Source organism: Sinorhizobium sp. 8-89 (assembly GCF_030124325.1).
GTDB lineage: Bacteria > Pseudomonadota > Alphaproteobacteria > Rhizobiales > Rhizobiaceae > Sinorhizobium.
This window is the reverse complement of record NZ_JASKLR010000004.1, coordinates 149,483-204,949: the sequence shown is the minus strand read 5'-3', so window position 1 is coordinate 204,949 and position 55,467 is coordinate 149,483. Positions and strand designations below refer to the sequence as shown.

Below are 55,467 nucleotides of genomic sequence, written 5' to 3'. Positions count from 1 at the left end.
GGCTTCTGAGTGCGGCAAGCGGGTCAGAATAAATGCGGATCGTGAAAACGATCGCGCCGGTCTCGGGCAGTTTGCGAAGCGTCTGGCGTTCAACGCGTATGAAGGTCCCATCTTCGGAAAGCGAGATCGCTTCTGCATCGACCCCTTCGGACTTCGACTTCGGCAAGTGCAGTGCGCCGTCGACATTGATCGCCCAGTTGAGGCGTTCGACGAAGCGGCCGGGCGAAAGATTGTCGAACATGCGGCTGATGAGTTCGGCATTGCGCGTGCCCTGACCGAAGCCCGGAACGGGCGCATGAATCTCGTGCATTGCCCGACCGAATTTTTCCGCCAGCGACCAGGAGGACGGAAAGGCGACATAGGCAGCAGCAAGCCGCCAATCGCCATTCCTTCGCTCCATGATCGCAAGATCGTCCTGGATCAGCGAACCCGCGGTGACGAGAGGGGCGTCGCCGACGAGCGCCACCCGGCGTTTGCCAACGATCATCGCGTCGCCCTCTCGCCGGTAAAGCGCCGGATATTGTCTCGGTAGGTATTCTGTCAGGACATTCAGGAGTTCACCCTGCGCAGGTTCCGTTCCGGTCTCGGCAACGAAGATGGTCTCGCGCATGGAGGTGAGCAGCCGCGCCTTTTCATCGAGATAGAACTCAAGCGCGTCGTCCAGCTCGATCCACCGGTCGGGATCGAGCTGGGTGAGCCCGATCGTGAAGGGTTTCGACGAACCGTCATAGGGGGTGTGCTTCATGCTGGAGAACCGAAAGACTTCGCCACTTAACCATATTCCCTTCCATTGGCATGGCGGGCATTCGGCCACAAGCGATTCGTGTTATAGCTCTTGCGCGTGTATATTCTTGCTGTAATTGCATTTCCCTAATGCGTTTACCCGGAGGGATTGAGATTTGACCGTGCTTGGCGACCATCTCCAGACCTTGATGGAACTGGAGGCCCGATCGCCCGTATTGATCGCACTTTATGATCATCAGGACCGTTTGTGTTTTGCCAATGACGCATTTCGCGCCGCCTATAATCTCGCTCCGGATGACTTTCCGACCTGGGCCGATCTGATGCGGCGCAACTATGCCTGCGGCAAGGGCACGGTGGTGAAGACGGACGACATCGAAGCCTGGATCGCGGCCACGGTCCATCGGCGCGGCAAGGTCCCGTTTCGTGCGCTTGAAACCGACCTTCATGACGGCCGCTGGCTGTGGATGACCGAGACGGTCGACGCCAATGGCTTCATGCTCTGCATCGCTGTCGATATTACCACTATACACGCGGAGGAACGCGAACTGCGGCAGGACCGCGATTTCGCGGTACGCGCGTCGCAAGTGGACGAACTGACCAGCGTACCGAACCGGCGCTATACGATGAACAGGCTTAACGAGTTCATCACGAACTGCACCGGCAACCCGGACATGTGGGGTTGCGTGGCGATCATCGACATCGACTATTTCAAGGCAATCAACGATCGCTATGGCCACCAGCGCGGCGATGAAGTGCTGCTCGATTTCGCCCGCCAGATGCAAGGCTTCGTCCGCCGCTCAGACTGCTTCGGCCGAATCGGCGGTGAGGAGTTCATGCTGATCCTGCCGGACACGACGGTCAGCGAAAGCCATCTCATTCTCGATCGGTTGCTGGACAAGGTGCGGAGCGCCCGCCCGCTTTCCAACATCCCGGAGTTCTATTACACCTGCTCGGTGGGGCTTGCGGAATACCGCGAGGGCGACACCGTCAACGACATTTATGCCCGAGCGGACGAGGCTCTTTACCTTGCCAAGCGCGAAGGGCGCGACCGGGTGAAACGCTATACTCTGGCGGGTTCAGACCACGAGTTTCGCCCGGATCAAACCTCGTAGGGAATTGCCGAGGTAGAGGCGTCCGCTTTCAAGATCGGCAGGGGAGAGCCGGGAAGCGCGCGCGCGGCGCTGGCAGACGAGCTCGGTGCGCAGCACGCCGGCCAACAGGCCACAGGCGATCGGCGGGGTCTTCAGAATGCCGCTTCCGTCATCGAGAAAGACGGAGGTTATCGTGCCTTCGCAGACCTCGCCCTTTTCATTGAGCAGAATGACCTCGTCGGCCTCCGCCACGGAGAACTCGCTGCGCGCCGCCTCGAAGAGCTCACGTCGTGTCGTCTTGACCCGAAGCAGCCGGTTGCTGGAATCGAGCCTTGTGGCAGCAATCCGCGCGCGCCAGACGGTATCGTCGGGAAGAGGGGTAAAGGGAGCGGTGGCGACGGCGATGGCGCCGTGGCGATCAAGCGTCAAGCGGACCCGCAGCGGACCTTCGGCGCCGCATACCGCTTCCTTCAGGTGCCCTTCCGCAGCGCCCGCGCCCGCAAAGCCAAGCCGCCTCGCCGAGCGCGTCAACCGGGCGAGATGCAAGCGAAGCCGGACGAAGCCGCTCTCCGGCTCGAAGCGCAGCGTTTCGATCAGGGAAAAATCCGTCATCGCGCGATCTCGGCGTCGCCGATGGCGAAGCGCGCCTTCAGGAGGCATTCGTCATATTCCGCCTCGGCCTTCGAATCGAAGACGATGCCACCCCCGACATTGAAGACTGCCCGGCCGTCGGGAAACAGCGAAATCGTTCGGATTGCCACATTGAATCGCATGACGCCGTTCGGCGCGATGAAACCGATAGCGCCACAATAGGCGTCGCGCGGCCCGGATTCCAATTCATGGAGGATTTCCATCGCCCGGATCTTCGGTGCGCCGGTGATGGAGCCGCAGGGAAAGAGAGCCGCAAAAATATCGGCGATACCGGTATCGGGCCGAAGTTTGGCCCTGACGTGGCTCACCATCTGATGAACGGTCGGATAGGTCTCGATGTCGAAGAGTTTCGGGACATCCAATGTTCCGACCGTGGTGACGCGGGAGATGTCGTTGCGCAGAAGGTCGACGATCATCCGGTTTTCGGCCTGGGTCTTTTCGTCCGCCCGCATCCCGGCAATGATCGCAGCGTCCTCCTCGGCCGTCGCGCCGCGCGGGGCCGTGCCCTTCATCGGATGCGTTTCGATCCAACCGTCGGCGTCGACGCGGAAGAACAATTCCGGTGAGCGCGAAAGGAGAACCGGGCCGTCGAGCACCACCAGCGCTCCGTATTTCACCGGCTGGCGCTCGATCAGCGACCAGAAGGCCGCGCGCGGGTCGCCCGACCATCTCGCACGTATCGGCATCGTCAGGTTCGCCTGATAGCAGTCCCCTTGGCGAAGGTGCCGATGCAGGCGTTCGAACCGCGCGCGGTAATCGGGAAAGTTCCAGCCGGCGCGAGGCTCGGAAAGAAAGGGTTCGTTTTCCGTCCGTCGCTGCGGTTCGGCAAGAGGGTGACCTTCCGCGGGCGCGTCGAAGACGCCGAAGGACATCAGCGGTGTTTCCCGGTTCTCCTCGGCAAAGGGCTCGAGCTTTTCTTCGAAGAGGTGGCCGGCCTCATAGGCCATATAGCCGGCGAGCCACTTTCCGGCGCGGTGGGCGCTTTCGATTTCCGCAAGGCCGCGCCAGAATTCACTTCGCGTCCGCGCCGTGACCACGCGCGAGGGTTCGGCGAAAACCGTGGTCCGGTTCTCGCTGTCGTCCCGGAAAAGGACATGGGGCGCATTTTCGATCATCGAAGCTGGTCGTCGTCCGTTCAACATCCGGCCGTTGGAGCAAGGCCTACTGCATGTTTCCTGAAATCCTATTCGATTTAAGGATAAAACATGCAGCGATTCAAAGTGCTACAGCGACCTTTGTGCGTCTGAAAAGACGCACGGCGCTGTAACGGCTCAGGCCTTATCAAGCGCCTCCAACTCGTCGATCAGCCCCTCAATCATCGACAATCCCTGCGCCCAGAACGACGGATCTGTCGCGTCGAGCCCGAAGGGCGCCAGCAGTTCGGAGTGATGCTTGGTTCCGCCCGCTTTCAAGAGCTCGAAATACTTCTCCTGGAAGCCTTTCTCGGCCTTTCGATAAACGGCGTAGAGGGAATTCACGAGGCAATCGCCGAAGGCATAGGCATAGACGTAGAAGGGCGAATGGATGAAGTGGGGGATATAGGCCCAGTAGGTTTCATAGCCCTCGGATATCCGGATCGCAGACCCAAGGCTTTCCGTCTGGATCGAAAGCCACATTTCGCCGAGGTCGTCCGCAGTAAGCTCGCCGTCCTTGCGGGCGGTGTGGACCTTACGCTCGAATTCGTAGAAGGCGATCTGGCGCACGACCGTGTTGATCATGTCCTCCACCTTCTGGGCGAGCATCGCCTTGCGCTCACGCTTGTCCTTGGTCTGGTCGAGGAGCGCCCGGAAGGTCAGCATCTCGCCGAAGACGGAGGCGGTTTCGGCAAGCGTCAGCGGTGTCGAAGCCATCAGCGCGCCCTGTCCGCCGGCGAGTACCTGATGCACGCCGTGCCCGAGTTCATGGGCGAGCGTCATCACGTCGCGCGGCTTGCCCATGTAATTGACGAGCACATAAGGGTGGACGGACGGAACCGTCGGATGGGCGAAGGCGCCGGGCGTCTTGCCGGGCCGCACCGGCGCGTCGATCCAGCGGTCATCGAAGAAACGCCGGGCGATCGTGGCCATTTCCGGAGCGAAGGCGTGATAGGCGGAAAGCACCGTGTCCTTGGCGTCGTTCCACGAGATCAGCGCGTTCGGCGTTTCCGGCAGCGGCGCGTTCCGGTCCCAGAATTCCATCTGCTCCATGCCGAGCCACTTCGCCTTCATGGCGTAGTAGCGGTGCGAAAGGCGCGGATAAGCTGCCTTCACCGCGGCGGCCAGCGCGTCCACGACCTCCCGTTCGACGCGGTTGGCGAGGTGGCGGCTGTCGGCGATATCCTCGAAGCCGCGCCAGCGGTCGGAGATCTCCTTGTCCTTGGCGAGCGTGTTGGTGATCAGCGTGAAGGTGCGGATGTTCGCCTTGAAGGTTTCGGCGAGCGCCATCGCCGCCTTCTTGCGGGTCTCGGGCGAGGGGTCCTGCAGAAGGTTCAGCGCAACCTCGAGTGGCAACGCCTCGCCGTCGACGTTGAAGGTGAGCGCCGCGACCGTCTCGTCGAACAGGCGGTTGAAGGCGGTCGCACCGGTCATCGATTTCTCGAGGAAAAGCTGCTCCAACTTGTCGTCGAGCTGATAGGGCTTGTCCTTGCGCAGGTCGAGAATCCACGGCTTGTAGTGTGCTGCGAGGCTGTCCTTCGCGAGAGCCGCATCGATGATCTCGTCCTCGATGCGATTGAGTTCCAGCGAGAAGAACAGGAGATGAGCCGACATGTCGGTAAGCTTCGACTGGACGTCACCGTAAAGCTTGCCGTTGGCAGGCTTTGACGTGTCGGAGAAGTAGGTCAGTCCGGCAAAGGAGGCGATCCGCCCCATCAGGTCCTCAAGCGCTTCGAACTCCTTCACGGCCGCGCCGATACCCTCGTCACCGGTCTTGCCGGCCGCCTCGGTAAGCTTGCCCTTCCATTTCTTCTCGAACGCGATCGCGTCGGCGTCCGCCTTCGCCAAGTCGGAGCGGAACTCTTCCGCCGTGGAAGACACGTAAAGATCTTCAAGGCGCCAGGACGGCAGATCGCCGAGGTCGGCGGCAACGCCATGCGCCTGTCCGGCCGTCGCGCGAAGCGCGGATTGAGTGGCGGAAGCGGCAAGGTTTCGAGCGGATAGCGACATCTTCGGATTTCTCGCGTTGTGGCTGGGGCAACAAGCCATATGGGCCTCATTGCTATCGCCGCCAATGGATAAAATGCAAGCTTTTCTCAAAACATGATGTTCAGCCCTTTATGGCACGAATGGCTGGCATGATTTGGCACATGAGGTTGGCCAAAGAGTACCGCGTGTCCTAAGCAGGAGGCTTTCGTGACATCACATATTCTTGTCATCGATGACGATCCGGTCCAGCGCCGGTTGCTGACGAACATGATCGAACGGTTGGGGCACGTCGCGCATCTCGCCGACAACGGCCGCAGCGGCCTCGAACTGCTGGTGCGCAAGGGCGGCATCATCAACGTCATCCTGCTCGACCTCCTGATGCCCGAGATGAACGGCCACGGTTTTCTCGAAGCGCTTGCCGATCGCGGCGTCGATATACCGGTGATCGTCCAGACCGGACAGGGCGGCATCGAAACGGTTGTCCAGGCCATGCAGGCCGGGGCTTTCGACTTCCTGGTCAAGCCAGTATCGCCGGAGCGGCTCGCGGTCGCGATCGGCAACGCGCTGAAGATGGCGCATCGCGATGGCAAGGTGAAAACGTCGCGTCGGTCGCGCGGTGGCTCGGTCGGCTTCGACGACATCGTCTCGGCGAGCCCGGCGATGATCCGGGTCATCGATCTCGCCCGTCGCGCCGCGCAGTCCAATATCCCGATCGTGCTTGAAGGCGAATCCGGTGTCGGCAAGGAGATGGTGGCGCGCGCGATCCAGTCGGCAAGCGACCGGGCCGGCAAGCCGTTCGTCACCGTCAATTGCGGTGCGATCCCGCACAACTTGGTCGAAAGCATCCTCTTCGGTCACGAGAAGGGCGCCTTCACCGGTGCAACCGAAAAACACACCGGCAAATTCGTCGATGCGCATGGCGGAACGCTCTTCCTCGACGAAATCGGTGATCTGCCGCTCGACGTTCAGGTCAAGCTGCTTCGGGCCGTCCAGCAGGGCGAGATCGAGACCGTTGGCGCGCGTCATCCGCAGAAGGTAAACGTGCGGCTGATCTCTGCAACCAACAAGGACCTCATCAACGAGGTACGCGAAGGCCGGTTCCGGGAAGATCTCTATTATCGGCTCAACGTCTTCCCGATCACCATTCCGGCGCTGCGCCGGCGCAAGGAAGATATTCCGGTGCTGGTGCGCGCCTTCGTCGAGCGCTTTGCCGCCGAGCAGCGGCTCAATGCACCGCTGACGGTGTCGAGCGGCGCGATGGCGCTGCTGACAGCCTACGACTGGCCGGGCAATATCCGCCAACTGGAGAACGCGATTTTCCGCGCGGTGGTGCTCGCAGACGGCAACGAACTCACGGTGAAGGACTTTCCGCAGATCGCGACCCAGATTCCCGGCTATGTCGTCGCCGATCGTTCGGGTTTCTCCTGGGGCGAGGCCGGGCCGGAGCGCGCTCCGACGCTTGCCGGATATGCTCCTAACGCTCATGCCGATTTGAAGGTCGCGGAACAATCAACGTCCCGAGAGCATGCGCCGGACAACCGCCTGGAGAACGCCATTGCCAGCATCGATGAAGGTGGGGACGTGCGGAAACTCGCCGAAGTCGAGGAAGAACTGATTCGTTTTGCGTTGAAGTTCTACCGCGGGCAAATGAGTCAAGTGGCGCGAAAACTCGGAATAGGGCGCTCGACGCTCTACCGAAAGCTCAAGGATTACGGCATAGATCCCGATAATCCGCTGCGCGAAGCCGCATAAATTCGACGCATTCACAACTCATTAGCCGTGCAATTGGGGCACCGCCGTTTAGACCTTGTTAGTGAACTGTTCACTATATTATAAGGGGCGGTGACGACTGTGGCATATTTGCCATGCTGTCACCTTATTTGACAGTCATCTGAGACAACAAAGCACGGTTGTCCGTCGGACGGGGATTGAATGCCAAATTTGTTCGGTTTGAAGAAGCCAGTCGGCTTCTTAGCGCGCAGAGTCTGCTCGGCGATCGCCCGCAAGGCGCCGCAGGTTCTTGCCTCAATCGCTTTGGCGGCGTCCCTCGTCACGCCGGGCATGGCACCTCCGGTCGAGGCCGCCGGCCAGACCCGAACTTTGAAGCTCTATTTCATCCATACGAAGGAAAAGGCGCAGATCACCTTCAAGCGCAACGGCCGCTACGATTCCAAGGGGTTGCAGCAGGTTAACCGTTTCCTGCGCGACTGGCGGCGCAATGAACCGACCAAGATGGACCCGAGGCTTCTCGACCTCATCTGGGAAGTCTACCAGAAGAGCGGTTCACGCGATTATATCCACGTCGTTTCCGCCTATCGCTCCCCGGCCACCAACGGCATGCTGCGGTCCCGCTCCAAGGGGGTCGCGAAGAAAAGCCAGCACATGCTCGGCAAGGCAATGGATTTCTACATCCCAGACGTTCGGCTCAAGACGCTGCGCGAGATCGGCATGAAGTTCCAGGTCGGCGGCGTCGGCTATTATCCAACGTCCGGCTCTCCTTTCGTCCACATGGACGTCGGCGGCGTACGCGCCTGGCCGCGCATGACCCGCAACGAGCTCGCGCGCCTCTTCCCGGACGGCAAGACCATGCACGTGCCTTCCGACGGCAAGCCGCTGCCGGGCTACCAGCAGGCCGTTGCCGATTACAAGCGGCGCGTCGGGGCCTCGGCCATCGAAGTTGCCGGCGGCGGCGCCAAGGGACCGGGTGACGTCAGCGGCAAGCGCAGCGGCAATCTCTTCGCCATGCTCTTCGGCGGTGGCGGCGACGAGGATGAAGAACCAGCGGCAATCGCCGCCGGCGCTGCGGACGACGGCGAGGCACCGGCCGCATCCGCGCCGGCTGCGCAGGAAGCGCTTCCGGGCGTCGCGGGATCGGTCGCCGGCTCGACAACGGAAGAACAGCAGAACATCAATGCGCCGGTTCCGGCCGTGCGCCCGGCGTTCAAGGATACGCCGGCCAACGGCGGCGTCGCGGTTGCGCTTGTCGCCCCCGAGAAGAACACTGCCCAGGAGGCGATGGCTGCGGCCATGCAGCAGACGCCGGCCGTGCCGCCGGAATATGCGGATCTCAGCACGCTGAAGGTGCCGGTTCCTCAGATGCTTGATCGTCGCGATATGAATTCGCTGGTTGCCAACGAAACGCTTGTGGCGTCTGCCGACGCGGCGATCGGCGACACCGAAGCTCAGGCGCTCGCTTTCGTGCCGGTGCCCGCGATGCGTCCGGCCGGAGAAGCTGCGCTTGCGGCCGTTGCCGGAGTCGAGGTTGCCGTCCCGGCTGTCGCCGATCATGCCGTTGTAGCGTCCGCCGAGGCGCCGAGCGACGTCGCTGCTGAGGCGGCAACGCGGGTGGCACTCGCAGCGCCGACAGCAGAACCCGAACAAATCGCACAACCGATTGAACTGGCCGCCTATGCGCCGCAGTCCAGCGCGAGCTCGAAGGCGTCGGTTTTTGACAGCGCCTTCGGCACGCAGGCGGAGGCACCGGCGAAGGGCAATCGGCCGAAGAAGCGGGATGCGGAAGCTGCGACCCGTTCGTCCGTCCGCACCGAGCCCAAGCTGACGCAGAAGATCATTTCGGAATGGGCGCTTTCGACCGGTCGCGTCGCTAACCTGTCGAAACCCGTCAAGGCACCGCGTTTCGTCAGCAAGTCGCTTCGGGCGGCCCCGACGACAGTCTATGCTGCGGGCTTTACGAGTGGCGTCCGCGCGGTCGATACGGCGCGCTTCAGCGGCAGTGCAGTGAATTTCATGGAAGTGAAAAAGTTCAGCACCAACTGATCGCTACCCTTCCCGGAACAAAAATGCCCGCCGGACGCACCGGCGGGCATTTTGTTGGAATGCGGCGGCGTACTTATGCTGCGTCTTCGGCTGCGGGAACCATGCCCAGCGCCTGCAGATAAGTGTCGAGGATCGCTTCCTGTTCCATGCGCTCGTCATGGTCCTGCTTACGGATGGAAATGACCTTGCGCAGGATCTTGGTGTCGAAGCCCATCGACTTTGCCTCGCCATAGACATCCTTGATGTCGTCGGCGATGGTCTTCTTTTCCTCTTCCAGCCGTTCGATCCGTTCGATGAAAGCGCGAAGCTGGTCGCGTGCGACGCCGTGAGCATCCGACATGATCTTCTCCTTATGTGGGGAATGATTTCCTGGGTGCTGTGACCTGCCGCGAACCGCAGCCGAGGTCAAGGGCGATTGCGCAACAGCGGCGCGATTTCCCAGAGCACGATCCCGGAAAATACGACGCGTTTTCCGCCTCCACCGCGTCGCCAGCCCAAGTGGAACTATGGTGAAGCTTATTCCTTTGGGCGGTTGCGCTCGAAGGCGAGCTTTTGCTCAGCGGATGCGTCCGTTTGATGCTGCGCGCGCCACTCTTCATAAGGCATGCCGTAGATGACCTCGCGCGATTCCTCCTTGCTCATCTCTATGCCGGAGGCTTCAGCCGCTTCCCGGTACCAGTTGGACAGGCAGTTGCGGCAGAAGCCGGCGAGATTCATGAGATCAATGTTCTGAACGTCGCTGCGTTCGCGCAGATGCGCCACCAGCCGCCGGAAGGCCGCGGCTTCGAATGCGGTTTGCTGATCCTGGCTGAGTTCCGTCATCATGGGTCTCCTCTGACAGTGCCCGTGCGTCTTTTCAGACGCGTAAAGGACGCTGTAGCACTTTGAATTGGTGCATGTTTTATCCTTAACTCGGCTGCGATCTAGTGGTCAGCCGTCATAGGCACCCGTGCGCGAGGGGTGCCGCTGATAGTCATGCAGCATCGGCAAGCCGTTGAGTTCCGCCAGGACGGGGACGAGGCGCCGAGCCCAGGCGGCGACGCCGGTCGCGTCGGCGATCAGGTCCTGGCGGATCTCGATCAGAGCGTGGGCGATGCCCGGCGTCATGCAATGCCGGTACATGGTATCGCCGCGCAATGCCCCATCATAGGGATCATTGTTGCCGACGACGATATCGCCCGTTGCTTCAAGCCGCTCTATCAGCGGAAACACCGCGCGCGGGTCGTTGTCCCAGAGCACCGCGGCATGCCACGGGCGGGCGATACCCTTCCAGGTCGGCGTGAAGGAATGAAGCGAGATCACCAGCGGCGCCCGTCCCCCCGCCGCGGCGGCGCGCGCGATGGTCTGCGACACGGCGCGGTGGTAAGGGCGATGGAAGCGGTTTAGCCTGTTCTCCCATTCCTCGTCGGTGATCGGATGATTGCCGGGGATGATCGCGCCGTCGGAGATCTTCATGATCAGCGTCGGGTCGTCCTCGCCGCGGTTCGGATCGATCAGCAGCCGCGAGAAGCAACCGAGCACGGCCGGCGCATCGAGTGCGGCGGCCAATTCCCTGATAAGCGGGTCGACGCCGATGTCATAGGCGATGTGACGGGCGAAGGCGCTTTCCGGAAGTCCTAGCCTTCCGTATTCCGGTGGAAGGCGATTCATGGCGTGGTCGGCCAGAAGAACGAGACCATTCGCCGGATTGCCTTCAATGATCTCGTAAGGGGAATAGTGCTGCATGCCGCTCCTGCTCGATCTGCCAACGCCGGCTCGTGATCGCATGCGCAACCGCTATTCGCAAGAAAAAGGCGAAACTCTTCCACCTTCTGTCACCAGAATGCCAATTATAATCGATTAGGGTTGCGTTGACTTTCGGGGCTGGTCGTCGCAAGAAAGTGCCACGCAAATCAAAACGGAGTTCCGTTGGAAGCCGTGTCTAGACATCCTTTTTCCGAAGCGAAACCGGCCCTGGGAACGTTCTGGGCCACCTTCCTGTTTTTATTGGCAGTCTCTGGTTCGTTTATCTTCGCCGACGAGGCTCGTGCCGATTTTCGTGTCTGCAACGGCACGCAAACCTTGGTTGGCGTGGCGATCGGTTACCGCGCCAAGGAAGGCTGGGTGACGGAAGGCTGGTGGCAGGTGCCGGCGACGACCTGCGCGACCCTGATCGAGGGTGAGCTGCAATCCAGATACTACTACCTCTACGCGGAAGATGCGGTGCGCGGCGGCCGCTGGACCGGCGACGTCAACATGTGCGTCGCCGAGAACGAGTTCAAGATCACCGGCGTGCAGGACTGCTTCGCACGCGGCTTCCAGCGGATGGGATTCAAGGAATATGACACGGGGCGGCAGGGCAGCTGGATGGTTCAGCTTTCCGATACACCCGGCACGCAGGAAAGCCAGAATTGATGAAGCGGAACAGAAAAGTCAAAATTCTCGCCACACTCGGACCGGCGTCATCCGACGAGCAGATGATCCAGAAGCTGCATGAGGCGGGGGCCGATCTGTTCCGTATCAACATGAGCCATGCGAGCCATGACGTCATGCGCTCGATGATCGAGAAGATCCGCAGCGTCGAAGCCCGTTGCGGCCGGCCGATCGGTATTCTCGCCGATTTGCAGGGGCCGAAGCTGCGCGTCGGCAAATTTGCCGAGGGCAAGGTCGAGCTCAAGATCGGCCAGACGTTCACCCTCGACAACAAGGAGATCCCCGGCGACAACACCCGCGTCTATCTTCCTCATCCGGAAATTCTCGAGGCGGTGAAACCTGGCGACCGCCTGCTGATCGACGACGGCAAGCTGCACCTCAGGGCCGAGAAGACGAACGGCAAGAGCATTGTCACGACCGTTGTTTCCGGGACGAGGATATCGGATCGCAAGGGCGTGAGCCTGCCCGACACGCTGCTCGGCGTCGGCGCGCTGACCGAGAAGGACCGCGTTGATCTCGACGCCGTGCTGGCGACGGGGCAGATCGATTGGGTGGCACTCTCCTTCATCCAGCGGCCCGAGGACCTCGCCGAGGTTCGAAAGATTGCCAGGGGCCGCGTCGGCCTGATGTCGAAGATCGAAAAGCCGCAGGCGATCGAACGTATCGACGAGATCATCGAGCTTTCGGACGCGCTGATGGTGGCGCGCGGCGACCTCGGCGTGGAGATGCCGCTCGAATCCGTTCCCGGCCTGCAGAAGCAGCTGACGCGCGCCTGTCGGCGTGCCGGCAAGCCTGTCGTCGTCGCGACCCAGATGCTGGAGTCGATGATTTCGTCGCCGGTTCCGACCCGCGCTGAAGTGTCCGACGTGGCCACGGCCGTGTTCGAGGGCGCCGATGCGGTCATGCTTTCGGCCGAGTCCGCCTCCGGTGAGTATCCGATCGAGGCGGTTGCGACCATGGCCTCAATCGCGAGCAACGTCGAACGCGATCCGCATTATCCCGGCATCATCTATGCACAGCGCACGCCGCCGGAGGCGACCGGCGCCGACGCCATTTCTCTCGCCGCTCACCAGATCGCGGAGACGCTGAAGCTGGCGGCGATCGTCACCTATACGTCGTCAGGCGCAACGGGCCTGCGCGCAGCACGCGAGCGGCCGCAGGTGCCGGTTATCGCGCTTTCGCCGATCGTCGAGACCGCAAGGCGCCTTTCGGTCGTCTGGGGCCTGCACTGCGTCGTGACCGAAGATGCGACCGATCTCGACGATATGGTCAACCGGGCCTGCCGGATCGTCGCGTCAGAGGGCTTCGGAAGGCCGGGCGACCGTATCATCATCTCCGCCGGCGTGCCGCTCGGAACGCCGGGCGCGACCAACATGCTGCGCATCGCCTATATCGGCTCGGACGGGCTCACCGGCGTATAAGACTTTCCTGCATTGGAGTATTGCTACTGCACGTTTCGTTAAATCGTAACCGATTTAAGGAGAAACATGCAGCAATTCAAAGCGCTACAGCGTTCTTTGCGCGTCTGACAAGACGCGCGGCGCTGTGGCGGCGAGGCGGGCTTCGGCCTGCCGCGCTACCTCCTGCAGGTCGAGCGGCTTGCCCGCCAGCTTCTCGATCGCAGCAACGACGACGTCGGTCACCACGTAGTCTGGCTTGTGCCCGAGATTGCCGATCCACAACAGTTCCGAGCCGGCGATGTCGCGCGCAAGGCCGCGCGCATGGATATCGGCGAGAACGATGGTGTCGCTGTCGCCGGTGATGATGACGGTCGGTGCCGTGATCTCGCCATAGCGCGGAGAGATACGCGTCACGTAGGCGTGCAGGTTGGCAATGTCGATTGCGTTGTGGCGAAAGGTCATCGGCCGGAGCACCAGATGGGGAGCGGTCTTGTTTATGTAATCCACGGGTCGCGTGTTGGGTGAGAAGATCGAGAGCGTGCTGCTGTCGATGAGGCGCAGGCCAAGCGGCGTCGCGACGGTGTGGGCGAAGACCCAGCCAAGGCAAGGAAGCTTCGTCAACGTGACGTACCAGTCGATTCCGCCAGGCCAGGGATGCGTCGCCGGTGCGAGAAGAACGACGCCTGCGGTTCGCTCGGGGTGATGAAGCGCGAAACTTGCGGCAATCGCACCACCGAAGGAATGGCCGACGATGATGGCACGATCGATGCCACGACGCTCCATCAGTTTCGCGATCGCATCCGCCTGACCGTCGGGCCAGCCATTGACGGCTCCGCCCCGCTCTGAATAACCGTGTCCCGGCCGGTCGACGAAAAGCAGCTCCGCCCGCCCTTCCAGCGCCGGCCTGAAGGCATGCATCTGGTCGAGCAGATTGCCGCCGGCACCGTGGATGAAGACGACAGGCGGCAGATCGGCACTGCTCGGCGCGGCCACGTGAACGCAGTTCATGCGGAAGCCGCCGACATCGACGAGTTCGCCTTGGTTCGGAAAGCGTGCGGATAAGCGGCGCGCCTGCCAGATACTATAGCCGACGCTGGCGATTATCGGGATGGCGAGAAGCAGTAGCGCGGCGAGCATGATCGGATCGGTCTTCCCCAAATTGCGCTTGAGAAAGTCCAGTTTCTACCGCATGTGCCTTCGGAAGCAATCCCGGGACGACCGTTTGCGCGCCGCCGCCGCGACGCGGGGCCGTGCTGCACGCAGCTTGCGTAGCGAAGCGATGACACAATAAAATCCGTTCCAGCTCAGGTCCGGCTGCCCGCGAGCTTCTCCGCCAATTCGCCAAGCTGTTCCTGCGCCTTTCGATCCGAAGGGTAGATGTCGAGGAACTGTTGCCAGGCCCGCATCGCCAACTCGTCCTTGCCGGCGGCAGCGAGCATGGTGGCCATGCCCGCAAGAGCGCCGAAATGCCGCGGCTCGATCGCGAGCACGCGATTTATGTCGGACATCGACTTGCGGTAGTTGCCCATTTGATAGTGCAAGGTGGCGCGGCGGTTCCAGCCTTCAACGTAATTCGGGGCAAGAACGATCACTTGGTCGAGGATGTCGAGCGCGACGGGCTGCTTGTCGTCGGTGATCGCCTTGTCAGCCCATTGCATCAGGAGGTTCACCGTGGCGCTACCGGATTCCTGCCATTCGAGACGGATGCGTTCGGCCACCTGCCGCGCCCTGGCTTCGTCGCGTTCCTTCTTCAGGTCGGCGAACAGAGAATCAAGACGTTGTTTCGGTGTGGTGAGGTTTGCCGTTTCCGCTTGCGGCGAGGGTTCCGCCGCCCGGAGTGAATTGTCGGCTCCTGGGGAGACGGTGAGCGTGGCAAGACATGCCAGAATCGTGGTCACAAAAATACGCATGGCGGACATCGTAGCCCGCCATGGAACAAGATCAAATCAAATATGGGGGATCACCAAAGGCGAACCGCCAATCAGGCAGGGCAATTCGGCCGCTGCCCAGGAGCCTCAGCCCTGACGAGCCTTGAAGCGAGGGTTCGACTTGTTGATGATGTAGACGCGGCCCTTGCGACGAACCAGACGGTTTTCGCGGTGACGGGTCTTCAGCGACTTGAGCGAATTCTTGATCTTCATTTTCCTGATCCGCAGGTTTCGGGGAACGAAAATTCGCCCGGTAATCTCTAACAATCAAAAGCGCGCCATTCAGCGCGCTCTAAGTAGGCAGCCAAATACCGTGTCGCCCCTATTGTGTCAACCGCAAGACAGGGGATTTTACCGCCGCGCAGCGCAAATCTGTGGGCTTCGCCTCAGCTCAGCCGGGTGAAGTGGCCCATCTTGCGGCCGGCGCGTGCCTCGGCCTTGCCGTAGAGGTGAACGAGCACGTTGCGTTCGGCGAGCAAGCCCGGGACCTCGGCAATTTCGTCGCCGATGAGATTCTGCATTACGCAGTCCGAATGACGCGAAGGGTCGCCTAGCGGCAGGCCGGCGATCGCGCGGATATGCTGCTCGAACTGCGAGACGACGCAGGCCGCTTCCGTCCAATGGCCGGAATTGTGAACGCGCGGGGCGATCTCGTTGACGACGACGCTGCCATCGGCCAGCACGAAGAACTCGACTCCGATCACGCCGACATAGCCGAGCGCGTCGAGTATGACCGTGGCCGCGGCCCGCGCGGCGTCTGCTGTCGCAGAGCCCACAGACGCCGGCACGGTGGAGGTGTGGAGAATACCGTTCCGATGAACGTTTTCCGCCGGATCGAAACAGACGCTCTTGCCGTCGGGGCCGCGCGCGGCGATGATCGAGATCTCCCGCTCGAACGATACGAAGCTTTCCAGGATGAGGGGGACCTGTCCCAGAGCCATGAAGGCGCCGGCTGGATCGTCCTTAGTCGAGCGGAACACGCGCTGGCCCTTGCCGTCATAGCCGAGCCGACGGGTTTTCAGGACCCCAGCGCCACCGAAATCGGCGAGTGCCATTTCCAGGTCGACTTGACTGTCGACGGAGTGAAAGCGCGCCGTGGCGATGCCGCAGTCATTGATGAAGCGCTTCTCGACGAGCCGGTCCTGCGCCACTTCCAGCGCCTTCGGCGGCGGAAAGACCGGGCGCGAGGCTGCCAACCTGATGGCTGCGGAGACGGGTACGTTTTCGAACTCGTAGGTGATGAGGTCCGAGACCGCGGCGAGCTCGTAGAGTGCGTGCACGTCGTCGTAAGGCGCGACGATCTGCGCGTTCGCGACCTGGGCGGCGGGACAATCCGGCTGCGGCTCGAGGATGACGGTGCGGAAGTTCAGGCGGGCAGCCGCCATCGCCAGCATGCGGCCGAGCTGGCCGCCGCCAATGATGCCGATGGTCTTCATGCCTCGTCCACCGGGTACTCGGCGACCGAGACGGTCTGCTGTTCGCGCCAGTCGTCGAGGCGGTCGGCGAGGTCGTCGTCGCCAAGTGCGAGGACGGCGGCGGCAAGCAGCGCCGCATTGATCGCTCCCGCTCTTCCGATCGCCAGAGTGCCAACGGGAATGCCGGCTGGCATCTGCACGATCGAAAGCAGGCTGTCCTGGCCGGAAAGCGCTTTCGACTGCACCGGAACGCCGAAGACCGGCAGCGGCGTCATCGATGCGCACATGCCCGGCAGGTGCGCCGCGCCGCCGGCGCCGGCGATAATCACCTTGAAGCCTTCGTCGCGTGCGCCCTTGGCGAAACTCACGAGCCGATCCGGCGTGCGGTGTGCAGAAACGATGCGGGCCTCGTAGGCGATGTCGAGCGCCTCGAGCGTATCGGCGGCGTTCTTCATCGTCTCCCAGTCCGACTGGCTTCCCATGATGATGGCGACGGGCGGGGTGGTGGTGTCGGTCACTTCTGTCTGGATCCGTTTCAGGCGATGATGTCTTCAGGCGATGATATCAGGGATGATCTGGTCTTCGATCTTGGTGATCTTGTCCTTGATGGCCAGTTTCTTCTTTTTCATGCGCTGGATGCGCAGTGCATCGCAACCGGTTTGGATCATCGCATTGATGGCCGCATCGTAATCTTCATGTTCCTGCCTCAGGCGCGCAATGGTCAGTCTGAGTTCGGCCTGGTCCTGGTCCGGCATGCAAAATGATCCCCATCAGCCCGGCCGCCGTGATCTGCGATCCGGAATTTTCATGCGCCGCTCTACCACATCTTGGGCGGTAACGGGAAGTTATCCGACGTCATCATTTCGCCTTCGACAAATGAAAAATGGCGTGGCAGAGTAATAAGGTTTCAACCATGAAACATCCGGCATTTACCTGCCGGATGCAAGCAAAAGGAAGGGACTGCCAAATGACCATTGAGGCTCATCTTGCAACGCTTGAGAAAAAACATGGCGCCCTGGAACAGGAGCTCCACGCAGCTCTCAACTCACCGTCCTGCGAGGACGAGTTGATCAGCGACCTCAAGCGGAGGAAGCTGCGCATCAAGGACGAAATCGAAAGACTCCGTTCCTCGACTCACTGATTCTGAACGGTATTTTCGTGAGGCGTTGTCTGCTTTGGTGACGACGCAACAAGGTCAAGAACCAATCCCATCACGGAATGCATGAACAATAGACCGGGCTTGGCGCCCGGTCTATTTCTGCCGGGATCTGTTTGCCGACGGAAAATCGTTACAGTTTTCCCGGAAATCGCTACGACCAGAACTGGTCAAGCCATAGATTGAGCTTGTCGAAGCCCGGCTTGTGGATCGCATAGATCCGCCGCGTTCCGCTGGATGAAACCGACACCAGATTGCAGTCGAGCAGCGCCTTGAGATGCTGCGATACCGCCGGACGGCTGATTGGCAAGCCTTCGGCCAATTCGTTCACCGTCTTCGGCGCGCGCCGCAGTTCCTCCAGCAGGTGGCGCCGGTTCGGATCCGCGATGGCATCGAAGGGGTCCGCGATGGTCATGGCCGAACGTTAAGCGAATTCTACGCAAGCGGCAAGAAAATTGTGCGCTGCGGCATGCGTTTGCTTCGCAGCAATTTCGGGACGCCTCAGCCGCCCGACATGAGGCTTGTAAGACCATCCCACACGAGCCTCGATCCGGCGATAAAGGCCATCGTGTACATGAACGGATAGAAGATCTGCGGCTTCATCCGCCGGACGATCCAGGCGCCGCAGGCGGTCGCCACCATCGCCAGCGGGAAAAGCGTGGCGGATGTCTTCAGGTTGCTGATGTCGAGTTGGCCAAGGGCAAAATAGGGAATGAGTTTCACCGCATTGAGGACGGCGAAGAAGCGCACGATGGTTCCGGTATATTCACGCGGATCGAGCTTCAGCGGCAGTGCATAGATCTGAAAAGGCGGACCGCCGGCATGGGCGACGAAGCTGCCGTACCCGGCAAACGAGCCCCAGAGGGCGGCCGGGCCGGCTCGGTGCTGCTTCGGGGCGATCGCTACGCCGTTGCGTGAACGCCAGACATTGTAGGCGTAGCGCAATACGAACAGCACCGTTATAAGGCCGATGATCAATCTCAGCGCGTCGCGCGACACATAGGCCGATGTTGCCCAGCCGATGGCGATGCCGGTGATCGCGCCGGGGAGCAGCATTGTGAGCGTCTTCCGATCGCCATGTTTGCGCCAGATCCATAAGGAGACGATGTCCATGGCAATGAGAATCGGCAGCAGCAGCGCTGCCGCCTGCACGGGCGACACCGCCATCGACAGAATCGGAACGCCCATCAACGAAAGCGCTTCTCCCATGCCGCCCTTGCTGAGGCCAACGAGCAGGACTGCGGGGACGGCGATGAGATAGAAGTCGAAATCGGGAAGCATGGGTGGCGGTTGATCCTTTTGTCATCTCCGTCTATCGGTTTTCCCGAACGAAATCGAGTGGCGGCTTTCGCTCCTACAGCGCCGCGCGTCCGATCGGACGCGCTAAAGCGCTGTAGCACCTTGAAGTGCCGCATGATTTTGTCCCTCCGATGTAAGGAATCCTGCAGTGAAGCAGGTGTCGCCAGGAACGGATGTCATGAGCAATGTAGAAAACCGCTGCCGCCTTGTGCTGATCGTGCCGGACATGGCGGACGCCGCGCAACGTTCGAAGCAGCTTGCCGATGCGTTGAGGGGAGGCGACGTGGCGTCCGTCATCCTGCCGCAGTACGGCCTCAGCGACGCCGAGTTCCAGAAGCATGCCGAACTGCTGGTGCCGGTGATCCAGCAGGCGGGTGCGGCGGCGCTGATCGAGGGTGACACGCGGGTCGCGGGACGCGCCAAGGCGGATGGTCTGCACATCGCCGGCGGCGCCGATGCGCTCGGCGACGCGATCGAGAAGCACACGCCGAAGCTGATCGTCGGAGGAGGCAACGCCTCTGATCGCCATCACGCGCTCGAAATAGGTGAGCTCAGGCCGGACTATGTCTTCTTCGGCCGTACCGACGGCGACATCAAGCCGGAAGCGCATCCGAAAAACCTCGCACTCGCCGAATGGTGGGCATCGATGATCGAAATTCCCTGTGTCGTCATGGGCGGTACCGATCCGCAATCGGTGCTTGCGGTCGCCGAAACGGGAGCCGAGTTCGTGGCTCTTCGCCTGGCGGTCTTCGGCGAGCCCGAGCAGGCGCCGGCGGTTGTTGCTGCCGTCAACGCATTGCTTGACGAAAAAGCGCCACGGTTTGAAGATTAAGACGATCCGATGTTGAGCCGCTTGTCGTCGAAGTCCAGCCGGGCTGCAGCCCTCCTTATGGCCGTCGCTCTCGTGGCGATGCCGGTTCGCGCCCAGCAACCGGCCAGCGGTGCGCCTGCCGAGGAAGGAAACGCGCCAAAGCGCGGGCGGATTACTCCCTTCAACGGTGCGGCCCCGCCGGAAGGCGCGGCTCCGCAGCAGAAGCCCAGCACCGACGCGGCAAAAAAGGCGAAGGCCGGTGATGGCAGCACGCCGTCGGAAGGCGTCAATGTCATCGATCGCATGGGCGCGCAGTTGCCGGCGCTTCCGGCGGAAAAACCGTTCACCGGAAAAGTGGACGATGCCTATGGCGCCTTCCAGCGCGGATACTATCTGACGGCGATGGACTTGGCGCTGCCGCGGGCGCAGCTCGGCGACCCGGCAGCGCAGACGCTGGTTGCATCGATCTTGGAGCAAGGTCTTGGCGTCGCGCGCAACGCCAAGGAGGCAGCCTTCTGGTACGGCCAGGCTGCCGATAACGGCGATCCGGCGGCCATGTTCAAATACGCCCTGATCCTGATGGAGGGGCGTCACGTCAAGCGCGACAGGAAGAAATCCGAGGAACTGATGAAGAAGGCTGCCGACCTCGGCAATGCCTCGGCCCAGTTCAATTACGGACAAACGCTCGTTGCCGATATGCCGGGCGAGAAGGGCCTGAAGGCGGCGATGCCCTATTACGAGAAATCCGCCGAGCAGGGCATCGCCGACGCACAATATGCTCTCTCGCAGATCTATCTCAACGTCGACGGCATAGACGAGAACAAGCGCGCGCGTGCCCGGGAATGGCTGCAGCGCGCTGCCCGCGCCGGCTACGACACGGCCCAACTCGACATGGCGATCTGGCTCGTGGAAGGCATCGCCGGCGACCGCAACCTCGAAGAAGGCTTCGCCTGGATGAAGCGTGCGGCGGAAAGCGGCAATGTCGTGGCGCAGAACCGGCTGTCGCACCTCTATGTCAACGCGATCGGTACACGTCCCGATCCGGTCGAGGCGGCGAAGTGGTATGTGCTGTCGCGCCGCGCCGGCCTCAAGGACGATGCGCTCGAGGACTTCTATCTGGGCCTCAACGAACGACAGCAGAAATCCGCGCTTGCCGCGGCGAACAAGTTCCGCTCCTCCTGACATAGGCTGCGCGCCAAGTAGTGATCGCTGGTCTGTTTGACGGCGGCAACGCTATTTCGCTTGAACTTCCGCGGCTTTTGTGGTCTTGAGGCCGCGGTTTTTGTCCGCGGCTTCCCCATTCTCGATACTCGCCCTGCGGACGGAGTGAATTCACTCGGTTTTTTGACGACGGACGAGCTTCGGTCGCGCCCTGCGCGCCTTCGGGCAGGATACGTCAGACAGGTTCAATGTCCGGTTCGAGATGGCTCGGCCGGCCTTCGCTATCAAAGGATTCGCCACATGGCTCGTTCTGCCCTTCTCAATGTCATGGTCCAGGCCGCCTTCAAGGCCGGCAAGTCGCTGGCGCGCGATTTTGGCGAAGTGCAGAACCTCCAGGTGTCGCTGAAGGGGCCGAGCGACTATGTTTCCCAGGCCGACCGCAAAGCCGAGCGGATTATCCGCGAAGAACTGCTCAAAGCCCGGCCGACCTATGGCTTCCTCGGCGAAGAGGGCGAGGAGATCAAGGGAACCGATGGAGCGCACCGCTGGATCGTCGACCCGCTCGACGGCACCACCAACTTCCTGCACGGCATCCCGCATTTTGCCGTTTCGATTGCGCTGGAACGTCAAGGCGAAATCGTCGGTGCCGTCGTCTTCAATCCGGCAACGGACGAGCTCTACACCGCCGAGAAGGGCGGTGGTGCTTTCCTCAACGACCGCCGCCTGCGCGTCGGCGCCCGCAAGAACCTGTCGGATGCCGTCATCGCCACTGGCACGCCGCATCTCGGCCGCGGCAATCATGGCAAATATCTGATCGAACTTCGCCATGTCATGGGCGAAGTCGCCGGCATCCGTCGTTTCGGCTCCGCCTCCCTCGACCTCGCCTATGTGGCCGCAGGCCGCTATGACGGTTACTGGGAACGCGATCTCGCTGCATGGGATATTGCGGGCGGCATCCTGCTCATCCGCGAGGCCGGCGGCTGGGTGACCGACGTCGGCGGCGGCAGCAAGCCGCTCGACGACGGTTCGGTCGTTTGCGGCAATGAATACATCGCCAAGGCGTTGCGCGATGTGATCCATCGCCCCGTCCCGGCGAAGTAAACGGCAGCCTTCTTCCTGGACTTCGAAGCCTCCGGTGGCAAGGCGGGCTTCAGTAAGCCAGCGCGCAGCCGTCCTTGCGCGGATCCGAGCCAGCCCGCAGCACGCCGCTGGCAGTGTCGATCATGATTGCCTGGCCGCCGCCATGGGGCATCTCGGCCATCTTGATCTCGTGGCCTAACGCCGCGAGGCCGTTCAGCACATCCTCGCGGATGCCGCGCTCGGCCTCGAAACGGCCCATCTGGTGAAAGCCGCGGGCGCAGTCGATGGCCTCCTGCACGTTCATGCCAAAGTCGAGGATATTCGTCAGCACATGGCTTTGGCCGACCGGTTGGAAGCCGCCGCCCATCACGCCGAAGCAGAGCCAAGGCTTCCCGTTCTTCATGGCCATCGCCGGGATGATGGTGTGCAGCGGGCGCTTCCAAGGCGCCACGCAATTGGGATGCGCAGGATCGACGCGGAAGCCGGTGCCGCGGTTCTGCAGCAGCACGCCGGTCTTCGGACTGGTCAGACCGGTGCCATAGGGCCAGAACAGTGAGTTGATGAAGGAGCAGGCATTGCCCGCTTCGTCAACCACGCTGATATAAACCGTATCGCGATAAGTGGTGCCGCCGGCCGGGCCCAGCGCCGGCATGGCTTTCTTCAGGTCGATGTGGCCGCGCAACTCGTCGGCGAAGCCGGCCGACAGCAGCTTCTCAACAGGCACATCGGCAAAGGCGGGATCGGCGACATACATGTCGCGCGCCTGGAAGGCGAGCCTCGTGACCTCCGCTTCGATATGGAAACGCTCGATACCGACGGGATCGTATTTGCTCAGGTCGAAGCCGCTCAGGATGTTGAGCATCAGCAATGTCGTGATGCCGACGCCGTTCGGCGGGATCTCCATAAGCTCGATGCCGCGATAGGTCGTCGAAATCGGCTCGACCCAGAAGGCCTCTTGCATCGCGAAATCCTCCAGCGCATGCATGCCGCCCAGGCTGCGTAGGTAGGCCGTCATGTCCTCGGCGACCCAGCCGGTATAAAAGCCGTCGCGGCCCTTGACGGCGATCTCGCGCAAGACTTTCGCATGCTCGGGCTGGTGGAAGACCTCACCGGCCTTCGGCGCCCGGCCGTTTGTCAACCACATGCGCGCGGAATTGGCGTCCGCCTTCAGCTTGCCTTCATTGCGGCTCCAATCGGTGGCGACCCGCTCGGTCACCACGAAGCCTTCCTCGGCATGGCGGATAGCGGGCTGCAGCAGCTCGGCCAGCGGCATGGAGCCGAAACGCTGGTTCAGCTTGCTCCAGGAGTCGACCGCACCGGGAATGGTGACGGCATGCACGGAGGTCAGCCCGATCTCTGTCAATCCCTGCTTCAGCAGATGCTCGGCGGTGAGGCCCTTGGGCGCGCGGCCCGAGCCGTTAAGGCCATAGACCTTTCCGTTCTTCCTGTCGGCATCCGCCAGATTGAGACTTGCCGGGGCGAAGAGGACGAAATTGTCGCCGCCGATGCCGGTCGAGCCCGGCTCGACCACGCATTGCACGGCGCAGGCGGCGATAGCGGCGTCGGCGGCGTTGCCGCCGCGGCGCAGGATCTCGATGGCGGCGAGCGTGGAAAGAAAGTGCGAGGTGGCGGCGGCGCCATGCCGGCCCATGACGACGGAACGGCCGGGCAGGTGCAGGTCACGCATGGGGAACTCCGGGAGGCTCGGGAAAACTCAGGACCCGGAGCCTATGCCCATGCCGGTTGAATGGAAAGGCCAGTGTTGCGTGGCAGTTGGGTGTCACGCGGCACCTGAATGTGAGAGTGCGGCTGTCTCGGTCACCCCACCAGTTCACTACGAGAATACCGAGGGCCGAATGCTCAAAGTAACCGCTGCGCCATTAACGCTCTACCCCTTCCGTTTTCCCTTCAATTTGGCGCAAAGTTCCACTAGTCTCCGGGCCGGAGCGGTGCCGTCCCGCCGCCGACTACGCATTTTCTCGAATTGACGTCGATTCGAGAAAATGCCACGGCAATTCAAAGCGTTGCGGCAACCCTTGCGTGTCTGAGGAAGCGCGCGGTGGTGGAGAACCCGGGAGTTTGGCTAACCTATGACGAAACTGAATCTGTCCGGATGGAGCGGTCGGGAGAGCGTGGAGGAGAACTACAATCCGCACAAGCTTTCGAGTCCCATGCCCTATTTCTGGACGATGGTCATCTTCCTGATCATCGTCGGCTTCGTCGCCGCGATCCTCTTTCGGCAGGCTCGTGAAGCCTTTGCCGGCAATCCGGGCCTCAATGGGCTCATCATCGGTGTTCTGCTGATCGGCATTCTCCTCGCGTTCAACCACGTCCTCGGCCTGAGGCCCGAGGTCCGCTGGTTCAACTCGTTTCGTGCCGCGGGAAGTGCGGACAAGGTCGGACGTGATCCGGTCCTGCTCGCACCAATGCGGGCGCTGATCGGCGGCCGCCAGACAACCGGCATTTCAGCGATCGCGTTGCGCTCGATCCTTGATTCCATTGCCACGCGTCTCGATGAGTCGCGCGACATAACCCGCTATATCGCGGGCCTTCTCGTCTTCCTCGGCCTGCTCGGCACCTTTTGGGGTTTGCTCGGCACGATCGGTTCGATCAATACCGTCATCCAGTCCCTGGACGCCGGTAGCGGCACAACGGAAGACTTGCTGGGCACTTTGAAAACCGGCTTGTCCGCGCCACTGACCGGCATGGGAACCGCTTTTTCCGCGTCCCTGTTCGGGCTTTCCGGATCACTGATTGTCGGGTTCCTGGACCTCCAGGCCGGACGCGCACAGAACCGCTTCTATACGGAACTCGAAAACTGGCTTTCGTCGGTAACCGATGTCGGTTCGGGGTTTTCCTCGCCGGTCAGCATTGCCGGAGAGCCGCCCATTGAAGAGCTGCGCCGGCTGACCGATCAGCTCACCCGGCTCAACCAGGAGGGTGGCGCAAATCAGCGCACGACAGCCGCCATGGCGTCGTTGGCGGAGGGCATCCAGGGCCTCGTCAAGAACATGCGCGGCGAGCAACAGATGCTCAGGGACTGGATTGAGGCGCAGCAGGAGGAAGCGAAGTCGATGCGCAAGACCCTCGACAAGCTGACGTCGCGCATCGGCCAGGCCGAGAGGATCTCCGTGCATGGGGAGAAGTCGATGGCCAAGCTCAGCCGCGTAGACGAGAGCGGAGGCGACTGAGTCCATGGCCCTTGCCCGTAAAGGTCGCAGTCACCGAACCATCGACTATTGGCCAGGCTTCGTCGACGCGCTCTCGACGTTGCTGATGTCGATCATGTTTCTGCTGAGCGTCTTCGTGCTGGCGCAGTTCCTGCTTGGACGGGAAATCACCGGCAAGGACGAGGTGCTGAACCGGCTGAACAGCCAGATCAATGAACTGACGCAGCTTCTTGCACTGGAAAAGAGCGGCAAGCAGGATCTTGAGGATTCGCTTGCGAACCTCCAGGCTTCGCTTGCCCAGTCCGAAGGCGAGCGCTCGCGCCTGCAGGCGCTGCTCGATCAGGGCGCCGGCAGCACCGAAGCGGCCAACCAGAAGATCGGCCGGCTGGGATCGGAACTCGAGGCCGAGCAGCAGGTCAGCGCTCGTGCGATGAGCCAGATCGAGCTTCTGAACCAGCAGATTGCCGCATTGCGCAGCCAGATCGCGGCCATCGAGGGCGCCCTTCAGGCGTCGGAGGCGAAGGATCAGGCATCGCAGGCCAAGATCGCCGATCTCGGCCGTCGGCTGAACGTAGCGCTGGCCCAGCGCGTGCAGGAGCTCAATCGCTACCGGTCCGATTTTTTCGGCCGATTGCGGGAAATCCTCTCCGATCGTGAAAACATCCGTATCGTCGGTGACCGCTTCGTCTTCCAGTCGGAAGTGCTCTTCCCATCGGGCAGCAGCGACCTGAACCCCGAAGGCCAGGCCGAAATGGCGAAACTTGCCGCCGCGCTTCTCGATCTCGCTAAGGAAATTCCCGCCGAGATCAACTGGGTCCTGCGCGTCGACGGCCATACCGACAATGTGCAGCTGTCGGGATCCGGCCGTTTTGCCGACAATTGGGAACTGTCGTCCGCCCGCGCGACATCGGTCGTGAAGTTTCTGATGTCCAGGGGTGTGCCAGCGGACCGGCTGGTGGCCGCAGGCTTCGGCGAATTTCAGCCTATCGCCGAGGGTGAGGACCCTGGAGCTCGGGCACAGAACCGGCGCATTGAGCTGAAGCTGACCGAGAAATAACGGCGGCTCCGGGCCGTTGAATTGACCTTGACGTCTGCGTAACAGTTACGTCGCAGCAATTCAAAGTGTTACAGCGTCTTTGTGCGTCTGGAGGGACGCACGGCGCTGTAGGGAGGGCGCCTTGCATGGATTGTGATGTGCTGGTCATCGGCGCGGGTCTCGCCGGGCTCGTGGCGGCGTCCGAGGCTGCGGCCCGTGGCCGCAAGGTGATCGTTCTCGATCAGGAGGGGGAGCAGAATCTCGGCGGTCAGGCCTTCTGGTCGCTTGGAGGCCTGTTCTTCATCGATAGCCCTGAGCAGCGGCGCATGGGAATTCGCGACAGCCGCGATCTCGCGCGCCAGGACTGGCTGGGCTCATCGCAATTCGACCGGCCGGAAGATCACTGGCCGCGGCTCTGGGCCGATGCCTATCTCGACTTCGCCGCCGGCGAGAAGCGCTCCTGGCTCCATTCGCTTGGGCTTCGCTGGTTTCCGGTGGTCGGCTGGGCCGAACGTGGTGGTGGGCTCGCCCACGGTCACGGCAATTCGGTCCCGCGTTTTCACGTGACCTGGGGTACCGGCCCGGCTGTCCTCAGTCCCTTTGTCCGACTGGCGCGGGAAGCGGAAAGCCGCGGCCTCGTGCGATTCCGCTTCCGCCATCGGGTGGATGAACTGGTGACGACCAATGGGGCGGTGACGGGCGCCCGCGGCGCGATCCTCAAGGCGGATCCGGTGGCGCGCGGCCAGCGCAGCTCGCGTGACGTCGTCGGAGACTTCGAAATCTCGGCCGGGGCGGTCATCGTGAGTTCCGGCGGCATCGGCGGCAATCATGAGCTCGTGCGCCGAAACTGGCCGCGCAAGCGGCTCGGGCAACCTCCGGCGACGATGGTCAGCGGCGCGCCGCATCATGTCGACGGCCGCATGCTCGAAATCGCCGGCCAAGCGCGAGGTTCCGTCATCAACGCCGATCGCATGTGGCACTACACCGAGGGCCTCAGGAATTTCAACCCCATCTGGCCGGATCATGGCATTCGTATTTTACCGGGACCGTCCTCGTTCTGGTGCGATGCCGACGGCAATCGGTTCGCGGCGCCTGCGATGCCGGGTTTCGACACGCTCGGCACTTTGGAGGCGATCCGCCGCAGTGGTCACGACTACAGCTGGTTCATTCTGACAAGAGCGATCATCAAGAAGGAATTCGCCCTTTCCGGATCGGAGCAGAATCCCGATCTGACCGGCAAGAACCTGGCGCTTCTCCTGAAGCGGCTCGGCAAAAATCCGCCGGGTCCCGTCCAGGCTTTCATGGACAAAGGCGAGGACTTCATCGTCCGCGACCGGCTCGAGGACCTTGTCGAGGCGATGAACCGGCTTTCCGGCGAGGACCGGCTTTCGGCCTCCCATCTGAGAGCGCAGATCGAAGCGCGTGATCGTGAGATCACCAATCCCTTCTCCAAGGACGCCCAGGTGATTGCGATCCGCGGTGCTCGGACCTACCGCGGCGACCGGCTGCTGCGAACCGCAAAACCGCATCGCCTTCTTGATCCGAAGGCCGGACCGCTGATCGCCGTTCGGCTGCACATCCTGACGCGCAAGACGCTCGGCGGCCTGCAGACCAATCTCGCTGGGCAGGTGCTGGAGATATCCGGCGAACCGGTTCCGGGTCTCTATGCGGCGGGCGAAGTGGCCGGTTTCGGCGGTGGCGGCATGCATGGCTACAACGCGCTCGAGGGAACCTTCCTCGGCGGCTGCATCTTTTCCGGACGCGCGGCGGGGCGCAACGCCCGAGCCGCGACGTAGACGTCGGACTGGCGGGATTGGTTGGTGCAAACGGCGGGAATGCGCCGGGTCCGCCTCAGGCCCGGCGCTTGACCGAAAGCGTCAATCCATCTGGATGTTGGCGTCGCGTACCACCGGCGTCCACTTCGCAAGCTCTGCCTTGACGTGGGCGCCGAGCTCCTCGGGCGTCGAGCCGACGATTTTTGCGCTGAACTCCTCCATGCGCTTCTGGACCGCCGGGTCGGCAAGCGCCTTCTTTGCCGACTCGTTCAAGCGGGCGATCACCGGCTGGGGCGTGTTGGCGGGTGCGAAGAGCGCGTTCCAGGTATAGGTCTCATAGCCGGGAATGCCGGATTCGGCGATTGTCGGAATATCGGGGAACGACGGTGCGCGTTCGGCGGTCGTGACAGCAAGCGCCCGCAGCGTGCCGGCCTTGATGTGCCCTGACGACGAGGGGAGATTATCGAACATGATCGGGACCTGGTTGCCGATAACGTCGTTCAGCGCCGGCCCGGAGCCCTTGTAAGGGATATGCTGCATGCTGACGCCGGCCATCTTCTTGAAGAGCTCACCCGAGAGATGAAGCGGTGTCCCGTTGCCGGACGAGGCGTAGCTGTACTGGTCCGGCGCTGCCTTGAGCAATGCGAGCAATTCTTCGACGCTCTTGGCCGGCAGTTCCGGGTTGACGACCAGCACGTTGGGCACGATGACCAGTAGCGAGATCGGCGCGAAATCCTTTTCCGGGTCATAGGGCTTGGTCTTCAGGATCAACGGATTGAGCGCGTGCGTCGCCACCGTGGCCATCAGGATCGTATAGCCGTCGGGATCGGCACGCGCGACATTGGCCGCCCCGAGATTGCCGCCGGCACCCGCGACGTTCTGCACGACCACCTGTTGGCCGAGATCCTCCGACATCTTCTGGGCAATGATTCTCGCGACCACGTCGGTGGAGCCGCCGGCAGCAAAGGGGACAACCAGGGTTACTGGCCGATCCGGAAAATCTTGCGCTTGCACCGTTGGCCCGATGGCCAGCGCGGAAAGCGCGGTCAGCCCGAAGGCCATAGCGGCGCGGCGGGTCAGTCTCGTGAATGCCATGCGGAAATCCTCCCAATGTCGTCGATGACGATGCCGGTTGCGAAAGGCCGGGTCCTTAAAGAATAGGGCCCGGCTCCGGCGGTGCAATGGTGGAAGGTGTATCAGCGGCGGTCGGACGACGAAAGTCTAAGTTCGAGCCGCGACGAAGAGCGCTTCCGCGCCGTGGTCGAACTGCAGCCGGGCGAGCTTTGCGTAAAGGCCGCCTTGGCGGATCAGCGACGTATGTGTGCCTTCCTCAACGACGCGGCCGTGGTCCATGACCAGGATACGGTCGGCCTTGAGCACGGTCGCCAATCGATGTGCGATGACAACGGTAGTGCGCTGCCGCATCAGGCCGTCGAGCGCCGTCTGCACCAATGTCTCGCTCTCGGCGTCGAGCGCCGAGGTCGCCTCGTCCAGGAGAAGAATCGGCGCGTTCCTGAGGATCGCCCTTGCGATGGCGATGCGCTGTCGCTGGCCCCCGGAAAGCGTGATCCCGCGCTCGCCGACTTCGGTGTCGTAGCCCCGATCAAGCTTTGCGATGAATTCGTCCGCCTGCGCGGCGACAGCGGCTGCGCGGACGGCTTCCCGGCTCGCATCCGACGCGCCAAACGCAATGTTGTCGTGCACGGAGGCGGCGAAGATCGTCGTGTCCTGCGGCACGATGGCAATGCGGCCGCGCAACTCCTTGGGGTCGACGGTGCGGGCGTCGATGCCGTCGACGGTGACAGTTCCTTTGACCGGATCATAGTAGCGCAGGAGCAGTGAGAAGACGGTGCTCTTGCCCGCGCCGGAGGGGCCGACGATGGCCACGGTTTCGCCCGGCTTGACCGCGAAGCTCAGGCCGTTCAGGCTCTTGTAATCCGGGCGCGCGGGATAGGCGAAGTGGACGTCGGCAAACTCGATCGCCCCCTGTGCCGGCACTGGCATGGCGACGGGATGCTCGGGCGCCTGGATCTGCGGCACTTCCGTCAGCAGTTCGTTCAGGCGCTCGGCGGCACCCGCCGCTTGCGAGAGTTCACCCCAAACCTCCGAGAGCGCGCCGAGGCTGCCGGCCGCGAAAACCGAATAGAGCAGGAACTGGCTGAGCGTGCCTGCCGAGAGCGTGCCCGCGAGCACGTCGCGCGCGCCGAACCAGAGCACGGCGACGACGCTGCCGAAGACCATGGTGATGGCAAATCCGGTGAGGATCGATCGCGCCTTGATCGCCGCCCGCGCCGCGCCATAGGCGTCTTCTACCGCGCTGCCGAAATGCCGGTTGGCGCTTTCTTCACCGTTAAAGGCCTGGACCGTGCGGGCTGCCGCGATCGCCTCCCCGGCATAGGCGGAGGCTGTGGCAAGTGTGTCCTGCGCCTCGCGCGAGCGCCGGCGGACAGACCGGCCGAAACCGACGAGAGGAAAGACGATGACCGGGATCGCTGCAAGCACGAGGCTCGAAAGCTTCGGACTGGTATAGATCATCATGCCGATGGCGCCGAGACAGAGGATCAGATTGCGCAGCGCCACCGAGGCCGTGGCGCCGACGGCCGATTTGATCTGCGTCGTGTCGGCGGTCAGGCGGGACACGATTTCCCCTGACTGGTTGACATCGAAGAAGGAGGCGGAAAGCCGGGTGACCTTGGCGAAGACATCGCGGCGGAGATCGGCGACGATGCGCTCGCCGAGCGAAATGACGAAGTAGTAGCGCGCGGCACTGGCAAGGGCGAGGACGATGGCCAACACCATCAGCATCGAGAAATAGGTGTTGATGAAGCCGGAATCGGAATTGGAGAAGCCGTTGTCGATCATCCGGCGGACGGCCAGCGGCAATGTCAGCGTGGTGACCGCCGCGAGCGTCAGCGAGATTGCGGCTCCAACCACAAGCGGGCGGTATCGCGCCAGGTAGGGCAGCACGGCGGCAAGCGGGCGAATGGACCTGCGTGCTGGCGGTTGGTTCTCTCGTGTGGACACATGACCCCCGATCGCCTACAGCGCCGCGCGTCCGATCGGACGCGCTAAGGTCGCTGTAGCACTTTGAAATGCTGCATGATTCCTCAAATCGATTCCGATTTAAGGAATCATGCAGTAGCGCGGAAGGGCTTTCCTGATAAGTCTTCCGCGCGGCACTTGTTATCCCGCAGACCTTCATGTATAGGCACGGCATCGAATTGGGGAGCCGTAGCCCAGTGGCGGTCTGCGGCTTCATTTACGTGTTCGGTCCCAAAGTCGCAATGCCTTGCGACAATTGGACCCTGGAACTCTAGGAAGATTGTTATGAAGGCAGACATCCATCCCGACTACCACACGATCAAGGTGGTCATGACCGACGGCACCGAATACGAAACCCGCTCGACCTGGGGTTCGGAAGGCGCCACCATGAACCTGGAAATCGATCCGAAGTCGCATCCGGCCTGGACCGGCGGCAACCAGCAGCTCGTCGACCGCGGCGGCCGCGTCTCCAAGTTCAAGAAGCGCTTCGAAGGCCTCGGCCTCTGATCGCTGGCTGTTTTCGGCGTGTTCGAAGCCCGGCTCTGCCGGGCTTTTTTGTTGCCTCGCACCTGTAAACTTTTGAATTGCTGCAGGTTAGCGGAGCCATGCTCCGGCACGAAAAACCCGGCGCGCGGCCGGGTTCTGGATTGTCAGGGAAGGTGAGCCGTTCGGGCGTCAGTTGGTGCCGAAGGCGGTCTGCAGCAGCTTGATCTGCGCCTTGACGCCGTTCTGGTTGTCCGGAACGAAGCTCGTCGCCTCGTGCGGCCGGTAAATCTCTCGATCGAGCATGGCGACGCGGTTCTGCAGGCGGAGCGACCGTTCGATCAGATCGCGGAAGGTCTCCGGAAGGTCGTTCCAGCCGGGCGCGCTGCGATCGACATTGAAGCTGTCGAGGCGAACCTTGCTTTTTTCTGACAGAACCTGATCACGGCTCATCTCGCCGTTGTTGACGGCGCGCTGGAGGAGAAGCCAAGAGGCCATCTGCATCAGCCGCGTGGTGAGCCGCATCGACTCGGCCGCATAGAGCACCGACGCCATCCGCGGCAGCGCCTTGGAGGCCAGGCGGCCCGGCCCATCGAGATAGCTCGCCGTTTCTTCGACCAGGCCCATGCCTTCCGCATAGAGCGATTTGAACTGCGCCGAGGACGCAGCGTGTCCCGCGAAGCTGACGGTATTCAATCCTCTCTCGGACATGGCCTGTTTTTTCCCTGGTTCAAACGCATAACGGTCAGGTGACGGGCGGCTCCGGGAAAAACGTCCCTGGCCCCCTCTATGGTTGAAGAATGACCCCATACCGCATTCCGCGCAAGGGTATTCTTAAGAAAGGGTTAATCTCCACAATTCTTTGAAATACACCAATCGCAAGACAAAAAAAGAGCCGCGGAAAGCGGCTCTCAAGGTAAAACAGGGAGAAAAATCAGACCCATTCGCCAGTCGGAGAAAATGTCTGAGTCCGGGAGAAACCGGATGACTCGACAATCGCCGAAAATGCTTAATTTGCCGTTAAGCAGCGTTCGTTTCGGGTCGCGAAGAAGGAGGCGCGGGCGCAAGAAAACTTTCCGCGTCGTCACCTACCGAAAGAGCTTCTCCGCTGCGGACCGGCTCGCCGACTTACGCGCCCGTTCGGCCTCCAATCTTGCAATCTCCTCCGTCAAAAGCGCGATGCGTGCTGAAAGTTCATCGACCGAAAGCAGCGACAGGTCGCTGCCGATCTCGTGGACCGTCTTCTTCTTGGGAAGGTCGTCGTCAAACAGGCTCATTCGATCTCTCCTCTTCCTCGGGGTTGTCGCTGATATCGTCTCGCGGTTCATCGAGCGGTGCGGCGCGCGGGGAAAGCTGCAGGCTTTCCGGCGTCGTCGGCGTACCGGCGTTGACCGGCGAGAAGGCGTCGCGCTCGGCGACCGGAACTGGTGCGCGGCGGCGGCTGCGGACGATTGCGTAGGCCGTGATCAACATATGCGCGCAGGCAGTGATCATGAACAGGCCGTAAGGCCCCGTCGCGGTCATCACCGGTCCGCCGATCGTCGGGCCGATGATCGTGCCAATGCCGTAGAGCAGCAAGAGGCCGCCCGAAACCTTGACGAATTCTTCGGGCGTCGCGAAGTCGTTGGCGTGGGAAACGGCGATCGGATAGAGCGCATTGGCGGCCGCACCGTAGATGGCGATGAGCGTCAACACGATCCAGACCTGGCCTGGTTCGACGAGGAAGAGCAGGAGACCCGCAAGCGCGCCGACGCCTGCCAGCACCGCCAGCACGTAGCGCCGGTCGATGCTGTCGGAAATACGGCCCGCAGGCAACTGCATGACGGCTCCCGAAAAGATTGCCACGCTCATCATCGTTGCGACGGTGCTGTCGGAAAGACCGGCCTGGCGGCCGAAGACCGCGCCCAGCGTTCCGAAGGCTCCGTTTGCGATACCGACCAGCAGAATCCCCAAGAACGAGACCGGCGAATTGCGGTAGAGGCCGCGCAAATCGAGCCGGACCTGTTTCAGCGGCTGCGGCGAGGCGGCCTTGGAGAGCAGCGTCGGCAGCATCGCGACGCAATAGAGAATGCCGCAGATCATGAAGAAGAAGGTCGTGGACGTCTCGCCGAAAGGGATCATCATCTGGCCACCGACGACGCCGAACAGGGTGATCGCGATATAGAGCGAGAAGATTACGCCGCGGCTTTCATTGGTGGCGCGCTCGTTCAACCAGCTTTCTATGATCATCGATGTGCCGGCGGTCGAGAAGCCCGTGACAGCGCGCAACGCAACCCACCAGATCGGATCGACCAGGATGCCGGTTAGCAAGGAGATGATGGCGATCAGGGCGGTGAAGACACTGAAGGCGCGCACATGGCCGATGCGCTTGACGACATTCGGCCCCAGGAAGCAGCCGAGAACGAAGCCGGAGGCCCAGGAGGTGCCAAGGAGGCCGAGAATGGTCGTCGGATACCCTTCCGCCGTGCCGCGGACCGGCAGCAGCAGACTCTGCAGACCGTTTCCAAGGAAGAGAAACAGCGTACCAAGCAGGAGCGCGGTGACGGGAAGCAGGTTCTTTCTCATCATCAATCCGAAAATCGTTCTGCCGTCAGCAAGCTAGGGCCGAGCTCCCGCAATTGCCAGCCGGATTTTGTGCCACCTGTCATTGCAAATCGGCGGCGGAAACAATAGCCCTCTATGCGACGAAAAGTGACGACGATATGACGCCGAGGAAAGAGACAGGAAAAGTGCACAAAGGTTTTCCGGCCCATCCCGCTTCGGCATCTCGGTCCGTCGCGGCGAACAGAGCTTTCGGGGATTGAACGAATGTCGAAGATCCTGGCGGCTCTCCTACTACTGGCAATGTGTGTTCAACTCATCAAGCCACTCGGCTTGCCGGGGCTGCGCCAACGTCGTGACTTCTGGAAGATCGCGGTCTTCGCGATAGCGGTGATGATGGTCACCGTGCTTGTGCGGCCGTAGATCATTTCATCGTTTCATTGAAAAAGTAAACTGATCGAACTCTTTGAAACCGCGCAATTCCGGACGGAAAACCGTTACACACTTTGCTGGAAATCAATTCACGGCCCCCGACGTGCTTTCAGGCGGCACGACCCGGAATAGTTGGGGTCCCGTAGGGCCGGTTCCTTTTGAAACAGATCCGCTGTACGCGCCGGGCTATTCTGATGGCGGAGGTGCGGAAGTATCCGCACGACATCCAGACCATAAAAGGATAAGTTAGCTTGTTCGGACACAAGATGAAAATCGAGGGTCTCTTGGAACGTCGTCTGACCGCCATCCTCGCTGCCGATGTCGTGGGTTACAGCCGCCTCATGGGAACCGACGAGGCCGGCACGGTTGCAGCGATGAAGCGGCACCGCCGCGAGTTCCTGGAGCCCAAGATCGCAAACCACAAGGGGCGCGTCGTCAAGCTTGCGGGCGACGGCATGCTGGTCGAGTTTTCGAGCGTGGTGAATGCCGTCGCCTGTGCAGCCGAGATTCAGCGCGGCATGCTCGCCAGGAACGAGGGCCTGCCAAGGAGCCGGCGCATCGAGCTCCGGATCGGTGTTCACCTCGGCGACGTCATCGTCGAAGACGGCGACATTTTCGGTGACGGCGTAAACGTAGCGGCTCGGCTCGAGGGCCTGGCCGAGCCTTCCGGCATCGCAGTCTCCGCCTCAGTGCGCGATCATGTCGGCTCGCGGCTCGACCTTGGCTTCGTGGACAAGGGGGAGCATGCGTTGAAGAACATTGCCGCGAGCGTCCGCGTCTACACCATCTCCTTCGGCGGCGGCGTAGCAGTACAGAAGCCAGCGGAGCCGACCGCCGTCACGGTAGAGCCCGGCTATGAGCTTTCGGTCGCCGTTCTTCCTTTCACCAATATGAGCCAGGATCCGGAGCAGGAATATTTCTCCGACGGCATCACCGAGGACATCATCACCGATCTGTCCAAGATTTCACGCCTGCATGTCGTCGCCCGAAACACCGTATTCACCTACAAGGGCAAGCCGGTGAAGGTGAAGCAGATCGCCCAGGAACTCGGTGTCCGCTTCATTCTCGAAGGCAGTGTCCGCAAGGTGGGTGAACGTGTGCGCATCACGGGCCAACTCATCGACGCGCAGACTGGCGGACATCTGTGGGCAGACCGCTACGATCGCGAACTCACGGATATCTTCACGATCCAGGACGAGATCACGCATGCCATCGTCGACCAGCTCAGGATCAAGCTATTGCCGGAGGAGAAGAAAGCGATCGAGAGCGATCCGACCACCTCGGTGGAAGCCTATACCTACTATCTTCGGGGTCGGCAGTTCTCCCGTACCTGGACCCGGCCCTACCTGCTGCTTGCACGCCGGATGTTCCTGAAGGCTGTCGAACTCGATCCTAAATATGCTCGCGCCTATGCGGGCATAGCCGAATGCGAATGTGCGATCAGGGATTGGCACGAAAAGGAGTTTTCGCTCGACAGCATTCTCGAGATGAGCGCAAGGGCGCTCGCCCTCGATTCAAATCTGGCGGAAGCGCATGCCTCACGCGGGCTCGCATTGAATCACCAAGGGCAAACGGAGGAGGCCGGCCGCGAGTTCCGCCAGGCCCTGGCGCTTGATCCTTCGCTTTATGAAGCGAATTTATATTATGGTCGCTTCCTGTTTGCGCTGGGTCGGTTTCAGGAAGCGGTCGGATTCTTCCAACGCGCGGCCGAGATCAGGCCGGACGACTATTTTTCGCCAATTCACTTGATGGGTTGCTACTTCTCGCTCGGGATGGAAGCCGAGCGCCAGGGCTGGGCGCGGATCGGCATCGAGCGGGCCGAACGCGCGCTCGAGCGGCATCCGGAAAATGCCAGTCCGGCGCATCGCGGCGCGCTGGCGCTCGCGCACATGGGCGAACCCGAGCGAGCGAAGGAATGGGTGACTCGTGCGCTGGCGATCGATCCGGACGACGTGGTCGCGCAATACAATGCAGCTTGCGTCTACTCGCTTCTCGGCGACGGCGAGCGCGCGCTGGATCTCCTTGAGACCGTCGTGCCGCAGAGTTCCTGCTATCACCTCCTTTGGTTCCAGCAGGACTCCGATCTGGACGCCATTCGCGACCACCCACGCTTCCGCGCGCTCCTCGACGCGTTCGGGGACCAGGAGGCCGCGACGCGCTGAACCCCGGGCTGTCGCGGCAGAATCATACCTCGATCGATCCGCGCATGACGGCCACGCAATCGCCTGAGACGCCGACCTTGCGGATCGAGCCGCCCTGTTTGCTGACGGCAACGGCTATGAGGCTGCGCCGACCCATCTCGACTCCCTGCTCGATCGTGAGTTCGATTTCCGCGTCGGCATCCGGAAGGAGCGAGACGAGATAGGCGCCGAGCGCGGCGCAAGCGCTGCCGGTTGCGGGGTCCTCGATGACATTGTCGAGCGGCGCGAACATGCGGGCTCTTATCTGCCACGGCTGCTGCTGCGTGCGGGTGTAGAGGAACAGGCTGAAGCTGTCTTCGGCAAGTGGGTAGCGGGCATTCGCCTCGTCGAAGGCGCTGACGTTCGGACGCGCCGCCGCGAGCGTTTCCACATCCAGGATTTCGGCGACCGCGAAGGGGAGGCCGACGGAAATCCGCACCGGCGCGTGGCAGCGATCGCTCACGCTTTCCGGGCGGAGTGAGGCGCAGGCGGCGATGGTCGCTGTGTCAATGATGGGGCCGACGGCAAGCTGCTGCGGCGCGACGATGCTTGCGCCTGTAACAACGCTGTCTTGGCGCAAGAGGGCCACCTCGACCAATCCCGCCTTTTCCTCGAAACGCAGGTGGTCGCCCGGCAACTTGTCGAAGATTTCCGATTGTCGACCGAGCACGAAGGCGGTGCCGACATTCGGATGGCCGGCGAAGGGCACTTCGGTCGTGGGCGTGAAGATGCGCACGCGTGCGGTGTTTTCGGGATCGTCCGGCGGAAGAACGAAGGTGGCTTCGGAATAGCCGAACTCGGTGGCGATCGCCTGCATCTGGCGATCGGTCAATCCGCGTGCGTCCGGGATCACGGCAAGCTGATTCCCGGCAAAGCGCTCGGAAGTGAAAACATCGACGGTGACGAAGGAAACGGTCGTCATTGAAGGCTCCTGCTCGATCGGATTACGGATTTAGAGCCTTTGACCAGCCGTCTGAAACAGCGAACTTGTCTCCCTGACAATTGCCGCGCGGAGAGAGCGTCGTCATGCGTCCCATGCAAAGGCCCGACGACATCGCTGCCGCCGGGCCTTTCCTCGCTCCCCTTAACTTGCGCCGCTCAAGCGGCCTTTTCGAGGTCCTTCTTCCAGCTGCCCTTGGCCGCGAGGCTGCACATCTTCGCGCGATGGATGAAGGCGCGCTGGCCGGCGGCGACGTTTTCCGCCTTGCCGTTCCAGGCATTGAGCGCCTCCTGCTGGAGGGCGCGGCCATAGGAGAAGGTAAGCTTCCAGGGCAGGTCGTGCGCCGTGTTGATGGCGGAAAGGTGCGCGGTTGCTTCCTCCGTCGACTGGCCGCCGGAGAGGAAGGCGATGCCCGGAACGGCGGAAGGAACGGTGCGCTTCAGCACCTTGACCGTGCGCTCGGCAACCTCGCCGACGGACGCCTTGCGCGCCTTCTTGCCGTCGATCACCATGCTCGGCTTCAGGATCATGCCTTCGAGCTTGACGCGCACGTCGCCGAGTTCTTCGAACACGGTGCGCAGCACCCACTCCGTAACCTCTTCGGAACGCTCGATCGAGTGGTCGCCGGGGGCGCCGTCCATCAGCACTTCCGGCTCGACGATCGGCACGATCTTCGCTTCCTGGCAGAGCGCCGCGTAGCGGGCCAGCGCATGGGCGTTGGCCTTCACTGCACCCCAGGTCGGAAGGGTATCGGAGACGGCTATGACGCCGCGCCATTTGGCAAAGCGGGCGCCGGCCTCATGATACCTGGCGAGCCGTGCCGCGAGGCCGTCGAGGCCTTCGGTGATCGTCTCTTTGGCGAAATAGGGCAAGGGCTTTGCGCCGGTGTCGACCTTGATGCCCGGAATCGAGCCTGCCTGCCGGATGATCTCGACGAGCGGCGTGCCGTCGGCTGCCTTCTGGAACAGCGTTTCCTCATAAAGAATGACGCCGGAGATGTAGTTGCGCATCGCTTCCTCCGACCGTAGCAGCATCTCGCGATAGTCGCGGCGCGAGTTCTCGGTGGATTCCAGTGCAATGCTGTCGAAGCGCTTCTTTATTGTTGCGGTCGACTCGTCAGCGGCGAGCAGGCCCCGGCCATTGGCGACCATCGCAACCGCAATATCTTCCAGTCTTTCGCTCATGTTTTTTCTCCTTAGACAGCGCCGATCACGAACGGAGCGGGCGACGAATGAAAACAAGTTCGGTCTGAGGCGCAGATGCGTCCGCCGCGTTCCGAATAAGGCGCGATAACAGAAGAAATTGTCCGGGAAAATGGCGGGAAAATCGACTAAAACGATTTAAATTATTTTAATCGTTTGAAATATCATAATTATTTTTATCTTCCGACCCCGGGCCCATGAGTGTGCCCGGGTCGGAAGGCCTGCATCACTTCTGCTGGTGGAGGATGTCGACACCCGGTAGCGGCTTACCTTCCATCCATTCGAGGAAGGCGCCGCCGGCCGTCGAAACATAGGTGAAATCGTCGGCGACTTCGGCATGGTTAAGGGCTGCGACCGTATCGCCGCCGCCGGCAACCGAGACGAGCGAACCGGCCCTCGTGCGGGCTGCCGCATGCTTGGCGGCAGCGACGGTCGCCTTGTCGAAGGGTGTGATTTCGAAAGCACCGAGCGGACCGTTCCACACGAGCGTTTCGGCGCGGGAGATCCAGTCGTTGATCGCGGTGACCGATTTCGGGCCGACATCCAGCATCATGGCGTCAGTCGGGATCGCCTTGACGTCGACTACTTCGTTGTCTGCGCCGGCCTTGAACTCACGGGCCACGACGCCGTCTTCCGGCAGCACGATGGCGCAGCCGGCCGCGGACGCGGCGGCAATGATCGACTTTGCCGTGTCCGCAAGGTCATGCTCGCAGAGGGACTTGCCGACATCGATGCCCTGTGCGGCGAGGAAGGTATTGGCCATGCCGCCGCCGATCACCAGGGCATCGACTTTCTTCACCAGGTTCTGGAGCAGGTCGATCTTGGTCGAGACCTTGGCGCCGCCGACGATGGCGACGACCGGGCGCTTCGGGTTGCCAAGGCCCTTTTCGAGGGCTTCGAGCTCGGCCTGCATCGTGCGGCCCGCATAGGCCGGAAGGTGGTGCGCGAGCCCCTCGGTCGAGGCATGGGCGCGATGGGCGGCGGAGAAGGCGTCATTGACGTAGATGTCGCCATTGGCGGCCAGCGCCGTGACGAAGGCCGTATCGTTCTTTTCCTCGCCCTTGTGGAAGCGGGTGTTTTCGAGCAGCAGCACATCGCCGTCGTTCATCTCGGCAATGGCATTGGCGGCCTTGTCGCCGATGCAGTCGGCGGCGAAATGAACGCGCTGGTCGAGAATTTCCTCGACCGCGGGCGCGATCATCTTCAGCGACATGTCGGCAACCGGCTCCCCCTTCGGACGACCGAAGTGGGCAAGCAGGATGACCTTGGCGCCCTTTTCGGAAAGCTCGCGAATGGTCGGGGCAACGCGCTCGATGCGGGTCGTGTCGGTGACCTGGCCATCCTTGACCGGCACGTTGAGATCGACGCGCACGAGCACGCGCTTGCCGGCAATGTCGGTCAGGTCATCGAGGGTCTTGAAAGTCATCAGGTGTCTCCGGTCAAAGTCTGCGGAAGAGGGTGGGATAGTCGGTGACGAGCCCGTCCTCGTCGACGGGAAGGTCGGCGGCAAAGCTTCGGTCCTCGGCCTCGTAGCGATAAAGCCTGCCGTCTTCGAGGCAGGTGTAATGCTGGCCATCGATCACGGGTTCGAAGGTGTCGAACGGCACGTAAAGCATCTTGAGCTTTGCGGTGCCGGCCGTCCGGCTCAGGTTGAGCCTGCGGATCGGGAGCGTGTTGGTAAAGGGTGTGCCGGCAAGGTCGATGTCAACGCAGCCATCGAATTCAGGAAGCGCGACGCCGTTAAGGTCGCGCCAATGTCCCTGGCGGTCTGAGAGCAGGTGCAGCATCCTGCCTTCCGTCGTTTCGATCAGCAACGACATCACTTGCCAGTGCGCGTCGCAGTCGATCCGGTAACGCAGGCCATAAGGACGGCCGCCGCGCTCGCCGACAACGACGCTTTCGGCGCGGATGGCCGCGCCGGCCGTTGCTTCGAGAGCCCTGAGGCTCAGATGTTCGAGCCCTTCCCCTTCGAGCGGGCGCCACCGCACCGTCGTTGAGGAAAGGGCCCGAAACATCGGTCTTAGAGGAGTTTGCCGAGGGCGACCGCTGTGTCCGCCATGCGGTTCGAGAAGCCCCACTCGTTGTCGTACCAGGACAGGATCGACACGAACTTGCCTTCCATCACCTTGGTCTGGTCCATATGGAAGATCGAGGAATGCGGGTCATGGTTGAAGTCGACGGAGACGTTCGGCTGAAGCGTATAGCCGAGAATGCCCTTGAGCGGACCATCGGCGGCCGCCTTGATGGCCGCGTTGACCTCTTCCTTGGTCGTCTCGCGCTTGGCAACGAACTTGAGATCGACGACCGAGACATTCGGGGTCGGCACGCGCACGGAGACACCGTCGAGCTTGCCCTTCAGTTCCGGCAGCACGAGGCCGACGGCCTTGGCAGCACCGGTGGAGGTCGGGATCATCGACAGGGCGGCCGCCCGTGCACGGTAGAGATCCTTGTGCATCTGGTCGAGCGACGGCTGGTCGTTGGTGTAGGAGTGGATCGTCGTCATCATGCCGTGGTCGATGCCGATGGCGTCATGCAGCACCTTGGCGACCGGCACCAGGCAGTTGGTCGTGCAGGATGCGTTGGAGATGACGAGGTGGTCCTTCGTCAGCTTGTCGTGGTTGACGCCGTAGACGACCGTCAGATCGGCGCCGTCCGCGGGGGCCGAAACGATGACGCGCTTGGCGCCGGCTTCGAGATGGGCGGCCGCCTTGTCGCGGGCGGTGAAGATGCCGGTGCACTCCATCGCGATATCGACGCCGAGTTCCTTGTGCGGCAGTTCAGCCGGGTTGCGGATGGCGGTTACCTTGATCGGCTTGCCGTTGTTGATGACGATGGAGTCGCCCTCGACCTTCACGTCTGCCGGGAAGCGGCCGTGGATGGAATCGAAACGCAGCAGATGCGCATTCGTCTCGACCGGGCCGAGGTCGTTGATGGCGACGACTTCGATGTCGGTGCGGCCGGATTCGACGATCGCGCGGAGCACGTTGCGGCCGATGCGGCCAAAACCGTTGATGGCGACTTTCACTGTCATGTCGGGTCTCTCCCTGTCAGAATGGCATTGTACGGAAAGAGGGCGCCCTTGGGGAGCGCCCTCCGGCTTGATCAGGACAGTTTGGCTTCCGCGGCCGCTACGACGGCTTCCGGCGTGATGCCGAAATGCCTGTAGAGGTCCTTGTAGGGGCCGGAGGCGCCGAAGCTCGACATGCCGATGAACGTGCCACCGGTGCCGATGAAGTGATCCCAGCCCTGCCGGACGCCGGCTTCGACGGCAATCTTGACCGGTGAATCGCCAATGATCGCCTGCTGGTATTCTTCGCTCTGTTCGGCAAAGAGCTCGAAGCAGGGAACCGACACGACGCGCGTCGAAACACCCTTGGCGGTAAGCGTCTGGCAGGCCTTGACGGCGATCTCGACTTCCGAGCCGGTGGCGAAGATCGTCACCTGGGCGTCGCTTGCGGAAATCAGGTCGTAGGCGCCGCGGGCGCAGAGATTTTCTTCCTCATACTCCGTGCGCACGGCCATCAGGTTCTGGCGCGTAAGCGCGATGCCGGACGGACGGTTATGGCTTTCGAGCGCGAGCTGCCAGCATTCGGCCGTTTCCGTCGCGTCGGCGGGACGGAACATCAACAGGTTCGGAATGGCGCGCAGAGAGGCCATGTGCTCGACCGGCTGGTGGGTCGGGCCGTCTTCGCCGAGACCAATGGAATCATGGGTCAGCACATGGATGACGCGGATGCCCATCAGCGCGGCAAGGCGGATCGACGGACGGCAATAGTCCGAGAAGATCAGGAAGCCGCCGGAATAGGGGATGAGGCCGCCATGCAGCGCCATGCCGTTCATCGCCGCCGCCATGCCGTGCTCGCGCACGCCATAGTGAATGTAGCGGCCGGAGAAGTTGTCCGGGGTGATCGAATGGGTCTGGCTCGTCTTGGTGTTGTTCGAGCCGGTGAGGTCGGCGGAGCCTCCGATCGTCTCGGCGAGAACACCGTTGATGACTTCGAGCGCGTCCTCGGAAGCCTTGCGGGTCGCGGGCGACGGCTTGGTGTCAGCGAGTTTCTGCTTGTAGGCGCTGATTGCGGAGGCAAGGCTGCCTTCGAGTTCGCCGGAGAAGCGGCGGATGAACTGTGCCTTCTTCTCAGTCTCGGTCTTTTCGAGGCGCTCTTCCCAGTCTTTGCGCACCTTGGTCGAGCGAAGGCCGGCGAGACGCCAGGCGTCGAGCACGTCCGAAGGAACGCTAAAGGCTTCGGCCTCCCAGCCAAGCGCCTTGCGGGTGGCCGCGATTTCGTCGGCGCCGAGCGGCGAACCATGGACCTTGTGCGTACCGGCCTTGTTCGGGGCGCCGAAACCGATGACGGTCTTGCAGGCGATCATCGTCGGCTTGTCGGATTTCTGGGCCTGTTCGATCGCGGCGGCAATCGCGTCCGGATCGTGGCCGTCGATCGCGATGGTGTTCCAGTTGCAGGCGCGGAAGCGGGCATGCTGGTCGGTCGAATCGGCGATCGAGATCGGGCCGTCGATCGAGATGTTGTTGTCGTCCCAGAAGACGATCAGCTTGTTGAGCTTGAGGTGGCCGGCAAGCGCGATCGCTTCCTGGCTGATGCCTTCCATCAGGCAGCCGTCGCCGGCGAGCACGTAGGTATAGTGCTCCATCAGGTCGCTGCCGAACTCGTCACGCAGCTTGCGCTCGGCGATCGCCATGCCAACCGAATTCGCGAGGCCCTGGCCGAGCGGGCCGGTGGTGGTCTCGATGCCGGCCGCATGGCCGTATTCCGGATGACCGGCCGTGCGCGAGCCAAGCTGACGGAAGTTCTTGATCTCGTCGATGGTGATGTCCTCGTAGCCCGTGAGATAGAGCAGCGAGTAGAGCAGCATCGAGCCGTGGCCGGCCGAAAGCACGAAGCGGTCGCGGTTGGGCCAGGCGGGATTCTTGGGGTCGAAGCTGAGGTATCGCGTGAAGAGGACCGTTGCGATATCGGCAGCGCCCATAGGGAGACCCGGGTGGCCGGAATTTGCCTTCTCGACGGCGTCCATGGAGAGGAAGCGGATCGCATTTGCCATCCGATCGTGTTTTTCGCGAGAGATCATGACTGTTCCGTTTGAGTTCGGTGGCCAGGGACGGTCTCTATCCTCCAAGACCGTGTGAGAAGCGGCAGACACATAGCAGGTGCTCCACGCGAGTCAATAAATACGGGCCTTCCGCGGCCAAATGGCGACGTGCTTTTCGATACCGTTCTTGTGCGGGCAGCATACAGTATGAGTGCGATTGCTCGGGAGCAATGATCCACAGCTTCCGACGGCGTTTTGCCGCACGGGGCATTGTTGAGACTTATATAATGGGTTTAAAAAGAACCGAGGCGAAGCAGCGGACTGCGTCTGGCGATTCGGCTCTTCCGGAGCGCCGCGTTCGGGGAACGTGTAGACGACTCTACGGCGCCGCGCGTCCAATCGGACGCGCTAGGGTCGCTGTAGCGGTTTGAGATGCTACATGATTTTGTCCTTAGATCGATTTCGATTTGAGGAATCATGCAGTGGCAGATTGATTTAGGGCGGGGCGGAAATCCGCTTCACACTTTTCCTCATCCCGCTCTAGAGAGGTATCGGGAGCATGCCGGCAAAGACGGTCAAAGCGGCGATCGAGGAGCTACGGAACGCGGTGCAGTCGCTTGAGGGCGCGATAGACGGTCGTTTCGACAAGGAAAGGGATTTGAGCGAGTTCGAGGGCGAGGTGCGGCGGGTCAATATCGATCGCTCGCGGCTGGCGCAGGAACTCGATCAGTCCCAGTTCCGGGCCAATCGGCTGGAAGAGGTCAACCGCGAAGTCTCCCGTCGCCTGGTGACGGCGATGGAAACCATTCGAGCGGTGCTGGATCGTTGAGGTTTACGCTATGGCGCAGGTAACGGTGACGATCGACGGCAAGGCCTACCGGATGGCCTGCGAGGAAGGGCAGGAAGATCACCTGAGCGACCTCGCGGCGAGATTCGATCAATATGTGGGCCACCTCAAGGGACAGTTCGGAGAAATCGGCGACCTGCGGCTGACCGTGATGGCCGGCATCATGGTCATGGATGAACTCAGCGAGGTCAATCGCCGGCTCAAGAACCTCGAGACGGAACTGGGCAACCTGAAGAGCGGACGCGATGTTCAGCTTTCAGAGCAGGCGCGCAGCGAGGAGGCGCTCGCCTCGGCGCTGAGCGAAGTGACCGCCCAGATCCACAGCATCGCCGCCAAGCTCAACGGCCGCGCCGGCGCTCCGGCGAACTGATCGTCTTCTTTAAAAACGCCTCTGGCGAAAACGGCCAAGAGCCTCTATATCTGAGCGCGCGGTCTGCGCTTCCCGACAGGAACCACAATCCCCGGGGCCATACACGATCTCAAGGGAGCTGTCCCTGGCCGAACTCGTGGGTTCGGACACACGGCGCCCACCTACTTTGTAGGCACCCGGGATCGTAAACAATCCACCGGTCGTCGTGGATCGCACTTTCCTTTTTGTGGCGGATCCTACTGCTACAGCATCCTTTGCGCGTCTTGTCAGACGCGCGGCACTGCAGTGCCCAGGAAAGCGCTGCGAATGGCATCGGCCATTGCATCGGTCGTCGGTGATCGGTTCTCCGATCTCGTGCGCAGCACCACGTTCGACATGTCGATGACGCCGAAGCCGTCGTCCTCTGTCAGTTCGCGGCAACCGGCCGGTATGGCGCTGCGCGACAGCGGCGCGATCGCAAGACCCGAAACGACGGCGGCAATCAGACCCCCGCTCGTGCGGCTGACATAGGCGACGCGGCTCCGTCTCCCACGCTTCTTCAGATTCTGCATCGCCAGGTCGTCGCACCATCCGCCCGCTGCATAGGTATAGGCGGCGATCGGCAGGGGCTGCCGCTCGTGTATGCCGTGTTGATCCGAGGTCACCCAGACGGTTGGATCCACCATGAGGACCTCGTTCTTGCTGCGTCCGCCCGGCTCGAAAACGATGGCGATATCGATCTCGCCCGCCTCCAGCGCTGCCAGGTTGGACATCGACGTACCCTGTTGCACCGTGACCTCCACGCCAGGATGGATGGCGGCGAACGCACCCAAGGCTTTTGGCAGGGTGGAGTTGATGTATTCCTCGGGGATGCCGATCCTGACCGAGCCGTCCAAGGCCGGCTGGCGCATGGACGCCGCCGTGTCATCGAGGAGGGCGACGATACGCCGCGCATTATCGATAAGGCGGCGGCCTTGCGTCGTCAGCACGACCCCGCGCGAATGCCGGTCGAACAGCGCATCGCCCAGCATGTCCTCAAGCTTCTTGATCTGCATGCTCACGGCCGACTGGGTGCGGCCGACGTTGTCGGCCGCCTTGGTCAGATTGCCGGCGTCGGCAACCGCAAGGAAGGTCCTCAGGAGATCGCTGTCGAGTGGAAGGGACATGTAACTATCCATCAGAAAATCTGATGATAGGTATGTTCGCAATTCGTTTGCCAGATGTCAACGAATAGCGGAAAATACAACTCTTTCGAGCGTCCTTTCGGAGATCCGCTCATGAGCATGCCCTTCACTGCCCGTTCCGCCAGCGCTTCCTCGATCGTGCAACTCCGTTCGCTGCTTGAGCACTGGCGTGCCTGGCAGGCGTCGCAGCTCGCGCAGCCCCGCGAGGCACCGTGGGACAATCCGCGATTGCTCAAGGACGTTGGCCTGAGTGGGCGTCGCTCGCCAGCGGGTCTGGACGGCGCGCGCCTCGAAGCCGTCTATCGTTCCCACTGGATGTTATGAAATCAGCTCGAGCCTCGCTGCGCGAAAGATCGCTTCGGCGAGATTTCCTGGCTGCAGTTTCCGCATCGCGCCGTCGAGCGCCTTGTCGATGCGTTCCATCGGAATGTCCGTCTCACACACGTCCTGCCGGCTCCTGCCGCAGGCCGCAAGGGCGAGGCAGCGCAATTCGAGGGCGTCGAGCTGATTCATCTCTTCCGCCATGGACTTTCGCCCGCCCACTCTCGCTCGCAAGGCCGCGCTGCCGCAATGCACGCGGGATTAGCCTGAGCTAATTATTTGAAATCGCGAGCGTATCTGCACACGGCAGGCGGCTTTCGAAAACGGAACCGTGCCTAGAGCGCCGTGCGTTCAATATCCTAATTGAGTTTTGACCCTAGTGATGAATGATGCGCCAACGCTGCCCCGAAATGGGAAAGACGCGGAGGATTGTTGCGCAGTGTTGCAAAAGCGGCGGCAGCATGTTTTCAGCAACTACAGAGCCGTGCGTTTTTATCAGGCGCACAGAGGTCGCTGTAGCACCTTGAATTACTGCATGTTTTTATCCTTAATCCTCTCCGATTTAAGGAAACATGCGGTAGGCTTTTGCGCTAAACCGGCATGAAGGGCGAGGAGCCCGCAGGGAGAGGTCTCGGATGTCACCGAAGGATTTGAAGGCAGCGCTGCGAAAGGAACGCCTGGCCTTGCGGGATGCGATGCCGTTGGAAGTGCGTATCGAGGCGAGCCTTTCCATGGCCGACCACGCCGGCGATGTCATCGCACTCGATCCCGGTCATGTCGTTTCCGGCTTCTGGCCGATTCGCTCGGAAGCGGACATTCGGCCGCTGATGGTACGGCTCAAGGATCGCGGCGCGCGGCTCTGCCTGCCGGTGATCATCGACAAGAACACCATCCTTTTTCGCGAACTCGTCGACGGCGTGGCGGTGGTCCAGACCGGCTTCGGCACGACGGGGCCGGGGGCGGACGCCCCTGAGATCGATCCCGACATCATGCTCGTGCCGCTTTCGGCCTTCGATTCGGTGGGCCACCGGATCGGCTATGGTGCCGGCTATTATGACCGGGCAATCGACCGATTGCGCCGCAAAGGTCACATGCCGCGATTGATCGGCATTGCATTCGACTGCCAGGAAGTGGCATCAGTGCCGGCTGAACCGCACGACGTCGCGCTTGACGCTGTGCTGACGGAGAGCGGTTTTCGGCATTTTAGAGCGGAATGAGGAAAGTTAGAGCGGAACGAGGAAAGTGCGCGGTTTCCGCCGCACCCCGCTCTAGTTTTAGAACCGATCACGTTGTGGCTTCGGGTCGATTTGAACCAAACCATGGTGATCCAAGCGGGATTGAACGGGCATGCGACTTCTTTTTCTGGGGGACATGGTTGGCAAGACGGGCCGCACGGCCGTCTGGGAGCGTCTCCCGGGATTGGTCGGCGACCTGAAGCTCGACTTCGTCATCGTCAACGGCGAGAACGCCGCCGGCGGCTTCGGCATTACCGAAGACATCTTCCTGGAAACGATCAATGCCGGCGCCGACGTGGTGACGACCGGCAATCATGTGTGGGACCAGAAGGAAGCGGTGGTCTTCTGCGAGAGGCACGACCAGTTCCTGCGCCCCGCCAACTATCCCGCCGGGACGCCCGGGCGCGGATCCAATCTCTTCTTTGCCCGCAACGGCGCCCGCGTGCTGGTGGCCAACATCATGGGGCGGGTCTTTATGCATCCCGAGCTCGACGACCCTTTCAAGGCCGCCGAGACGATACTCGATGCCTGTCCGCTCGGGGAGCAGGCTGACGCCATCGTCTTCGACTTCCATGCGGAGGCCACCAGCGAAAAGCAATGCTTCGGCCATTTCGTCGACGGCCGCGCGAGCTTCGTGGTCGGAACGCACACCCATGTTCCGACTGCCGACCATCAGATCCTCAACGGCGGCACCGCCTATATGAGCGATGCCGGCATGTGCGGGGACTATGACTCGTCGCTCGGCATCGACAAGGAAGAGCCGCTCAATCGGTTCATCTCCAAGATGCCAAAGGGCCGCTTCGAGGCGGCTTCCGGCCCGGCAACGATCTGTGGTGTCGGCGTCGAGATTTCCGATCGCACGGGCCTTGCGGAGAAGATCGCGCCGCTCCGACTTGGGCCGAGGCTCAGCGAGACGATTCCGCAGTTTTGGTCGTAATCCCAGGATAGCCCGCGCGATCTGGCGATTTTTCGCTCGATTTCTGGCGCTTGCCGCCGGCAATCCGGCGCTGCATATCGTCTTTCCCGAGTTGCCTTTTTTCAAGTGACAGCCCCACCAAATGGTGGCAGGTTAGCGTCAAATCCAGAGCCGCACCGGACGCGGCCGCCGTTTGCAAGTTTTCCATTTAATGCCGCCCGGAGGCTCTGCTTCGGGTTTTCAGTGTCGCCGGATGTCCCGGGTTCGTGCCGGTCGATTGGTGGTTTCAGGTGCTTTCGGAGGACGTGCATGTTGCTAAAGTGGCATTTGCCGACAATCTTCAGCGTTCCGTTCTTTCTTCTTGCCGCATTGCCCGCGGCTGCCCAGAACGCACCGCCGCCGCCGACTGTGACCGTCGCCAAGCCGGTGGTGCGCGATGTGATCGACGCTGACGAATTCATCGGCCGCTTCGAAGCCGTCGACGAGGTCGCCGTCCGCTCCCGGGTCGGTGGCTATCTTGACCAGGTCCTCTTTACCGACGGTGCACTGGTGAAAAAAGGCGACAAGCTTTTCGTCATCGACCAGCGGCCGTTCCGCACCGCTCTCTCCCAGGCCGAAGCCTCGCTTGAAGCGGCGCGGTCGACGCTTCAGTTCGCGGAATCACAGTTCAAACGCACGGAATCGCTTGCCGGTACAGGCACGCTCTCAGTGTCCGCGCTCGATGACGATCGTCGTGCGCTGCTTGCGGCGCAGGCCAATGTGCGCGGCTCCGAGGCAGCCGTCGAGCGGGCCAGGCTCGATCTCGAATATACGACGATCACTGCACCGCTGAGCGGCCGCGTCGACCGGCGCCTGTTGTCGCCGGGCAACCTCGTCCAGGCGGATCAGACCGTGTTGACGACGATCGTTTCGCTCGATCCGATCGATTTCTATTTCGACGTCGACGAGCGGCGGGTGCTTTCCTACGCCCGCACGGCGCGGGAGCGGGGCAGCGTGCTTCAGGAGGGCGGTGGAGCGCTCAGCGTATTGGTGACGATCGCCGACGCGACCGAACGACCATTCGAAGGCAAGCTCGATTTCTCGGAAAACAGGGTCGACAACCAGACAGGCACGATGCGCCTGCGCGCCCGGTTCGCGAACCCGAACTTCATCCTGCAGCCGGGCCTCTTCGGGCGCGTGGAGGTTGAAGGCTCTAATACCTACAAGGCGATCCTCGTTCCTGATGAGGCGATCGCCGCTGACCAGAGCGAACGCGTCGTCTACGAAGTCAGCGAGGATGGAAGCGTCATGACCAAGCCCGTGCGTCTCGGTCCGCGACTGCATGGCTACCGGGTCATTCGCAGCGGCATGACGGGCGAAGAGACGATCATCGTCAACGGTCTTATCCGCGCTCGACCGGGCGCGAAGGTGAAGCCCGAACTCGTCGTGCTGCCGCAGGAAGCAGCGCAGGCGGCGGAGAATGCCCAATGAGATTTGCGCACTTCTTCGTCGATCGGCCGATCTTCGCTTCGGTGCTGTCGATCGTTCTCCTGATCGTCGGCGGCATCGCCTATTTTCAGTTGCCGGTGGCGCAATATCCGGAAATCGCCCCGCCCACCATCGTCGTGCGCGCCTCCTATCCGGGGGCGGATGCCGAGACCATCGCCAATACGGTCGCCACGCCGCTCGAACAGGAAATCAACGGCGTCGAGAACATGCTCTACATGTCCTCCTATTCCACTGCCGACGGCTCGATGGCATTGACGATCACGTTCAAGCTCGGCGCGGACCTCGACCAGGCGCAGGTGCTGGTGCAGAACCGCGTTTCCGTCGCCGAACCGCGACTGCCGGAGGAGGTCCGGCGCATCGGTGTCACCACGACCAAGAGCTCGCCGGACCTGATGATGGTCGTTCATCTGCTGTCCCCGAACGATCGCTACGACCAACTCTATGTCTCGAACTACGCCCGTACGCGCATCCGCGATCTGCTCGTTCGGCTGGACGGCGTCGGTGATGTTACCCTGTTCGGCGAGCGCGAATATGCGCTGCGCGTGTGGCTCGATCCGCAGAAGCTCTCCGCCTACGGCATGACCTCGGGTGATGTGGTCGAGGCGCTGCGCGAGCAGAACGTCCAGGTTTCTGGCGGTGCCATCGGCGGCCCTCCGATGTCCGGCGACAGCGCCTTCCAGTACACGGTTACGACGGACGGGCGTTTCAGCGACGCCCGGCAGTTCCGCTACGTGATCGTCAAGGCCACGGAAGACGGCAGGCTTGTGCAGTTGCAGGATGTCGCCCGCGTCGAGCTCGGCGCCCGCGAATACGTCACCAACAGCTATCTGAACGGCAGCCCCGCCGTCGCGCTCGGCATCTTCTCGCGCCCTGGCACCAACGCGCTCGCCGCGGCGGAAGCGATCCAGGCCACCATGGCGGAGCTTTCGAAGGATTTTCCGGAGGGGCTGGAATACAGGATCATCTACAATCCGACGGAATTCATCGCGGAGTCGATCAATGAGGTCTACAAGACGATCGGCGAGGCCGCGCTCCTCGTAGCCCTCGTCGTCATCGTTTTCCTGCAATCCTGGCGCACTGCGATCATTCCCATCGTGGCGATCCCCGTCTCGCTGATCGGTACCTTCGCGCTGCTTTTTGCCTTCGGCTTCTCGCTGAACATGCTGACGCTCTTCGGGCTGGTGCTTGCGATCGGCATCGTCGTCGATGACGCGATCGTCGTCGTCGAGAACGTCGAGCGCAATCTGGCGCAAGGCATGACCCCGAGGGAGGCGGCGCATGTGACGATGGACGAGGTTGGTGCGGCGGTCATCGCAATTTCGCTCGTCTTGACCGCGGTGTTCGTCCCGACCGCCTTCATTCCCGGCATAGCCGGCCAGTTCTATCTGCAGTTTGCGGTGACCATTGCGGTGGCGACAGTCATCTCTGCGCTCAATTCTCTAACGCTTTCGCCGGCGCTTGCAGCCATTCTGTTGCGGCCGCATGAAAATCACGAGCATGAAAGCCGCAATCCGATCACACGCTTCGGTCGGGCGCTCGCCAATGGGTTCAACCGTGGCTTCGATCGCATGGCCGATGGCTACGGATGGGTGGTGCGCAACCTCGTCGAGACACGAACGGCGCTCGCGGCCGCGCTCATCGTTTTCGTCGGCCTCCTTGGTGCCACCTGGTACATGGCGCAGGTGGTGCCGCGCGGTTTCATTCCGACGATGGACCAAGGCTATGCCATCGTCGTTATCCAGCTTCCGGACGGCGCCTCGCTCGAACGGACCGACGCGGTCGTGCAGCGGGCATCGGCGATGATCAGGGAAGTGCCCGGCGTCAGGGACGCCGTCGCCTTTGCCGGTTTCAGTGGCGCGACCTTCACCAATGCGTCCAACTCCGGTGTCATCTTCACGCCCTTCGACAGTTTCGAGGAACGGCTCGCCAACGGGCAGAGCGCCACCCAGATCATCGGTCAGATCTTCGGCACGATGCAGAGCATCCAGGAGGCCTTCATCATTGCCATTCCGCCGCCGTCCGTGCGCGGCATCGGCAATGCCGGTGGCTTCAAGATGCAGATCATGGACCGCCAGAGCGCCGACATGCGCCGTGCACTCGGGCTTGCCCGCCAGATGATGGGCATGGCCAACCAGACCGAAGGGCTGACCGGGGTCTTCACCACCTTCTCGGCATCGAGCCCGCAATTCTTCCTGGCGATCGACCGCGACAAGGCGCGAGCATTGAACGTGCCGATTCCGAATATCTTCGAGACGCTCTCGATCAATCTGGGAACGTCCTATGTCAACGATTTCAATGCATTCGGCCGTGTCTACCAGGTTCGCGCCCAAGCCGACCAGGAATATCGCGTCGAGAGGGAGGATATTCTCGCTCTGAAGGTGCGTTCCGCGTCGGGTGCGCTGGTACCGCTCGGAACGCTCGTCGAGATCCGCGATACCAGCGGACCTTCGCTCGTCCAGCGCTACAACATGTATGTTTCAGTGCCGCTCCAGGGCAATCCGGCGCCTGGCGTCTCCACCGGCACGGCACTCGACAAGATGGAGGATCTCGCCGCGCAGGTCCTGCCGCAAGGCACCACCTTCGAATGGACGGAGCTTGCCTTCCAGGAACGCCAGACAGGCAACACGGCCGCCTTCATCTTTGCGCTTTCGGTGATTTTCGTCTTCCTCGCGCTGGCCGCACAATATGAAAGCTGGGTGCTGCCGCTGGCGATCATCCTGATTGTGCCGCTTGCCGTTCTCGCCGCGCTTCTCGGCGTCTCCATCCGAGGGTTCGACAACAACGTGCTCACGCAGATCGGCCTCATCGTGCTGATCGGCCTCGCCGCGAAGAACGCGATCCTGATCGTCGAATTCGCGAGGCAAGGAGAGGAAGAAGGCAAGACGCCGGTCGAAGCGGCGATCGACGCAAGCCGGGTGAGGCTTCGGCCGATCCTGATGACCGCCTTTGCCTTCATCCTCGGCGTCGTGCCGCTGGTGATCGCAACAGGTCCGGGGGCCGAAATGCGCCAGTCGCTAGGCACTGCCGTCTTTTCCGGCATGCTGGGCGTGACGTTTCTCGGCCTGTTCCTGACGCCCGTCTTCTATGTGACGCTGCGCTCTCTGGGCAGGAAACGCGCCAAGGTCATCAAGGGAGAAGCGGCAGGGGCGCCGGCGGAATGACCATGTCCCCTTGGGTCGGCCTGAAGGAAACGCTTCGAGCCGGGGCGTTCGAGAAATGCGGACAATGACGCGATTGTGAGCGCTGGCGGTTGTTTGGCGCTGGACGGAGCGGCGACCTTGAATGATCCTGCCACGCGCTAGATCACGATGACTTTAGGTCTTATCGACCTAAAGTCATCGTGATCTATTCTAATGAGTTAGAGCGGGATGCGGCGGAAAACCGCGCACACTTTTCCTCATCCCGCTCTAAAAACGCGTGTGAGGGGTGAAGGATGCTGCTCCGATACCTTGCCTACACTCTGGCCACCATCTGGCTGATCCATACATTCTGGCCGGAACATGCCCATGCGCAGCAGTCTCCGCCCCCGGTGAGCCAATGCCAGGCGATCGCGGAAGCAACGCCGAAGGCGACGTTCGTCAGCGTCACGCCTCCGGGAGCAACGCTTGCGGCCGCAGCCGACAGCGAGGTCGACATAACCTATCTCGGCCACTCGACATTCCTGATCGAAACGCCGGGCGGTGTTTCGATCGCCACGGACTACAACGGCTGGTTCCGGCCTCCCGCGCCGCCCACCGTGGTGACGATGAACAAGGCCCATTCCAGCCATTACACGCTGACGCCGGATACTGCCATTCGCCACATCCTGCACGGCTGGGGCGAGGATGGCGAGGCGGCCGACCATGATCTGGTCGTCGGCGACGCCTATATCCGCAATGTGACGACGGACATACGCTCCGGTTACGGAGGCATGGAACTCAACGGCAATTCGATCTTCATCTTCGAGGTCGCGGGGCTCTGCATCGGCCATCTCGGTCACCTGCACTACGAGCTCGACGACAGCCATTACCGCCAGATCGGCCGGCTAGACGTGCTGATGGTGCCGGTCGACGGCGGCCTGACCATGGGGGCCGAAAGCATGAGCCGCGTCGTTTCCCGCCTGCGTGCGGCGCTGATCCTGCCGATGCACCGGCCGCCGTTGATCGACGATTTTCTGGCAATGTTCGGCGACGGCTTTGACAAAAGCTTTGCCACGGGGGCGACCGTCAAGGTCTCGCTCCGGTCCTTGCCGAGCAAGCCGTTGATTTATGTGCTGAAGGGCATGTGAGTGAGGCGCCGTTTCGATCACGGTCGCCATTTGCCGCAACTGAAAAGACGCGGCCCCCTGCTGGACGGGGCGCGGCAATAAAACTATAAGGCGCCCCATCTCATTAAATTTTCATGCATGCAGAGGGTGCCATGGCTGGCCATTCACAGTTCAAGAACATCATGCACCGCAAGGGCCGTCAGGATGCGGTGCGCTCGAAAATGTTTTCCAAGCTCGCGCGCGAAATTACCGTCGCGGCAAAATCCGGCATGCCCGACCCTGCGATGAACCCGCGCCTCAGGCTCGCAATCCAGAACGCCAAGGCGCAGTCGATGCCGAAGGACAATATCGAGCGGGCAATCAAGAAGGCATCGGGCGGCGATGCGGAGAACTACGAGGAAGTCCGTTACGAGGGCTACGGCCCGGGCGGCGTCGCCGTCATCGTCGAGGCGCTGACCGACAACCGCAACCGCACCGCCTCGAATGTTCGCTCGACCTTCACCAAGGCTGGCGGCGCGCTTGGCGAAACCGGCTCGGTTTCCTTCTCCTTCGATCGCGTCGGCGAAATCACCTACAAGCTTTCCGTCGGCGATGCCGACAAGGTCATGGAAGCGGCCATCGAAGCAGGTGCCGATGACGTGACGACGGACGAAGACGGCCACACGATCATCTGTGGCTTCGAGGACATCGGCGAGGTCTCGAAGGCCCTCGAGGAGGTTCTTGGCGAAGCGGAAACCGTCAAGGCGATCTGGAAGGCGCAGAACGCTGTGCCGGTGGACGAGGAAAAGGCACAGTCGCTGATGAAGCTGATCGACAATCTCGAAGACGATGACGACGTTCAGAACGTCTATTCGAACTTCGACGTTTCCGATGAGGTTCTTGCCAGGCTTTCGGCCTAGGTTTCCTTGATCTGACGAAAAAGACCCGCGCTCCGAGTGGAACGCGGGTCTTTTGTTTCAGCATGACGTCGCTGCCGACGAAGTATCA

General features: G+C 62.0%; 53 protein-coding genes, 1 other RNA gene and 1 pseudogene (1 of these 55 running past the window's edge). 25 read left to right on the top strand and 30 right to left on the bottom strand.

The features are described from left to right. Window positions 1–745, bottom strand: partial view of a DUF3445 domain-containing protein gene (locus QN219_RS11090; protein ID WP_283999703.1) — the 5' portion only. 134 nt of this gene lie to the left of the window's left edge; the window shows 745 of its 879 coding nt (coding positions 1–745); it begins with the start codon at window positions 743–745; its stop codon lies beyond the left edge, outside the window. 160 nt (window positions 746–905) lie between these two features. Here QN219_RS11090 and QN219_RS11085 point away from each other — a divergent pair, with 160 nt between their 5' ends. Continuing rightward, entirely contained in the window at window positions 906–1,856 is a 951-nt protein-coding gene (locus QN219_RS11085; protein ID WP_283999948.1) for a sensor domain-containing diguanylate cyclase, read from the top strand. Here the strand turns inward: QN219_RS11085 and QN219_RS11080 are convergent. The 3 genes from QN219_RS11080 to QN219_RS11070 all read right to left on the bottom strand — a co-directional run bounded on the left by QN219_RS11080 (window position 1,821) and on the right by QN219_RS11070 (window position 5,629). Continuing rightward, on the bottom strand, window positions 1,821–2,447 hold the full coding sequence (locus tag QN219_RS11080) for an aminotransferase class IV family protein (protein ID WP_283999702.1): 627 nt from the start codon (window positions 2,445–2,447) through the stop codon (window positions 1,821–1,823). The two genes, QN219_RS11085 and QN219_RS11080, sit on opposite strands and share 36 nt — an antisense overlap. After that, window positions 2,444–3,601 (bottom strand): aminodeoxychorismate synthase component I, encoded by a 1,158-nt coding sequence (locus QN219_RS11075; RefSeq protein ID WP_283999700.1) that lies wholly within the window; start codon window positions 3,599–3,601, stop codon window positions 2,444–2,446. The genes QN219_RS11080 and QN219_RS11075 overlap by 4 nt, the downstream gene beginning before the upstream one ends. Window positions 3,602–3,757: 156 nt before the next feature. Next, window positions 3,758–5,629 carry a M3 family oligoendopeptidase gene (locus tag QN219_RS11070; protein ID WP_283999698.1) on the bottom strand — a complete coding sequence of 624 codons (1,872 nt, stop codon included), beginning with the start codon at window positions 5,627–5,629 and terminating at the stop codon, window positions 3,758–3,760. A 186-nt stretch (window positions 5,630–5,815) separates the two neighbouring features. Between QN219_RS11070 and QN219_RS11065 the strand changes: the two genes are divergently transcribed. Beyond that, window positions 5,816–7,360 (top strand): sigma-54 dependent transcriptional regulator, encoded by a 1,545-nt coding sequence (locus tag QN219_RS11065; protein WP_283999697.1) that lies wholly within the window; start codon window positions 5,816–5,818, stop codon window positions 7,358–7,360. 180 nt (window positions 7,361–7,540) lie between these two features. After that, window positions 7,541–9,385, top strand: coding sequence for a DUF882 domain-containing protein (locus QN219_RS11060; RefSeq protein ID WP_283999696.1), 1,845 nt, complete (start codon window positions 7,541–7,543; stop codon window positions 9,383–9,385). 73 nt (window positions 9,386–9,458) lie between these two features. On the opposite strand, the gene QN219_RS11055 is transcribed toward QN219_RS11060, so the two are convergent. From QN219_RS11055 to QN219_RS11045, 3 genes are all read right to left on the bottom strand, one after another. Then, complete coding sequence (locus QN219_RS11055; RefSeq protein WP_173509146.1) at window positions 9,459–9,725, bottom strand: DUF2312 domain-containing protein; 267 nt, start codon at window positions 9,723–9,725, stop codon at window positions 9,459–9,461. A 176-nt stretch (window positions 9,726–9,901) separates the two neighbouring features. After that, the gene (locus tag QN219_RS11050) at window positions 9,902–10,207 is read right to left on the bottom strand and encodes a DUF1244 domain-containing protein (protein WP_283999695.1); all 306 of its coding nucleotides are present in this window, start codon (window positions 10,205–10,207) and stop codon (window positions 9,902–9,904) included. A gap of 108 nt (window positions 10,208–10,315) precedes the next feature. Next, entirely contained in the window at window positions 10,316–11,110 is a 795-nt protein-coding gene (locus QN219_RS11045; protein WP_283999694.1) for an N-formylglutamate amidohydrolase, read from the bottom strand. A gap of 252 nt (window positions 11,111–11,362) precedes the next feature. Here QN219_RS11045 and QN219_RS11040 point away from each other — a divergent pair, with 252 nt between their 5' ends. Continuing rightward, on the top strand, window positions 11,363–11,779 hold the full coding sequence (locus tag QN219_RS11040; protein ID WP_405052129.1) for a DUF1036 domain-containing protein: 417 nt from the start codon (window positions 11,363–11,365) through the stop codon (window positions 11,777–11,779). Then, the gene (gene pyk, locus QN219_RS11035; protein ID WP_283999693.1) at window positions 11,779–13,218 is read left to right on the top strand and encodes a pyruvate kinase; all 1,440 of its coding nucleotides are present in this window, start codon (window positions 11,779–11,781) and stop codon (window positions 13,216–13,218) included. Before QN219_RS11040 ends, pyk begins: the two co-directional genes overlap by 1 nt. Window positions 13,219–13,302: 84 nt before the next feature. On the opposite strand, the gene QN219_RS11030 is transcribed toward pyk, so the two are convergent. The 6 genes from QN219_RS11030 to QN219_RS11005 form a co-directional block, all read right to left on the bottom strand. Continuing rightward, on the bottom strand, window positions 13,303–14,334 hold the full coding sequence (locus QN219_RS11030; RefSeq protein ID WP_283999946.1) for an alpha/beta hydrolase: 1,032 nt from the start codon (window positions 14,332–14,334) through the stop codon (window positions 13,303–13,305). A 167-nt stretch (window positions 14,335–14,501) separates the two neighbouring features. Further along, window positions 14,502–15,116, bottom strand: coding sequence for a hypothetical protein (locus QN219_RS11025; protein WP_283999692.1), 615 nt, complete (start codon window positions 15,114–15,116; stop codon window positions 14,502–14,504). A gap of 96 nt (window positions 15,117–15,212) precedes the next feature. Next, on the bottom strand, window positions 15,213–15,338 hold the full coding sequence (ykgO, locus tag QN219_RS11020; protein WP_012709334.1) for a type B 50S ribosomal protein L36: 126 nt from the start codon (window positions 15,336–15,338) through the stop codon (window positions 15,213–15,215). A gap of 173 nt (window positions 15,339–15,511) precedes the next feature. Further along, a complete protein-coding gene (locus tag QN219_RS11015) occupies window positions 15,512–16,561 on the bottom strand; it encodes a 5-(carboxyamino)imidazole ribonucleotide synthase (RefSeq protein ID WP_283999691.1) in 1,050 nt (349 codons plus the stop codon). Beyond that, complete coding sequence (gene purE, locus QN219_RS11010; protein ID WP_283999944.1) at window positions 16,558–17,022, bottom strand: 5-(carboxyamino)imidazole ribonucleotide mutase; 465 nt, start codon at window positions 17,020–17,022, stop codon at window positions 16,558–16,560. The genes QN219_RS11015 and purE overlap by 4 nt, the downstream gene beginning before the upstream one ends. Before the next feature lie 69 nt (window positions 17,023–17,091). Beyond that, complete coding sequence (locus tag QN219_RS11005) at window positions 17,092–17,295, bottom strand: YdcH family protein (protein WP_012066888.1); 204 nt, start codon at window positions 17,293–17,295, stop codon at window positions 17,092–17,094. A gap of 212 nt (window positions 17,296–17,507) precedes the next feature. Between QN219_RS11005 and QN219_RS11000 the strand changes: the two genes are divergently transcribed. Further along, window positions 17,508–17,681, top strand: coding sequence for a YdcH family protein (locus tag QN219_RS11000; protein WP_173510145.1), 174 nt, complete (start codon window positions 17,508–17,510; stop codon window positions 17,679–17,681). 169 nt (window positions 17,682–17,850) lie between these two features. On the opposite strand, the gene QN219_RS10995 is transcribed toward QN219_RS11000, so the two are convergent. Continuing rightward, window positions 17,851–18,111, bottom strand: a complete 261-nt coding sequence (locus QN219_RS10995; RefSeq protein ID WP_283999690.1) for a metalloregulator ArsR/SmtB family transcription factor — start codon at window positions 18,109–18,111, stop codon at window positions 17,851–17,853. A gap of 86 nt (window positions 18,112–18,197) precedes the next feature. Continuing rightward, the gene (locus QN219_RS10990; RefSeq protein ID WP_283999689.1) at window positions 18,198–18,977 is read right to left on the bottom strand and encodes a sulfite exporter TauE/SafE family protein; all 780 of its coding nucleotides are present in this window, start codon (window positions 18,975–18,977) and stop codon (window positions 18,198–18,200) included. 196 nt (window positions 18,978–19,173) lie between these two features. On the opposite strand from QN219_RS10990, the gene QN219_RS10985 reads away from it, so the two are divergent. The 3 genes from QN219_RS10985 to QN219_RS10975 all read left to right on the top strand — a co-directional run bounded on the left by QN219_RS10985 (window position 19,174) and on the right by QN219_RS10975 (window position 22,068). Then, window positions 19,174–19,827 carry a thiamine phosphate synthase gene (locus QN219_RS10985; RefSeq protein ID WP_283999688.1) on the top strand — a complete coding sequence of 218 codons (654 nt, stop codon included), beginning with the start codon at window positions 19,174–19,176 and terminating at the stop codon, window positions 19,825–19,827. A 9-nt stretch (window positions 19,828–19,836) separates the two neighbouring features. Next, window positions 19,837–20,988 carry a tetratricopeptide repeat protein gene (locus tag QN219_RS10980; protein ID WP_283999687.1) on the top strand — a complete coding sequence of 384 codons (1,152 nt, stop codon included), beginning with the start codon at window positions 19,837–19,839 and terminating at the stop codon, window positions 20,986–20,988. 279 nt (window positions 20,989–21,267) lie between these two features. Continuing rightward, on the top strand, window positions 21,268–22,068 hold the full coding sequence (locus QN219_RS10975) for an inositol monophosphatase family protein (protein WP_283999686.1): 801 nt from the start codon (window positions 21,268–21,270) through the stop codon (window positions 22,066–22,068). A 49-nt stretch (window positions 22,069–22,117) separates the two neighbouring features. On the opposite strand, the gene ggt is transcribed toward QN219_RS10975, so the two are convergent. Then, entirely contained in the window at window positions 22,118–23,734 is a 1,617-nt protein-coding gene (ggt, locus tag QN219_RS10970) for a gamma-glutamyltransferase (RefSeq protein WP_283999685.1), read from the bottom strand. 403 nt (window positions 23,735–24,137) lie between these two features. Here ggt and QN219_RS10965 point away from each other — a divergent pair, with 403 nt between their 5' ends. From QN219_RS10965 to QN219_RS10955, 3 genes are all read left to right on the top strand, one after another. Next, the gene (locus QN219_RS10965) at window positions 24,138–25,238 is read left to right on the top strand and encodes a MotA/TolQ/ExbB proton channel family protein (protein WP_283999684.1); all 1,101 of its coding nucleotides are present in this window, start codon (window positions 24,138–24,140) and stop codon (window positions 25,236–25,238) included. Between the two features lie 4 nt (window positions 25,239–25,242). Then, window positions 25,243–26,274: a peptidoglycan -binding protein gene (locus tag QN219_RS10960; RefSeq protein WP_283999683.1), complete on the top strand. Its 1,032-nt coding sequence runs from the start codon at window positions 25,243–25,245 to the stop codon at window positions 26,272–26,274. A gap of 125 nt (window positions 26,275–26,399) precedes the next feature. Next, window positions 26,400–28,049: an FAD-binding dehydrogenase gene (locus QN219_RS10955; protein ID WP_283999682.1), complete on the top strand. Its 1,650-nt coding sequence runs from the start codon at window positions 26,400–26,402 to the stop codon at window positions 28,047–28,049. Window positions 28,050–28,130: 81 nt separating this feature from the next. Here QN219_RS10955 and QN219_RS10950 read toward each other — a convergent pair whose 3' ends face one another. Together QN219_RS10950 and QN219_RS10945 are read right to left on the bottom strand one after the other, a co-directional pair. Beyond that, a complete protein-coding gene (locus tag QN219_RS10950; RefSeq protein ID WP_283999680.1) occupies window positions 28,131–29,123 on the bottom strand; it encodes a tripartite tricarboxylate transporter substrate binding protein in 993 nt (330 codons plus the stop codon). 126 nt (window positions 29,124–29,249) lie between these two features. Continuing rightward, the gene (locus QN219_RS10945) at window positions 29,250–31,052 is read right to left on the bottom strand and encodes an ABC transporter transmembrane domain-containing protein (RefSeq protein WP_283999679.1); all 1,803 of its coding nucleotides are present in this window, start codon (window positions 31,050–31,052) and stop codon (window positions 29,250–29,252) included. A gap of 303 nt (window positions 31,053–31,355) precedes the next feature. Between QN219_RS10945 and rpmE the strand changes: the two genes are divergently transcribed. Beyond that, on the top strand, window positions 31,356–31,577 hold the full coding sequence (gene rpmE / locus QN219_RS10940) for a 50S ribosomal protein L31 (RefSeq protein WP_173509163.1): 222 nt from the start codon (window positions 31,356–31,358) through the stop codon (window positions 31,575–31,577). A 168-nt stretch (window positions 31,578–31,745) separates the two neighbouring features. Here rpmE and QN219_RS10935 read toward each other — a convergent pair whose 3' ends face one another. From QN219_RS10935 to QN219_RS10925, 3 genes are all read right to left on the bottom strand, one after another. Then, entirely contained in the window at window positions 31,746–32,264 is a 519-nt protein-coding gene (locus QN219_RS10935) for a DUF1465 family protein (RefSeq protein WP_283999678.1), read from the bottom strand. 377 nt (window positions 32,265–32,641) lie between these two features. Next, a complete protein-coding gene (locus QN219_RS10930; RefSeq protein ID WP_173509165.1) occupies window positions 32,642–32,830 on the bottom strand; it encodes a DUF1192 domain-containing protein in 189 nt (62 codons plus the stop codon). Then, a complete protein-coding gene (locus QN219_RS10925) occupies window positions 32,817–34,118 on the bottom strand; it encodes an MFS transporter (protein ID WP_283999677.1) in 1,302 nt (433 codons plus the stop codon). Before QN219_RS10925 ends, QN219_RS10930 begins: the two co-directional genes overlap by 14 nt. Before the next feature lie 243 nt (window positions 34,119–34,361). On the opposite strand from QN219_RS10925, the gene QN219_RS10920 reads away from it, so the two are divergent. Together QN219_RS10920 and QN219_RS10915 are read left to right on the top strand one after the other, a co-directional pair. After that, a complete protein-coding gene (locus QN219_RS10920) occupies window positions 34,362–34,517 on the top strand; it encodes a hypothetical protein (RefSeq protein ID WP_173509167.1) in 156 nt (51 codons plus the stop codon). 275 nt (window positions 34,518–34,792) lie between these two features. Next, window positions 34,793–36,688, top strand: coding sequence for a TPR end-of-group domain-containing protein (locus QN219_RS10915; protein ID WP_283999676.1), 1,896 nt, complete (start codon window positions 34,793–34,795; stop codon window positions 36,686–36,688). 22 nt (window positions 36,689–36,710) lie between these two features. On the opposite strand, the gene QN219_RS10910 is transcribed toward QN219_RS10915, so the two are convergent. The 6 genes from QN219_RS10910 to tkt all read right to left on the bottom strand — a co-directional run bounded on the left by QN219_RS10910 (window position 36,711) and on the right by tkt (window position 43,933). Then, window positions 36,711–37,628, bottom strand: a complete 918-nt coding sequence (locus tag QN219_RS10910) for a PhzF family phenazine biosynthesis protein (protein ID WP_283999675.1) — start codon at window positions 37,626–37,628, stop codon at window positions 36,711–36,713. 176 nt (window positions 37,629–37,804) lie between these two features. Continuing rightward, window positions 37,805–38,830: a class I fructose-bisphosphate aldolase gene (locus tag QN219_RS10905; RefSeq protein ID WP_283999674.1), complete on the bottom strand. Its 1,026-nt coding sequence runs from the start codon at window positions 38,828–38,830 to the stop codon at window positions 37,805–37,807. Between the two features lie 244 nt (window positions 38,831–39,074). Continuing rightward, complete coding sequence (locus QN219_RS10900) at window positions 39,075–40,274, bottom strand: phosphoglycerate kinase (protein ID WP_283999673.1); 1,200 nt, start codon at window positions 40,272–40,274, stop codon at window positions 39,075–39,077. A gap of 13 nt (window positions 40,275–40,287) precedes the next feature. Beyond that, window positions 40,288–40,863, bottom strand: a complete 576-nt coding sequence (locus tag QN219_RS10895) for a putative glycolipid-binding domain-containing protein (protein WP_283999672.1) — start codon at window positions 40,861–40,863, stop codon at window positions 40,288–40,290. Between the two features lie 5 nt (window positions 40,864–40,868). Further along, window positions 40,869–41,879, bottom strand: a complete 1,011-nt coding sequence (gene gap, locus QN219_RS10890; RefSeq protein ID WP_283999671.1) for a type I glyceraldehyde-3-phosphate dehydrogenase — start codon at window positions 41,877–41,879, stop codon at window positions 40,869–40,871. Between the two features lie 71 nt (window positions 41,880–41,950). Then, window positions 41,951–43,933, bottom strand: coding sequence for a transketolase (gene tkt, locus QN219_RS10885; protein ID WP_283999670.1), 1,983 nt, complete (start codon window positions 43,931–43,933; stop codon window positions 41,951–41,953). A 520-nt stretch (window positions 43,934–44,453) separates the two neighbouring features. Here tkt and QN219_RS10880 point away from each other — a divergent pair. The 3 genes from QN219_RS10880 (at window position 44,454) to ssrS (ending at window position 45,327) form a co-directional block, all read left to right on the top strand. Beyond that, window positions 44,454–44,723 carry a DUF4164 domain-containing protein gene (locus QN219_RS10880; RefSeq protein ID WP_283978587.1) on the top strand — a complete coding sequence of 90 codons (270 nt, stop codon included), beginning with the start codon at window positions 44,454–44,456 and terminating at the stop codon, window positions 44,721–44,723. A gap of 10 nt (window positions 44,724–44,733) precedes the next feature. Further along, a complete protein-coding gene (locus tag QN219_RS10875; RefSeq protein WP_283999669.1) occupies window positions 44,734–45,111 on the top strand; it encodes a cell division protein ZapA in 378 nt (125 codons plus the stop codon). Window positions 45,112–45,168: 57 nt separating this feature from the next. After that, window positions 45,169–45,327, top strand: a non-coding RNA gene (ssrS, locus tag QN219_RS10870) — 6S RNA. 50 nt (window positions 45,328–45,377) lie between these two features. On the opposite strand, the pseudogene QN219_RS10865 reads toward ssrS, so the two are convergent. Further along, window positions 45,378–46,290, bottom strand: a pseudogene (locus QN219_RS10865) (LysR family transcriptional regulator). Window positions 46,291–46,367: 77 nt separating this feature from the next. Between QN219_RS10865 and QN219_RS10860 the strand changes: the two are divergent. Beyond that, a complete protein-coding gene (locus QN219_RS10860; protein ID WP_283999666.1) occupies window positions 46,368–46,598 on the top strand; it encodes a hypothetical protein in 231 nt (76 codons plus the stop codon). Here QN219_RS10860 and QN219_RS10855 read toward each other — a convergent pair. After that, window positions 46,593–46,799, bottom strand: a complete 207-nt coding sequence (locus QN219_RS10855) for a transcriptional regulator (protein WP_283999665.1) — start codon at window positions 46,797–46,799, stop codon at window positions 46,593–46,595. The two genes, QN219_RS10860 and QN219_RS10855, sit on opposite strands and share 6 nt — an antisense overlap. A gap of 431 nt (window positions 46,800–47,230) precedes the next feature. Here QN219_RS10855 and QN219_RS10850 point away from each other — a divergent pair, with 431 nt between their 5' ends. Together QN219_RS10850 and QN219_RS10845 are read left to right on the top strand one after the other, a co-directional pair. After that, window positions 47,231–47,812 carry a 5-formyltetrahydrofolate cyclo-ligase gene (locus QN219_RS10850; RefSeq protein ID WP_283999663.1) on the top strand — a complete coding sequence of 194 codons (582 nt, stop codon included), beginning with the start codon at window positions 47,231–47,233 and terminating at the stop codon, window positions 47,810–47,812. Window positions 47,813–47,942: 130 nt separating this feature from the next. Then, window positions 47,943–48,767, top strand: a complete 825-nt coding sequence (locus QN219_RS10845) for a TIGR00282 family metallophosphoesterase (RefSeq protein ID WP_173509180.1) — start codon at window positions 47,943–47,945, stop codon at window positions 48,765–48,767. On the opposite strand, the gene QN219_RS10840 is transcribed toward QN219_RS10845, so the two are convergent. Next, the gene (locus QN219_RS10840) at window positions 48,736–48,954 is read right to left on the bottom strand and encodes a hypothetical protein (protein WP_283999662.1); all 219 of its coding nucleotides are present in this window, start codon (window positions 48,952–48,954) and stop codon (window positions 48,736–48,738) included. The two genes, QN219_RS10845 and QN219_RS10840, sit on opposite strands and share 32 nt — an antisense overlap. A gap of 101 nt (window positions 48,955–49,055) precedes the next feature. On the opposite strand from QN219_RS10840, the gene QN219_RS10835 reads away from it, so the two are divergent. The 4 genes from QN219_RS10835 to QN219_RS10820 all read left to right on the top strand — a co-directional run bounded on the left by QN219_RS10835 (window position 49,056) and on the right by QN219_RS10820 (window position 55,379). Beyond that, the gene (locus tag QN219_RS10835; RefSeq protein ID WP_283999661.1) at window positions 49,056–50,216 is read left to right on the top strand and encodes an efflux RND transporter periplasmic adaptor subunit; all 1,161 of its coding nucleotides are present in this window, start codon (window positions 49,056–49,058) and stop codon (window positions 50,214–50,216) included. Further along, entirely contained in the window at window positions 50,213–53,395 is a 3,183-nt protein-coding gene (locus QN219_RS10830) for a multidrug efflux RND transporter permease subunit (protein WP_283999660.1), read from the top strand. The genes QN219_RS10835 and QN219_RS10830 overlap by 4 nt, the downstream gene beginning before the upstream one ends. A gap of 272 nt (window positions 53,396–53,667) precedes the next feature. Beyond that, window positions 53,668–54,501, top strand: a complete 834-nt coding sequence (locus QN219_RS10825; RefSeq protein WP_283999658.1) for an MBL fold metallo-hydrolase — start codon at window positions 53,668–53,670, stop codon at window positions 54,499–54,501. Window positions 54,502–54,632: 131 nt separating this feature from the next. Beyond that, window positions 54,633–55,379 carry a YebC/PmpR family DNA-binding transcriptional regulator gene (locus QN219_RS10820; protein ID WP_283999657.1) on the top strand — a complete coding sequence of 249 codons (747 nt, stop codon included), beginning with the start codon at window positions 54,633–54,635 and terminating at the stop codon, window positions 55,377–55,379. The last annotated feature ends 88 nt before the right edge of the window (window positions 55,380–55,467 follow it).

What these genes read in the sequence shown, in the direction of transcription:
- QN219_RS11080 (WP_283999702.1), bottom strand. Translation starts at nt 2,447, where the DNA reads ATGACGGATTTTTCCCTGATCGAAACGCTGCGCTTCGAGCCGGAGAGC.
- QN219_RS11075 (WP_283999700.1), bottom strand. Translation starts at nt 3,601, where the DNA reads ATGATCGAAAATGCGCCCCATGTCCTTTTCCGGGACGACAGCGAGAAC.
- QN219_RS11070 (WP_283999698.1), bottom strand. Translation starts at nt 5,629, where the DNA reads ATGTCGCTATCCGCTCGAAACCTTGCCGCTTCCGCCACTCAATCCGCG.
- QN219_RS11060 (WP_283999696.1), top strand. Translation starts at nt 7,541, where the DNA reads ATGCCAAATTTGTTCGGTTTGAAGAAGCCAGTCGGCTTCTTAGCGCGC.
- QN219_RS11055 (WP_173509146.1), bottom strand. Translation starts at nt 9,725, where the DNA reads ATGTCGGATGCTCACGGCGTCGCACGCGACCAGCTTCGCGCTTTCATC.
- QN219_RS11050 (WP_283999695.1), bottom strand. Translation starts at nt 10,207, where the DNA reads ATGACGGAACTCAGCCAGGATCAGCAAACCGCATTCGAAGCCGCGGCC.
- QN219_RS11045 (WP_283999694.1), bottom strand. Translation starts at nt 11,110, where the DNA reads ATGCAGCACTATTCCCCTTACGAGATCATTGAAGGCAATCCGGCGAAT.
- pyk (WP_283999693.1), top strand. Translation starts at nt 11,779, where the DNA reads ATGAAGCGGAACAGAAAAGTCAAAATTCTCGCCACACTCGGACCGGCG.
- QN219_RS11030 (WP_283999946.1), bottom strand. Translation starts at nt 14,334, where the DNA reads ATGCTCGCCGCGCTACTGCTTCTCGCCATCCCGATAATCGCCAGCGTC.
- QN219_RS11025 (WP_283999692.1), bottom strand. Translation starts at nt 15,116, where the DNA reads ATGTCCGCCATGCGTATTTTTGTGACCACGATTCTGGCATGTCTTGCC.
- ykgO (WP_012709334.1), bottom strand. Translation starts at nt 15,338, where the DNA reads ATGAAGATCAAGAATTCGCTCAAGTCGCTGAAGACCCGTCACCGCGAA.
- QN219_RS11015 (WP_283999691.1), bottom strand. Translation starts at nt 16,561, where the DNA reads ATGAAGACCATCGGCATCATTGGCGGCGGCCAGCTCGGCCGCATGCTG.
- purE (WP_283999944.1), bottom strand. Translation starts at nt 17,022, where the DNA reads ATGGGAAGCCAGTCGGACTGGGAGACGATGAAGAACGCCGCCGATACG.
- QN219_RS11005 (WP_012066888.1), bottom strand. Translation starts at nt 17,295, where the DNA reads ATGCCGGACCAGGACCAGGCCGAACTCAGACTGACCATTGCGCGCCTG.
- QN219_RS11000 (WP_173510145.1), top strand. Translation starts at nt 17,508, where the DNA reads ATGACCATTGAGGCTCATCTTGCAACGCTTGAGAAAAAACATGGCGCC.
- QN219_RS10995 (WP_283999690.1), bottom strand. Translation starts at nt 18,111, where the DNA reads ATGACCATCGCGGACCCCTTCGATGCCATCGCGGATCCGAACCGGCGC.
- QN219_RS10990 (WP_283999689.1), bottom strand. Translation starts at nt 18,977, where the DNA reads ATGCTTCCCGATTTCGACTTCTATCTCATCGCCGTCCCCGCAGTCCTG.
- QN219_RS10985 (WP_283999688.1), top strand. Translation starts at nt 19,174, where the DNA reads ATGAGCAATGTAGAAAACCGCTGCCGCCTTGTGCTGATCGTGCCGGAC.
- QN219_RS10980 (WP_283999687.1), top strand. Translation starts at nt 19,837, where the DNA reads ATGTTGAGCCGCTTGTCGTCGAAGTCCAGCCGGGCTGCAGCCCTCCTT.
- QN219_RS10975 (WP_283999686.1), top strand. Translation starts at nt 21,268, where the DNA reads ATGGCTCGTTCTGCCCTTCTCAATGTCATGGTCCAGGCCGCCTTCAAG.
- ggt (WP_283999685.1), bottom strand. Translation starts at nt 23,734, where the DNA reads ATGCGTGACCTGCACCTGCCCGGCCGTTCCGTCGTCATGGGCCGGCAT.
- QN219_RS10965 (WP_283999684.1), top strand. Translation starts at nt 24,138, where the DNA reads ATGACGAAACTGAATCTGTCCGGATGGAGCGGTCGGGAGAGCGTGGAG.
- QN219_RS10960 (WP_283999683.1), top strand. Translation starts at nt 25,243, where the DNA reads ATGGCCCTTGCCCGTAAAGGTCGCAGTCACCGAACCATCGACTATTGG.
- QN219_RS10955 (WP_283999682.1), top strand. Translation starts at nt 26,400, where the DNA reads ATGGATTGTGATGTGCTGGTCATCGGCGCGGGTCTCGCCGGGCTCGTG.
- QN219_RS10950 (WP_283999680.1), bottom strand. Translation starts at nt 29,123, where the DNA reads ATGGCATTCACGAGACTGACCCGCCGCGCCGCTATGGCCTTCGGGCTG.
- rpmE (WP_173509163.1), top strand. Translation starts at nt 31,356, where the DNA reads ATGAAGGCAGACATCCATCCCGACTACCACACGATCAAGGTGGTCATG.
- QN219_RS10935 (WP_283999678.1), bottom strand. Translation starts at nt 32,264, where the DNA reads ATGTCCGAGAGAGGATTGAATACCGTCAGCTTCGCGGGACACGCTGCG.
- QN219_RS10930 (WP_173509165.1), bottom strand. Translation starts at nt 32,830, where the DNA reads ATGAGCCTGTTTGACGACGACCTTCCCAAGAAGAAGACGGTCCACGAG.
- QN219_RS10925 (WP_283999677.1), bottom strand. Translation starts at nt 34,118, where the DNA reads ATGAGAAAGAACCTGCTTCCCGTCACCGCGCTCCTGCTTGGTACGCTG.
- QN219_RS10920 (WP_173509167.1), top strand. Translation starts at nt 34,362, where the DNA reads ATGTCGAAGATCCTGGCGGCTCTCCTACTACTGGCAATGTGTGTTCAA.
- QN219_RS10915 (WP_283999676.1), top strand. Translation starts at nt 34,793, where the DNA reads ATGAAAATCGAGGGTCTCTTGGAACGTCGTCTGACCGCCATCCTCGCT.
- QN219_RS10910 (WP_283999675.1), bottom strand. Translation starts at nt 37,628, where the DNA reads ATGACGACCGTTTCCTTCGTCACCGTCGATGTTTTCACTTCCGAGCGC.
- QN219_RS10905 (WP_283999674.1), bottom strand. Translation starts at nt 38,830, where the DNA reads ATGAGCGAAAGACTGGAAGATATTGCGGTTGCGATGGTCGCCAATGGC.
- QN219_RS10900 (WP_283999673.1), bottom strand. Translation starts at nt 40,274, where the DNA reads ATGACTTTCAAGACCCTCGATGACCTGACCGACATTGCCGGCAAGCGC.
- QN219_RS10895 (WP_283999672.1), bottom strand. Translation starts at nt 40,863, where the DNA reads ATGTTTCGGGCCCTTTCCTCAACGACGGTGCGGTGGCGCCCGCTCGAA.
- gap (WP_283999671.1), bottom strand. Translation starts at nt 41,879, where the DNA reads ATGACAGTGAAAGTCGCCATCAACGGTTTTGGCCGCATCGGCCGCAAC.
- tkt (WP_283999670.1), bottom strand. Translation starts at nt 43,933, where the DNA reads ATGATCTCTCGCGAAAAACACGATCGGATGGCAAATGCGATCCGCTTC.
- QN219_RS10880 (WP_283978587.1), top strand. Translation starts at nt 44,454, where the DNA reads ATGCCGGCAAAGACGGTCAAAGCGGCGATCGAGGAGCTACGGAACGCG.
- QN219_RS10875 (WP_283999669.1), top strand. Translation starts at nt 44,734, where the DNA reads ATGGCGCAGGTAACGGTGACGATCGACGGCAAGGCCTACCGGATGGCC.
- QN219_RS10860 (WP_283999666.1), top strand. Translation starts at nt 46,368, where the DNA reads ATGAGCATGCCCTTCACTGCCCGTTCCGCCAGCGCTTCCTCGATCGTG.
- QN219_RS10855 (WP_283999665.1), bottom strand. Translation starts at nt 46,799, where the DNA reads ATGGCGGAAGAGATGAATCAGCTCGACGCCCTCGAATTGCGCTGCCTC.
- QN219_RS10850 (WP_283999663.1), top strand. Translation starts at nt 47,231, where the DNA reads ATGTCACCGAAGGATTTGAAGGCAGCGCTGCGAAAGGAACGCCTGGCC.
- QN219_RS10845 (WP_173509180.1), top strand. Translation starts at nt 47,943, where the DNA reads ATGCGACTTCTTTTTCTGGGGGACATGGTTGGCAAGACGGGCCGCACG.
- QN219_RS10840 (WP_283999662.1), bottom strand. Translation starts at nt 48,954, where the DNA reads ATGGAAAACTTGCAAACGGCGGCCGCGTCCGGTGCGGCTCTGGATTTG.
- QN219_RS10835 (WP_283999661.1), top strand. Translation starts at nt 49,056, where the DNA reads ATGTTGCTAAAGTGGCATTTGCCGACAATCTTCAGCGTTCCGTTCTTT.
- QN219_RS10830 (WP_283999660.1), top strand. Translation starts at nt 50,213, where the DNA reads ATGAGATTTGCGCACTTCTTCGTCGATCGGCCGATCTTCGCTTCGGTG.
- QN219_RS10825 (WP_283999658.1), top strand. Translation starts at nt 53,668, where the DNA reads ATGCTGCTCCGATACCTTGCCTACACTCTGGCCACCATCTGGCTGATC.
- QN219_RS10820 (WP_283999657.1), top strand. Translation starts at nt 54,633, where the DNA reads ATGGCTGGCCATTCACAGTTCAAGAACATCATGCACCGCAAGGGCCGT.